This is a genomic window from Kitasatospora sp. NPDC058046 (assembly GCF_042885595.1).
Lineage (GTDB): Bacteria > Actinomycetota > Actinomycetes > Streptomycetales > Streptomycetaceae > Kitasatospora.
Genome location: NZ_JBHVRS010000020.1, coordinates 1 through 57,671 on the forward strand (window position 1 = coordinate 1; position 57,671 = coordinate 57,671).

At 73.0% G+C, this 57,671-nt stretch carries 30 protein-coding genes and 1 pseudogene (1 of these 31 running past the window's edge); 16 read left to right on the forward strand and 15 right to left on the reverse strand.

The window, feature by feature from the left end; genetic code table 11:
- The first annotated feature begins 299 nt into the window (after window positions 1-299).
- Window positions 300-737, forward strand: coding sequence for a hypothetical protein (locus ACFVU7_RS32265; RefSeq protein ID WP_074002309.1), 438 nt, complete (start codon window positions 300-302; stop codon window positions 735-737).
- Between the two features lie 140 nt (window positions 738-877).
- On the opposite strand, the gene ACFVU7_RS32270 is transcribed toward ACFVU7_RS32265, so the two are convergent.
- Entirely contained in the window at window positions 878-1,840 is a 963-nt protein-coding gene (locus ACFVU7_RS32270) for an electron transfer flavoprotein subunit alpha/FixB family protein (RefSeq protein WP_388048585.1), read from the reverse strand.
- A gap of 46 nt (window positions 1,841-1,886) precedes the next feature.
- The gene (locus tag ACFVU7_RS32275; RefSeq protein WP_117487224.1) at window positions 1,887-2,672 is read right to left on the reverse strand and encodes an electron transfer flavoprotein subunit beta/FixA family protein; all 786 of its coding nucleotides are present in this window, start codon (window positions 2,670-2,672) and stop codon (window positions 1,887-1,889) included.
- Between the two features lie 369 nt (window positions 2,673-3,041).
- Here ACFVU7_RS32275 and ACFVU7_RS32280 point away from each other — a divergent pair, with 369 nt between their 5' ends.
- Together ACFVU7_RS32280 and ACFVU7_RS32285 are read left to right on the forward strand one after the other, a co-directional pair.
- Window positions 3,042-4,310, forward strand: coding sequence for a hypothetical protein (locus tag ACFVU7_RS32280; RefSeq protein ID WP_241852862.1), 1,269 nt, complete (start codon window positions 3,042-3,044; stop codon window positions 4,308-4,310).
- Between the two features lie 110 nt (window positions 4,311-4,420).
- Window positions 4,421-4,945 carry a hypothetical protein gene (locus ACFVU7_RS32285; protein ID WP_388048587.1) on the forward strand — a complete coding sequence of 175 codons (525 nt, stop codon included), beginning with the start codon at window positions 4,421-4,423 and terminating at the stop codon, window positions 4,943-4,945.
- Here the strand turns inward: ACFVU7_RS32285 and ACFVU7_RS32290 are convergent.
- Entirely contained in the window at window positions 4,911-7,091 is a 2,181-nt protein-coding gene (locus tag ACFVU7_RS32290) for an ATP-binding protein (protein WP_388048589.1), read from the reverse strand. The genes ACFVU7_RS32285 and ACFVU7_RS32290 overlap by 35 nt on opposite strands.
- Window positions 7,092-7,298: 207 nt before the next feature.
- Between ACFVU7_RS32290 and ACFVU7_RS32295 the strand changes: the two genes are divergently transcribed.
- Window positions 7,299-10,364 (forward strand): BTAD domain-containing putative transcriptional regulator, encoded by a 3,066-nt coding sequence (locus ACFVU7_RS32295; protein ID WP_388048591.1) that lies wholly within the window; start codon window positions 7,299-7,301, stop codon window positions 10,362-10,364.
- A gap of 176 nt (window positions 10,365-10,540) precedes the next feature.
- Here the strand turns inward: ACFVU7_RS32295 and ACFVU7_RS32300 are convergent, their stop codons facing one another.
- From ACFVU7_RS32300 to ACFVU7_RS32325, 6 genes are all read right to left on the reverse strand, one after another.
- Window positions 10,541-11,338 carry a family 1 encapsulin nanocompartment shell protein gene (locus ACFVU7_RS32300; RefSeq protein ID WP_380739773.1) on the reverse strand — a complete coding sequence of 266 codons (798 nt, stop codon included), beginning with the start codon at window positions 11,336-11,338 and terminating at the stop codon, window positions 10,541-10,543.
- Window positions 11,339-11,364: 26 nt separating this feature from the next.
- Entirely contained in the window at window positions 11,365-12,375 is a 1,011-nt protein-coding gene (locus tag ACFVU7_RS32305) for a Dyp-type peroxidase (RefSeq protein WP_074002303.1), read from the reverse strand.
- Between the two features lie 32 nt (window positions 12,376-12,407).
- A complete protein-coding gene (locus ACFVU7_RS32310; RefSeq protein ID WP_388048593.1) occupies window positions 12,408-14,063 on the reverse strand; it encodes a bifunctional aspartate transaminase/aspartate 4-decarboxylase in 1,656 nt (551 codons plus the stop codon).
- 132 nt (window positions 14,064-14,195) lie between these two features.
- Entirely contained in the window at window positions 14,196-15,869 is a 1,674-nt protein-coding gene (gene aspT, locus ACFVU7_RS32315; RefSeq protein ID WP_380739780.1) for an aspartate-alanine antiporter, read from the reverse strand.
- Between the two features lie 241 nt (window positions 15,870-16,110).
- Window positions 16,111-16,734 carry an FMN reductase gene (locus ACFVU7_RS32320; protein WP_074002300.1) on the reverse strand — a complete coding sequence of 208 codons (624 nt, stop codon included), beginning with the start codon at window positions 16,732-16,734 and terminating at the stop codon, window positions 16,111-16,113.
- The gene (locus tag ACFVU7_RS32325) at window positions 16,731-17,837 is read right to left on the reverse strand and encodes an LLM class flavin-dependent oxidoreductase (RefSeq protein ID WP_074002597.1); all 1,107 of its coding nucleotides are present in this window, start codon (window positions 17,835-17,837) and stop codon (window positions 16,731-16,733) included. The genes ACFVU7_RS32320 and ACFVU7_RS32325 overlap by 4 nt, the downstream gene beginning before the upstream one ends.
- 166 nt (window positions 17,838-18,003) lie before the next feature.
- On the opposite strand from ACFVU7_RS32325, the gene ACFVU7_RS32330 reads away from it, so the two are divergent.
- Window positions 18,004-18,765: a PP2C family protein-serine/threonine phosphatase gene (locus ACFVU7_RS32330; RefSeq protein WP_380739782.1), complete on the forward strand. Its 762-nt coding sequence runs from the start codon at window positions 18,004-18,006 to the stop codon at window positions 18,763-18,765.
- A gap of 86 nt (window positions 18,766-18,851) precedes the next feature.
- On the opposite strand, the gene ACFVU7_RS32335 is transcribed toward ACFVU7_RS32330, so the two are convergent.
- From ACFVU7_RS32335 to ACFVU7_RS32345, 3 genes are all read right to left on the reverse strand, one after another.
- Window positions 18,852-21,158, reverse strand: a complete 2,307-nt coding sequence (locus ACFVU7_RS32335) for a collagenase (protein WP_388048596.1) — start codon at window positions 21,156-21,158, stop codon at window positions 18,852-18,854.
- Window positions 21,159-21,449: 291 nt separating this feature from the next.
- A complete protein-coding gene (locus ACFVU7_RS32340) occupies window positions 21,450-23,768 on the reverse strand; it encodes a M9 family metallopeptidase (RefSeq protein WP_388048598.1) in 2,319 nt (772 codons plus the stop codon).
- Between the two features lie 296 nt (window positions 23,769-24,064).
- Window positions 24,065-24,634 carry a DoxX family protein gene (locus ACFVU7_RS32345; RefSeq protein WP_049651490.1) on the reverse strand — a complete coding sequence of 190 codons (570 nt, stop codon included), beginning with the start codon at window positions 24,632-24,634 and terminating at the stop codon, window positions 24,065-24,067.
- A gap of 211 nt (window positions 24,635-24,845) precedes the next feature.
- Here ACFVU7_RS32345 and ACFVU7_RS32350 point away from each other — a divergent pair, with 211 nt between their 5' ends.
- Together ACFVU7_RS32350 and ACFVU7_RS32355 are read left to right on the forward strand one after the other, a co-directional pair.
- Window positions 24,846-25,442 (forward strand): TIGR03086 family metal-binding protein, encoded by a 597-nt coding sequence (locus ACFVU7_RS32350; protein ID WP_388048600.1) that lies wholly within the window; start codon window positions 24,846-24,848, stop codon window positions 25,440-25,442.
- A gap of 124 nt (window positions 25,443-25,566) precedes the next feature.
- Entirely contained in the window at window positions 25,567-26,025 is a 459-nt protein-coding gene (locus ACFVU7_RS32355) for a hemerythrin domain-containing protein (RefSeq protein ID WP_388048602.1), read from the forward strand.
- Window positions 26,026-26,052: 27 nt separating this feature from the next.
- Here ACFVU7_RS32355 and ACFVU7_RS32360 read toward each other — a convergent pair whose 3' ends face one another.
- Both ACFVU7_RS32360 and ACFVU7_RS32365 read right to left on the reverse strand, forming a co-directional pair.
- Window positions 26,053-26,841 (reverse strand): VOC family protein, encoded by a 789-nt coding sequence (locus tag ACFVU7_RS32360; protein ID WP_388048604.1) that lies wholly within the window; start codon window positions 26,839-26,841, stop codon window positions 26,053-26,055.
- Window positions 26,842-26,963: 122 nt separating this feature from the next.
- A complete protein-coding gene (locus ACFVU7_RS32365) occupies window positions 26,964-27,554 on the reverse strand; it encodes a Uma2 family endonuclease (RefSeq protein ID WP_387966355.1) in 591 nt (196 codons plus the stop codon).
- A gap of 165 nt (window positions 27,555-27,719) precedes the next feature.
- Here ACFVU7_RS32365 and ACFVU7_RS32370 point away from each other — a divergent pair, with 165 nt between their 5' ends.
- The 7 genes and pseudogenes from ACFVU7_RS32370 to ACFVU7_RS32400 all read left to right on the forward strand — a co-directional run.
- On the forward strand, window positions 27,720-28,397 hold the full coding sequence (locus ACFVU7_RS32370; protein ID WP_388048606.1) for a TetR/AcrR family transcriptional regulator: 678 nt from the start codon (window positions 27,720-27,722) through the stop codon (window positions 28,395-28,397).
- 182 nt (window positions 28,398-28,579) lie between these two features.
- Entirely contained in the window at window positions 28,580-30,112 is a 1,533-nt protein-coding gene (locus ACFVU7_RS32375) for an MFS transporter (RefSeq protein ID WP_388048608.1), read from the forward strand.
- Between the two features lie 598 nt (window positions 30,113-30,710).
- Complete coding sequence (locus ACFVU7_RS32380; RefSeq protein ID WP_049651483.1) at window positions 30,711-31,625, forward strand: LysR family transcriptional regulator; 915 nt, start codon at window positions 30,711-30,713, stop codon at window positions 31,623-31,625.
- 74 nt (window positions 31,626-31,699) lie between these two features.
- Entirely contained in the window at window positions 31,700-32,536 is an 837-nt protein-coding gene (locus ACFVU7_RS32385) for an ACP S-malonyltransferase (protein WP_241852886.1), read from the forward strand.
- Window positions 32,537-32,539: 3 nt separating this feature from the next.
- A complete protein-coding gene (locus ACFVU7_RS32390; protein WP_049651481.1) occupies window positions 32,540-32,791 on the forward strand; it encodes an acyl carrier protein in 252 nt (83 codons plus the stop codon).
- A 10-nt stretch (window positions 32,792-32,801) separates the two neighbouring features.
- On the forward strand, window positions 32,802-34,796 hold the full coding sequence (asnB, locus tag ACFVU7_RS32395) for an asparagine synthase (glutamine-hydrolyzing) (protein WP_388048610.1): 1,995 nt from the start codon (window positions 32,802-32,804) through the stop codon (window positions 34,794-34,796).
- Window positions 34,793-54,166 (forward strand): annotated as a pseudogene (locus tag ACFVU7_RS32400) (SDR family NAD(P)-dependent oxidoreductase); the annotation flags it as partial. The gene asnB and the pseudogene ACFVU7_RS32400, both read left to right, overlap by 4 nt.
- A gap of 82 nt (window positions 54,167-54,248) precedes the next feature.
- Here ACFVU7_RS32400 and ACFVU7_RS32405 read toward each other — a convergent pair.
- Entirely contained in the window at window positions 54,249-55,337 is a 1,089-nt protein-coding gene (locus tag ACFVU7_RS32405) for an NADH:flavin oxidoreductase (protein WP_387819247.1), read from the reverse strand.
- Window positions 55,338-55,719: 382 nt separating this feature from the next.
- Between ACFVU7_RS32405 and ACFVU7_RS32410 the strand changes: the two genes are divergently transcribed.
- Window positions 55,720-56,472: an oxidoreductase gene (locus tag ACFVU7_RS32410; RefSeq protein WP_074002290.1), complete on the forward strand. Its 753-nt coding sequence runs from the start codon at window positions 55,720-55,722 to the stop codon at window positions 56,470-56,472.
- Between the two features lie 29 nt (window positions 56,473-56,501).
- Window positions 56,502-57,671: the 5' portion of a cytochrome P450 gene (locus ACFVU7_RS32415; RefSeq protein WP_049658615.1), read on the forward strand. The gene runs 27 nt beyond the window's last position; 1,170 of the gene's 1,197 nt are visible here — the first part of the coding sequence; it begins with the start codon at window positions 56,502-56,504; the stop codon falls past the right edge of the window.

The following is a 57,671-nucleotide window of genomic DNA, read 5'->3' on the forward strand; positions in this document are numbered from 1 at the left end:
TCCGCCGCGAACGGAGCGATCTTCGCCTCGGCCAGCGAACGCACCGCCTCACGGAGCATCCCGTGCTCCTCGGAGATCCGGAAGAGATCGAAGTCCTGGCTCATGATCGCCACTCCTGTTTCACGACGGTACTCAGTACCCTTCATTATGCATGCGCGCGGCAAAAAGGGAACTCAGTGCCTTCCCTTGACGGCACTGAGTTCCCTATCCTTTTCGTGCCGAACTTCTGGCGTACACCCGCCGCGGTTCCGCCACGGTTCCACCGCACGAAGCCGGTCCGAGCGCAGGGAGATGACAGCGTGGTCCACTCAGCCATCGATGCCGACACCCGCAGCACGACGCTGTACTTCCAGCGCTGCGCGTGGTGCAACAACCCCACCTTCCAACGGCTGCTCTGCCCCACCTGCGGCTCCACCGAGCTGCGGCTGGAGCCCAGCGAGGGCACCGGTGTGGTGCGGCGCTGCGCGGTCGAACAGGCCCGGACGCCGCTGGTCCGTCAGAAGTCGCTGATCCGCATGGCGGAGGGCTTCGACGTCTGGTGCATCGTGGACGGGATGCGCAGCACCGTCCCGGTCGGCACCCGGGTGCGGCTGCTCTCCTCCCCCGACTCCGACCAGCCGGAGCTGCGGCTGCTGCCGGTCGAGGAGCCGCCGCCGGTGCAGGACACCGAGCCGCGCCCGCTGCCGCCCACCCAGGGCGGCTTCACCCAGCACCTCGCGGCCTTCGTCGCGGAGTGACCGGCGACGCGGAGAGGTTCACGGCCCGGACGGAGGCGTGACCGGGACGGGCGGCGCGTGAAGGCGCCGCCGGGAGACGACGGAGGGCGTGGCACCGAGTGGTACTCGGTGCCACGCCCTCACTGTCAGGCGGACCGGGCTCAGGCCTTGCGGGCCTTCACCTCGGCGGTGAGCTGCGGCAGCACCTCGAAGAGGTCGCCGACCACGCCGTAGTCGGCGAGCTCGAAGATCGGGGCCTCGGGGTCCTTGTTGACGGCCACGATGGTCTTCGAGGTCTGCATGCCGGCCCGGTGCTGGATGGCGCCCGAGATGCCGTTGGCCACGTACAGCTGCGGGGAGACCTGCTTGCCGGTCTGGCCGACCTGGCTGCTGTGCGGGTACCAGCCGGCGTCCACCGCGGCACGCGAGGCGCCGACGGCCGCGCCCAGCGCGTCCGCGAGCTCCTCGACCACGCCGAAGCCCTCGGCGGCACCGACGCCACGGCCACCGGAGACCACGATCGCGGCCTCGGTCAGCTCGGGGCGGCCGGAGGACACCCGCGGGGTGCGCGAGACGACCTTGGCGGCATTGCCGGTGAACGCCACGGCGACGTCCTCGACCGCGCCGGCCGCCGGAGCGGCCTCCGGGGCGACGGCGTTCGGCTTGACGGTGATGACCGGCGCGCCGTTGCTCACCCGGGAGTCGACGGTGTACGAGGCGGCGAACACCGACTGGGTGGCGATCGGGCCCTGGTCGCCGGCGCGCAGGTCGACGGCGTCGGTGATGATGCCGGAGCCGATCCGCAGCGCGACGCGCGCGGCCACCTCCTTGCCCTCACCGGAGGACGTCACCAGCACCGCCGCCACGTCGTTCGCCTTGGCGATCTGCGCCAGCGCGTCCACCTTCGGGACGACCAGCTGGTCGGCGAACTCCGCGCCGTCGGCGACGTACACCTTCGCCGCGCCGTACTCGCCGGCCTTCGCCGCGATGCCGGCCGCGGCCGCACCGGCGCCCAGGACGACGGCGGACGGCTCACCGATACGGCGGGCCAGGGTCAGCAGCTCCAGGGCCGGCTTGCGCACCGCGCCGTCGGCGTGGTCCACCAGGACGAGAATCTCAGCCATTGCTCAATGTCTCCGTGTATTCGCTGGATCGGGGGGTGGGGGCGGCTCAGATGAACTTCTGGTCGGCGAGGAAGGTCGCGAGCGACTTGCCGCCCTCGCCCTCGTCCTTGACGACCGTGCCCGCGGTCCGCGCCGGACGCGCCGCCACCGACTCCACCGCCGTCCACGAACCCGCCAGACCGACCTCGTCCGCCTCGATGCCCAGGTCGTCCAGGTCCCACGACTGCACCGGCTTCTTCTTCGCCGCCATGATCCCCTTGAACGACGGGTACCGGGCCTCACCCGACTGGTCCGTCACCGAGACCACCGCCGGCAGCGCCGCCTCCACCAGCTCCGTCGCCGCGTCACCGTCCCGACGACCCTTCACCACGCCGCCCTCGACCGACACCTCCGACAGCAGCGTCACCTGCGGCACACCCAGCCGCTCCGCCAGCAGCGCCGGCAGCACACCCATCGAACCGTCCGTCGACGCCATGCCACCGATCACCAGGTCGAACCCGGCCTTCTCCAGCGCCTTCGCCAGCACCGCCGACGTCCCGACCACATCCGTACCGTGGATGTCCTCGTCGTTCACGTGCACGGCCTTGTCCGCACCCATCGACAGCGCCTTGCGCAGCGCGTCCTTCGCGTCGTCCGGCCCCACCGTCAGCACCGTCACCTCGGCGCCCTCGTTCGCCTCCGCGATCCGCAGCGCCTGCTCCACGCCGTACTCGTCCAGCTCCGACAGGAGGCCGTCCACACCCTCCCGGTCGGTGGTGTGGTCGTCCGCGAAACGACGGTCACCCGTCGCGTCCGGCACGTGCTTCACACAGACGACGATCCTCAAGCTCATGAGCGGTTCTCCTGTCACGGGTGCAAGGGTGCACTGATCCATGGCCTCAGGCATGCCGAGGGTACTGAGTGCCAAGTCCGGCCCGGGCACGACCCGCGCACCGCAAGCGCCACCTGGACCGGCAGACCGTGTCGACTCCCGTCGACTGGCGTCAGAGGCTCCACGGAGAGAATACGGCACTCAGTACCCCTCGTAAAGGAACTCAGTACCCTTCCCGCTCCCGGGACCGGACGAACGGGCGCGGAAAGCGGACACAAGGTTTCCGCAAGCACCCGCCAGATCCCCTCATGGATTCCGCCAGGGCGTCCGGGGACCATCGGCCACGGGGCCCGTCGAGGGCCAGACCTGGGATCAAGGAGGGGGAGAAGGATGACCTTGGTACACGGGGAACAGGACACCACGCCACCCCGCGGGAAACGCGGCAGCACGGCCTGGAGCAACAACGGGCCGTGGGAGACGCTGCAGGACCGCAAGGAGGTGCTGGTGGTCGCCCAGACCATGGTGTACGCGAAACGGCTCCACGACTTCTACTCGCTGCTCGCCTCGGACCTGCGGGTCCACGTGCAGTTCACGGTGGCACCGCACGTGTTCAACAGGGGCGCCACGGAGGTCCTCCGGGCACTGGGCGGCACGGTCCTGCCGTGGGAGCAGGCCGTCCGGCAGGAGTTCGACCTGATCCTGGCCGCCGGCTCCCAGGGGATGGAGCAGTTGCACGGCCCGGTCGTCCGGCTGCCTCACGGCGCCGGCAACATCAAACTGTCCCGGCGCAGCACGCCGGACGGCGAGCGGGCGGCCATCGGCCTCGGCCCGGACTACCTGTGCTGGGAGGGGCGGCTCGTCCCCGCCTCCTTCGCGCTCGCCCACGAGGAGGAACTGCTCGAACTCCGGCGCACCTGCCCGGAGGCCGTCCCGATCGCCGAAGTGGTGGGCGACCCCTGCTACGACCGGATCGCCGCCGCGGTGCCGCACCGGGAGCGCTACCGGGCGGCGCTGGGACTACGGCCGGAGGAGAAGCTGGTGCTGGTCTCCTCCACCTGGGGCAACGGCTCGCTCTTCACCCGGCTCGACGCCGTACTGCCCCGGCTGACCTCCGAGTTGCCCCAGCACGGCTACCGGACCGTCCTGCTGACGCACCCCAACATCGCGGCCGCGCACGGCTCCTACGCCGTGCACTCCTGGGCGAGGGCCACCGCACGCGGGGCCGTCACGGTCATCCCGCCCGAGACGGACTGGCGGCCGCTGCTCGTCGCCGCCGACTTCATCATCGGGGACCACGGCTCGGTCACCCTGTACGGAGCGATGACCGGCGCTCCCGTCCTGCTCGCCGAGTACCCCCACCGCCACGTCAACCCGCGGTCGCCGGCCGCCCAGCTGGCCGCCACCGCTCCGGCACTCGCCCCCGGACACCCCCTCGTCGACCAGCTCGGCTACGCCGCCGAGCAGTACCGCCCGGAGGAGTACGCCGCCATCGCCGCCCGGATCAGTTCCGAGCCCGGCCGCTTCGACCGCAACGCCCGTCGGCTGCTGTACCGCGTCCTCAGGCTGGGCCAGCCCGCCCACGTCCCGGGCCCGGAGCCGCTGCACCTGCCCGACCCGCTGGACGCGATCGCGGCGGCCGGGTCGCGGCGGGACGGATGAGCGCGACGGTGCACAGGGTGCGGCTGGCGTCGGTCGCGGGGGCGACCGGGCCCACCGGGGTGGAACGGCCCGCTCGGGCGGAGACCGGGGCCGCTCCGGAGGCCGGGCCGATGGACGCCCGACGGACCGCGGTGCTGTTCGAGGCGCAGGTGAGTTCGGCCATCGGCACCGTGCACGGGCTGCTGGCGGCGGAACTGCCCGCCGGAGCCGGGCCCGCGTCGGCCGGTCCCGGATACGTGGACGAGCACCTCGCGCTCGACCTCACCCGGACCTCGGCGGCACGCTGGCGCCACCAGGCGGACGTGCTGCACGCCGGACGGCTGACGACAGACGGCGTCCTCGCCCGGCTCAGGGCGGTCCTGGCCACCTACCCGGGCTGTGCGCTGGCCACCGCCGAGCACCGCGCCGGAGCACTGCTGCTCCTGGCCCGGGACGGGGCGCCGCTGGTCCTGCAGCCGGCCCGGGCGGCCGGCGAACCTGTCCCGCCGCTGGCCGTCGGCTCGATGGCCCACGCCTGGCTCACGCTCGGCCGCCGGCTGGCCGAACTGGCCCGGGTCGACGTGCTCGGGTGGCATTCCCCCGTGTTCCCGCGGTCCTGTTTCAGGGCCGTGGACCGGCCGGGCGGCCGGGTGTAGCCGGGGGGCCGGAGTCCGTGTCGTAGGCGGCGAGGCGGTCGGCCAGTCGGGCCGCCTCCGCCGTCGCGGCGAGTTCCCGGTAGCGGGCCAGCGACTCCTCGAACCGGGCGCGCGCGGCGGCGGGGCGGCCGCGCCGCTCCTCCAGCTCTCCGGCGAACTCCAGCGTCCGGGCCTCCCAATGCCCCGACAGCCGGGCCCGGAAGCCGGCCAGTGCCTCCTGGAGGCAGCGGTCGGCACGGTCGTACCCGCCCAGCGTCGTATGGGCCACCCCGAGGAAGGCGATCGCCCGGGCCGCCTCGTAGTCGTCCCCGATCGAGGCCAACTCGCGGTGCGCCCGCTCGATGGAGGTGACGGCCTCCGCCGCCCGGTCCGCGAGCAACAGCACCTCCCCGTGCGCCAGCCGGGCCAGTGCCGAGCCCCGCAGGTAGTCCTGGGCCTCCCGGATCCGGACCACCTCGCGCAGACAGTCGGCGGCCTCGTCCAGACGCCCGGTCATCCGGTGAGTCTGGCTGAGCCCGTACAGCGCGTCGGCCTGTACCAGCGGCAGCGCCAACTCCCCTGCGAGGTCGAGTGCTTCATTGAACCAACGAGCCGCCTCGGCCGCCTCGCCGGCGTTCCGCAGACCGTTCCCGCCGGAGGTGAGCATGCGCAGCTCGCCACGGCGGTCGCCGTCCGCCCGGGCCGCACGCAGGCCGATCCGGTGGGCCTCGACCCAGAGCCGGGCCGGACGCAGCCGGAGGAACAACGGCCACATGGCGTCGGCGAGTTGCCAGGTGGCGGCGTTCCGGCCGCAGCCGGGCGCCCAGCGCAGCAGGTCGGCGAGGCGGTCGCGCTCCACGTCGAGCCAACCGAGCGCCTGCGTGTCGTCGGCGAACTCCCGGGCCGGGTGCACCGGCAGGGTCCGGTACTCGCGCGGCAGCGTGCGGTGGCTCGGGGAGACGACCGCCTCGGCGGCGGTCGTCGAGGCGAGGTACCAGTCGACGATCCTGTCGGTGGCGGCGCGGCCGACCTGGGCGTCGCGAAGTCCGGCGCCGTGCCCTTGGGCGTGCAGCCGGACCAGGTCGTGGAAGCGGAACCGGCCGGGCAGCACCTCCTCCAGCAGGTGGACGTCCATCAGTTCGTCCACCAGCCGGTCCGCCGCCACCCGGTCCACGTCCGCCACCACGGCGGCCGCCTCCACGGTGAACTCGGCGAACGGCAGCAGTCCGAGCAGTCCGTACAACCGGGCCGCATCCGGCCGCAGCACGTCGTAGGAGGCGTCCAGCAGGTCCCGCACCGCCTCGCCGTCCGCGTGCAACGCCCCGAGGCGGTCGGCGCCGCGCCCCAGGATCTCGGCCGTCGCGGCGAGCGACTGCACCGGGCGGGCCGCGATCCGCGCGGCCGCCAGGCAGATCGCCAACGGCAGCCCGCCACAGGCGTCCACCACCTCGGCGGCGGCATCGCTCTCGTCCACCACCCGGCTCCGGCCGACCCGCTCGGCAAGGATCTCGGCGGAGGCCTCCGTGGCGAGCGGGCCCAAGGACCGGAACACCGCGCCGTCGATGCCGAGCCCGGTGAGCCGGCGGCGGCTGGTCACCACGACCACCGTGTGGTCCGAACCGGGCAGCAGCGGCCGCACCTGGGCAGCCGTCGAGGCGTTGTCCAACAGCACCGCGATCCGGCGCCCCGCCGCCAGCGAGCGCCAGAGCGCGGCACCCTCCGCCATGCTCCCGGGCACCGGGGAGACCCCGAAGGCCCGCAGGAAGCCGCCCAGGGCCTCGGCGGGGTCGGCGGGGCCTCCGGGTGCGTAACCGCGCAGGTCCGCGTAGAGCTGGCCGTCCGGGAAACGGCCGGCCAGGCCGCGAAGCCACTGCGCGGCCAGCGCCGTCTTCCCGACCCCGGCCGGACCGGTCACCACCACGGTGACGTCGGCCGACGCCGCCTCGGCGGCCAAGGAATCGTCCAGCGCCTCCAGATCGGCTTCCCGCCCCACCAACCTGCGAGGGCAGGGCGGGAGTTGCCGCGGCGTCGGCAACGCCGACGACCCGTGCAGGTGCAACCCGCCGTGGATCGCGCCGGCCTGCACCACCGGGCCGGAGACCGTCGCGGCACCGGCCAGCGAGTTCCGTACCACTCCGTACGGCAGGTTGACGTCGTTCACGGGCACCCGCCGAGCACGGTCGATCCTGTCACTGGCCCCCCAGCCTCGGACGAATTATCGGTGCGGCGCTATCACATGACGTATCGTCAAGTCGAGATTATTCCCAAAAGTACGGCCCCGGAACCCCACAGTGGTATAGCCGGTTGCCCCGGACGCATGCGATGCTCACCCGCGACACAGCAAGCTGGTAGCCAACCGGCGGGGGACGTCACGATGAAGGTTCATCTCCTCGGTTCAGTTGAACTGTCGGTGAACGGAGAGCCATTGGCGATTCCGTCCGACAAGCGACGGCAACTGCTGGCCGCCCTGGCCCTGGAGGTCGGAAGGCCGCTCTCCCACGACTCGCTCGCATACCGACTGTGGGGCGAGGAACCTCCGCCCAGCGCGCTGACCAGCCTCTACAGCCACGTCTCCCACCTGCGCGCACTACTGCGGCGGGCGGCGCAGGCCTCGGGGGCGAATGCCACCGGGGACGTGCCCACGATCGACACCCAATCGCACACGTACATTCTGCGGGCGGACCCACTGCTGATTGACTGGCACCGATATCTGGACCTCTCCGACCAAGCCGGACTACTCGCCGAGAACGGACAGGACCACCAGGCCAGAACCGTGCTCAGCCGCGCCACCAACCTGTGGTGCGGCGAACCCCTGGCCGGCCTGCCCGGCACCTGGGCCCAGAACACCCGCGCCGCCATGGCCGACCAGCACTTCACCACCACGCTGCGCCGGATCGAGATCGACCTGCGCATCGGCCACTTCGCCGAACTGATCCCCGAACTCACCGCCCTGCGCGAGCACCGCCCCACCGACGAACGCCTCGCCGGCCACCTGATGACCGCGCTCTACGCCGTCGGCCGACAGACCGACGCGCTGGCCGTCTACCCCGCCGTCGCCCGACTGCTCCGCGCCCACTTCGCCACCGAGCCCGGCGAACCGCTCACCCGCCTCCACCAGCTCATCCTGCACGGCGACCCGCTCCCCGGGCCGCCGGTACGGAACGAGGCCGTACTGACCCCCGCCCCCCAGGCCGTACCGCCCACCGACATCCCCGGGCGGCACCGGCTGATCGGCCGGGAGGACGACCTCCGCCGCGTCCTGCCCGGCCCTGACACCCGGCTCGCCCGCGGCGGCGTCGTCACCGTCTCGGCGATCCTCGGCATGCCCGGGGTCGGCAAGACCACCCTCGCCCTGCACGCCGCCGACCTGATGCGCGAGCACTTCCCGGACGGCTACGTCTACCTCAACCTGCGCGCCCACGTCGGCAACCAGCCGCCGCTCACCCCGGAGGCCGCAGGCGCCCTGCTGCTCAGACGCCTGGGAGTGCCCGCCAGCACCATCCCGCTCGACGCCGACGAGGTCTTCGCGCTCTGTGCCGTGGCGCTGTCCTCGCGCCGCGCCGTCGTCATCCTCGACGACGCCTCGAACGCCGCTCAGGTCCGCCCGCTGCTGCCGCCCGCCCCGTCCGCCCTGGTACTCGTCACCAGCCGCCAGCGGCTGACGGAGCTCCCGGACGCTCGGCCGGTGTTCCTGGACGTGCTGACAGTGGACGACGCCGTGGCCCTGTTCACCAACGTGGTCGGCCCCGAGCGCTCGACGGACCCGCAGAGCATCATCGAGATCGTCGAGCGATGTGGCCACCTGCCCCTCGCCATCGAGATCGCCGCCAGCCGCTTCAAGGGCCGCCCGTCCTGGACCCTCGCCCACTTCGCCCGGCGCCTCTCCCGGAAGAACGGCAGGCTCGCCGAGATCCGCAGCGGCACCTCCAGCATCGCCCGGGTCTTCGAGGTCTCCTACCAGTACCTTTCCGCCAGCCAGCGGTCGGCATTCCGGCTGCTCGGCCTCTACCCCGGACCGGATTTCGGCGTCCATGCGGCAGCGGCCCTGCTCGGGCGGAGTGTCGATGAGACTGATGAGGTTCTGGAGGCATTGTTGAACTGCCACCTGATCCAGGAGATCGCACCTGAGCGGTACCAACTCCATGATCTATTACGGGAGTTCGCAATGGCGCTGGGCGTCGATCGGAAACAGCGCGAATCGGCCGACCGCCGCCTGCTCCGTTTCTCCCTGCACGCCGCCGACCGCGCGGACCATCTGCTCTACCCGCACAGATCGAGATCACACCTACCAGACGATCACCAACTCGGCCCTCTTTCAGATATATTGGGCGACATCGCCATGAACTCACCGGAATCGGCACGCACTTGGCTTGAGGTCGAGCACGCCGGCCTGATCACCCTGACGGCATACGCTCACGTCAGCGGCCTCGCGGAAGCCGGAGCATGGCTCGCCCACGTCCTGGCCGGCCACCTGAACGCCGAGGCCTACTGGAGCGAGGCACAGGACATGCACCGAGCGGCCGCGACCCACTGGCGGTCGCAGGCGAACGACCGACAGGAGGCGTGGGCGCTGATCGACCTGGGCGCGACCCTCGCCCAGGCGTCCCACTACGAGCCCGCCGCCGAGGCCCTCGAACGCGGCCTCGCTCTCGCCCGCACGGAAGGCGACCTGGACGCGGCGGCGAACGCCCTCAATCTCCTCGGACAGCTGCGGTGGCATCAGAGCCGGCTTCACGAAGCCCTGGCCCTCCAAAAGGAGGTGCTCGCCATTCGACTGGAGCAGGACGATCAGTGGAATGCCGCCCGCTGCCTCGCCAACATCGGCATCCTGCATCGCTCAACCGGAGATTCGAAATCGGCATTCGCCGACTATGAAAGCGCCCTTCCATTCGCCAGAAAATTCAACGACAGAGTTCTTGAGTTCCGAATACTCAACAATCTCGGAGAACTCCACCTCGGAGCCGGGCGGAGTTCCATGGCACGCGGCACATTCGAACACATTCTGGAGATCGGGGACGGCCTCATGCCACAACTGGAGCTGTCCGTCGTACGCACAAACCTGGCGGCGACACTCACGATCCCCGATGAGCTCGAACATGCCCTTTCGCTTTACCGGTCGGCTTTGACAACCTTCCGCGAGGTCGGCAGCGTCCGTTACGAAGCCGACGGTCTCAACGGCCTCGGCAAGACCCTGTCGGCAGCGGGTCGGCACGACCAGGCACGCGACCAGCACGCGGCCGCCCTGCAGTTGGCCAGATCCATCGGCGCGGCCCGGGAGGAGGCCGGGGCTCTGCGCGGCCTGGGCCACTGCGAGGCCGCACTCGGGAATACGACCGCCGCCGCCGCACATCTGACCGTAGCCGTACGCCTGGCCGAGCAGGTGAATATCGCCGACGAAGCCGCGCTGGCCCGCTCGGCGCTCGCCAAGCTTGTCATATAATCACTACCGGAACTCTGTTCTCTTCCAGATCGCCAGCTCGACGTTCGGGACACTTTCTGTCTAGGATCTGCCCACATCGGTGATCATGCCGACCGCAACTGAGGCAGAAAGTCACTACGTTCCATGAACATGCTCATGCACATATTCCTGTTCGCTGCTTCCATGCCTCTCTGGTGCTAGCCGCGTAGGACGACGGCCGCCTCTCCCGTGTACACGCGGAACGTCAGCGTCTCCTGAAGGTAGAGCTGAATCGTTTCGGCATCGTGGGAGAGGTAGCCCACAGAGGCGTCCTGGCCGAGGTGGAGTTCGAAGTCGCCGCCTCGGGTGGAGAGCAGGTAGGCGCCTTCGATGGCCGGGGCCCAGATGATCTCGCCGTCGAGGAGGCGGGTGAGGTGGTTGTGGACCGGGTAGCCGCTATCGCTGGTCTCGTTGACGGCGGTGAAGGCGGCGGCGCCGAGCAGGAGTGAGTAGGGGCCGCCGACTCCGGCCAGGCGGAGGGCGGTGAGGGCGCGACTGACGGCCTCCGGGTATTCGCGGACGTCCTCGGGGAGTTGGACCGGCGGGTTGGTGGAGGCGGCGCGGATGCCGTCGATGGAGGCCGCGCGGTAGCCCTCGAAGACGGCGCGGTCTTCGGCCAGGGCGAGCTTGCGGCCCGCGTCCTTCACGGGTTGCCAGTCGGAGTCCCGGGAGCCGCGTTCGACGTCGTCCACGGCGTCGCGGCGGACGGTGAAGGGGACGCGTAGCTCGACCACCGGCTGGGCGGTGCGGGCGCGGGCCTGGATGCCGTCCGTCGGGGGGTCGATGGCGGTCAGGTGGCCGGTGCCGACGGCGGCGAGGGTCGCGCCCTCGGGGCCGTTGAGGTCGACGACGCGGCGGCCGGCGATGTGGAGCTTGAAGGTCTGGCGGGCCTCCTCCTCGATCTCCTCCCAGGCGGCGGCGGAGATCGGGGCGAGGTCGCGGTGGAGGTTGTCCATGGGCGGGGTCCTGTTCAGGGGGTCTGTCAGGGGGTCTGCTTGAGGCTGCCGATGCCGAGCGAGCCGTCCCCGGAGCGGGAGGCGGGGGCCGCCGAGGGCGCCGGGGGCGGGGAGTCGAGGAAGTCGGCGGTCGGGACGAAGAACAGCCCGCCGGTGACGGCGGTGGAGAAGTCGAGCAGCCGGTCGGTGGTGCCGGGCGGGTTGCCGACGACCATGTTGCGCAGCATCTGCTCGGTCACCCCGGGGTCGGCCGCGTAGCCGATGAAGTAGGTGCCGGACTCGCCGCCGCGGTCCGCGGAGCCGAAGGTGCCGTACGGCATGTTGAAGCGGACGATCTTCCGTTCCTCGCCGTCCGGGCCGGTGATGACGGTGAGTGCCACGTGCGAGTCGGCGGGTTTGGCGTCGTCGGACAGTTCGATGTCGTCGAGTTTGGTGCGGCCGACCGCCCCCTCCTGCTGCTCGACGCTCAGCGCGTTCCACTTGTCCATGGCGTGCACGTACCGCTGGACGAGGACGTAGCTGCCGCCGGTGAACCCCGGGTCCTCCGCGCCGACCAGGGCCGCGCGTTCGGCGGCCCGGCCCTCCGGGTTCTCGGTGCCGTCGACGAAGCCGAGCAGGTCGCGGTCCTCGAAGTACTTGAAGCCCTGGACGGAGTCGACGACGGTGGCGGCCCCGGCGAGCCGGCCGGTGAGCTGCGCGGCCAGTTCGAAGCAGAGGTCCATCCGCTCGGCCCGCAGGTGCAGCAGCAGGTCGCCGGGGGTGGCCGGGGCACGGTGGCGGGGGCCGGCGACCTCCTGGAAGGGGTGCAGGGAGGCCGGGCGGGGGCCGGTGAAGAGGCGGTCCCAGAGCTCGGAGCCGATGCCGGTGACGCAGGTGAGGCCGCCGTCGGGGGCCCGGAAGCCGACCGCGCGGCGCAGTCCGGCGAGTTCGGGCAGCAGGTCGCGGACGGCGGCCTCGCGGCCGGGTTCGACGGTGAGGACCAGGAAGACGGCCGCGCTGGTCAGCGGGGAGAGGACGGCTTGCGATTCGGCCTGCATGGTGGTGGTTCTCCTCGTCGTCGTGGCTTTTCTCAGGACGCCCGGGAGGCGTCCCACTCGGCGCGGTAGTCCGCGAAGATCTGCTTGAGGTGGTGCCCGATCTTCAGGTAGTCGAGGTCGTCGAGGTTCGCCAGCGAGACCCGGACGGACCATTCGGGCCCGTCGAAGCCGCCGCCGTTGAGCAGCACCACGCCGGTCTGCTCGGCGAGCCGGAACAGCGGTTCGGTGGGCTCGTAGTTCTTCTCCAGGAAGGTCGCGAAGTCCTTGCCCGCGACCCGTTCGGCCTCGGCCAGCAGGTCGAGCTCGACGTAGTAGCCGGCCCGCCCGGGGTCGTCCGCGATCTTCATTCCGGAGCCCTCCATCAGCAGGTCGAGCCGCCGGCGGACGATGCCCTGCACCCGCGCCTTGTACGCCTTGCCTTCGGGCAGCAGCGCGAACAGCGAGAAGAGCACCATCTGGGCCTGCTGCGGCAGGCTGAGGCCGGCGGTGTGGTTGAGCGCGACCTGCCGGGAGTCGGCGACCAGCCGGTCGATGAAGCGGAGCTTGCCGGGTTCCAGGCTCAGCGTGCCGTACCGGCGCGCGAGGCGCTCCTTCCACTCCGCGGGGAGGGTGGCGATCAGGTCGTCGATCACGTTGTCCCGGTCCAGGCCGATCACCCCGAGGCGGTGGCCGGTGGCGCCGTAGTGCTTGGAGTACGAGTAGACGAGCAGGGTGTTGCGGGGCAGTTCGGCGGCCAGGGTGCGGAAGCCGTCCACGAAGGTGCCGTACACGTCGTCGGTGACGATCATCAGGTCGGGGTTGGTGGTGGCCACGATCTGCTTGATCTGGTCGGTGACCTGGCGGGACAGCGCCAGGGAGGGCGGGTTGCTCGGGTTGACCAGGCAGACCAGCCTGATCCCGGGGTCGGCCAGCTTGGCGACCTCGTCCGCCGGGTAGCGCCACTCCCGCACCCCGGTCTCGACCAGCTTGTCGGCCTGGATCCGGACCACCTCGAAGCCGTAGGTGTCCAGTTCGGGGATCTCGATGTACGGGGTGAACACCGGCACCATCAGGGCGATCCGGTCGCCCTTGTGCAGCAGGCCGTTCTTCGTCAGCGAGTCGAAGACGTAGCACATCGCGGCGGTGCCGCCCTCGGTGGCGAACAGCTCGGGCTGCTGCGGCGACGGGGGCCGCCGGTCCATCAGCTCCTCCTGGAGGTAGCCGCGGACGATCTGCTCGGCGTGCACCAGCATCCGGTCGGGGACGGGGTAGTTGTCGCCGATGCTCGCGTCGGCGAGCTCGTGGAGGAAGGCCTCGCGCTCGAACCCGAAGCGGTCGACGGCGAGTTCGACGCTGCGCCGGAGCAGCTCGATGCCGGGAAGCCCGGGGTGGCCGCGGACGAAGGCGTCGAAGCGGCCGGCGATGCCGGACCGTTCCGGCATGCCGCCGAGGTCGTCGGCGGTCCAGACCCGGCGGCTCTCCGCCAGCGCGAAGTGGCCGAGCGCGAGGCAGGCCTCGCGGGGGCCGGTGCAGACCCAGTTCGGGTTGCCGCGACCGGCGTTGAGCATGTGGGCGGTGGACTTGTCCTTCTGCCCGGGCTCGTCGCGCTGGTAGGCCTCGGCGAGCCTGACGAACTCGGCCTTGAGCTCGAAGGGGCTGAGCCGGGCCAGTCGGCGGATCTCCTCGCGGCCGGTCGTGGGCTTCGTCATGGCGTTCTCGACTCTCCTCGGGAGGACGGGCGTTCGGCCCGGCAGGGCGACGGCGGCGGCGCCCCGGACGGCCCTCCTCGCCGCACGGCGGCGGCGCCGGCGCTCGACGCGATGATGTGACGGTCCGTCATGTCAGCTCCCCAGCATGCCGACCAGGATCGGTCCGGTGAGCGGGAGCAGGAAGTTGGAGATGGTGTAGGTGATCGTGTAGCCCAGCATCGGGATGCTGCTCTGCGCGACGTTGGTGACGGCGGTGATCGCCGGGGTGCTGCACTGCTGGCCGGCGATGGCGCCGACCAGGATCGGCGGCTCGATCCTCAGCAGCTTGCGGCCGACGAACAGCGAGAGCACGGCCGGGACGGTGACCATGAGGATGCCGGACAACGGCAGCAGCACCGGGTGGTCCTTGAGCAGCGCCGCCGCGTCCGGGCCCGCGGCCAGGCCGGTGACCGCGATGAAGACGGAGAGCCCGAGGTCCTTGGCGGTCTGCGCGGCGACCGGCGGATAGGCCCCGAAGGTGGGCCGCTGGGCCCGGAGCCAGCCGAAGACCAGACCGGAGACCAGGCAGCCGCCGCCGGTGCCGAGCGAGAGCGCGGCGTTCCCGGCGTGCACGGTGACCAGGCCGATCAGCACGCCGACGCAGATGCCGAGGCTGATGTAGATGTAGTCGATGGCGTCCTTGCGGATGCCGACGCCGGCCTTGGCGGCGAACCGGTCGACGGCCGAACGGGCGCCGGTGACGGTCACGGTGTCGCCGCGGTGCAGCTCGGTGTCGGCGATCGCGGGCAGGTGCTGGTCGACCCGCTGGATGTCGGTCAGGTAGATCCCGGAGGTCGTGGACGGCTGCTCCTCGGCCAGCTCCCCCGCCGTCCGGCCGACGAAGTCCCGGTTGGTGAGGACGATGTCGCGGACCACCAGCGGGCTGTCCAGGCCGGGCACGCCGGAGGTCTCCGGGCCCAGTTCGTGGCCGGTGTCGATGACCGCCTCGCGGCGGCCGACCAGCAGCACGAGGTCGCCGCGGCGCAGCCGGAAGTCCCGGTCGGGGTGGAGGGTGCGGCCGTCCCGCCGGACGCCCTCGACGGTGACCAGGCCGGGCTGGACCTCCTCGACCCGGGCGATGGCCGAGCCCTCGCCCTGGGAGACCAGGTAGGTACGGCCGACCAGCGGGGGCAGTGCGGGCTGCTCGTCGGCGGCCGGCGCGCCCTTGCCGCCGCGCAGCCCCTCCCACAGTTCCCGGGAGGCGTCGGGCAGCTTGATCCGCATGACCAGCGGGAAGATCTGGCTGGTCAGCAGCACGATGGAGACCAGGCCGAAGAGGTAGCAGACCGAGTAGGCGGCGGCCACGTGGTTCTGCAGCTGGGCGGACTGGTCGGCGCTGATGCCGGAGAGGTTGGCGATCGCCTCCTGGGCGGTGCCGACCACGGCCGACTCGGTGGCCGCCCCTGCCAGGATGCCGGCCGCGGTGCCGACGTCCAGGTCGAAGGCCTTGCCGATGCCGTAGGCCATCCCGACGACCAGCACCGCCTCCATGACGCAGAGCACCGCGAAGCGCAGGCCCTTGGCGTTGAGGTTGGCGAAGAACTGGGGGCCCGCGATGTAGCCGAGCGAGAAGATGAACAGGGCGAAGGCGACGTTCTTGACGTCGGCGTTGACGCTGACGTGCCGGCTGCCGATCAGCATGGCGACGATCAACGTGCCGCAGATTCCGCCGAGTCGGATCGGCCCGACGCGCAGTTTGCCGAGCAGGTAGCCGAGCGCCAGGCAGACGAACAGCGCGAGGACGGGGTTCTCCCGCAGCAGGCTCACGGCAGCCGCCCCCGCCGCGGTGCGGGGACGCCGAACGGGGGACGGACCAGCACTAATCTGATCATGGGAATGATTACACCGCAAAGCGGACAATCCGGCACGGCCGACGCGCATCCGAACGGCATCGGCGGACGACCCCGCCGGACGAGCCCACCGGACGGGCCCGCCGAGCGGACGCGCCGAACGGCCCCGCCGGGAGGCTGTCCCGACGGGGCCGTTCGGACCGGGGGCCGAGGCCGGCTCAGACCCGCAGGGCCGCCAGCTGCTCGGCGAACGGCACCACCTGGTCGGGCAGCGCCGGCGCCGCCGGGGCCCGCCCGGCCAGCAGGGCCGCCAGCTCGCCGGCCGCCCGGTCGATCCGGCGCGGCAGGCCGTCGGTGAGCCCGTCCCCCGCCGCGCCCCAGTCGTCGGTGGCCGCGTAGACGGCCGTCGGCAGCACCACCGCGCGCAGGTAGCTGAACAGCGGGCGGACGGCGTGCTCCAGGGCGAGCGAGTGCCGGGGCGTGCCGCCGGTGGCGGCGATCAGCACCGGCTTGCCGGTGAGCGCGTCGTTGTCGACCACGTCGAAGAAGGACTTGAACAGGCCGCTGTACGAGGCCGTGAAGATCGGCGTCACCGCGATCAGGGCGTCCGCCTCCGTGACCGCCTCGATCGCCGCGCGCAGCCCGGCGCCGGGGAAGCCGGTGACGAGGTTGTTGGCGATCTCCACCGCCAGGTCCCGCAGTTCGACCACGGTGACCTCCGCCTCCCGCCCCTCCAGGGCGAGTCGGCGCACCGTCGAGTCGGCGAGCCGGTCGGCCAGCAGCCGGGTCGAGGACGGCTTGCTCAGCCCGGCACTCACCACCACCAGCTTGAACGCGGTCACTTGGCCACCTCCACGGTGTTCTCGTCCTTCTCGTCCTTGGCTGCGACCAGCGCGGCGTGGGTCGGCCCGTCCGGCACCCCGGCCGGGCGGCCCTTGGCGAACTCCTCGCGCAGCACCGGCACGACCTCCTCGCCGAGCAGGTCCAGCTGCTCCAGCACCGTCTTCAGCGGCAGGCCGGCGTGGTCCATCAGGAACAGCTGGCGCTGGTAGTCGCCGAAGGACTCGCGGAAGGTCAGGGTCTTCTCGATGACCTCCTGCGGGCTGCCCACGGTCAGCGGGGTCTGCTCGGTGAACTCCTCCAGCGAGGGCCCGTGCCCGTACACCGGCGCGTTGTCGAAGTACGGACGGAACTCGCGCACCGCGTCCTGGGAGTTCTTCCGCATGAACGCCTGTCCGCCGAGGCCGACGACCGCCTGCTCGGGCGTGCCGTGGCCGTAGTGGGCGAAGCGCTCGCGGTAGAGGTTGATCAGCTTCTTGAAGTGCTCCTTGGGCCAGAAGATGTTGTTCGCGAAGAAGCCGTCACCGTAGTAGGCGGCCTGCTCGGCGATCTCGGGGCTGCGGATCGAGCCGTGCCAGACGAACGGCGGGACGTCGTCCAGCGGGCGCGGGGTGGAGGTGAAGCCCTGGAGCGGGGTGCGGAAGCGGCCCTGCCAGTCGACGACCTCCTCGCGCCACAGCTGGTGCAGCAGCGCGTAGTTCTCGATCGCGAGCGGGATGCCCTGGCGGATGTCCTGGCCGAACCAGGGGTAGACCGGGCCGGTGTTGCCGCGGCCCATCATGACGTCCACCCGGCCCTCGGCCAGGTGCTGGAGCATCGCGAAGTCCTCGGCGATCTTCACCGGGTCGTTGGTGGTGATCAGCGTGGTCGAGGTGGAGAGGATGATGCGGTCGGTCTGCGCGGCGATGTAGCCGAGCATGGTCGTCGGCGAGGACGGGACGAACGGCGGGTTGTGGTGCTCGCCGGTCGCGAAGACGTCCAGGCCGACCTCCTCGGCCTTGCGGGCGATGGCGACCATCGCCTTGATCCGCTCGTGCTCGGTCGGGGTGCGGCCGGTGGTCGGGTCGGTCGTCACGTCGCCGACGGAGAAGATTCCGAACTGCATGCTGATCACCACATCCCAGGTAGTCAAACTTTCAACCACCTTAGCATCCGGGTGGGGCCCGTTATTCCCCCTCGTCGCCTCCCGTTCCCTGCGACGACAATGGAAGGCGCGGGTGGGCAAGGGACGGCGCGGGCGGCCAGGGAAGGCTCCGGAAGGGCGGCGGACGATGGGCCCGTACATCGCGGTGAGCGCGCTGAGCCACGAGGGCCTGGTGCGGGAGCACAACGAGGACAGCCTCACGGTCGGGCCGTGGACGCTCTGCGCCACCGTGACCACCAACCCGCAGACCCTGCTCTTCCCGCTCGGCCCGCCCTGCGTGATCGCGGTCGCCGACGGCCTGGGCGGCCACCCCGGCGGCGAGGTGGCCAGCGCCCTGGTCGCCCGCCGGCTCGCCGCCGACGGGGGCGCGCTGGACGGCGAGGAGGCCGTCCGCGAGGAGCTCCTGGCCTGCAACCGGGCCGTCTACGCGGCCGCCGCCGAGGAGCCGGAGCTCGCCGCGATGGGCACCACCGTCGCCGGGCTGGTGCTGCTGCCCGAGTGGGCGCTGGCCTTCAACGTCGGCGACAGCCGGGTCTACCGGATCACCGGGGACGGGCTGCGCCGGGTGAGCGTGGACGACAGCCCGCCGCTGCCGCCCGGACGGCGCACCACCTCGGTGGTCACCCAGACCCTGGGCGGCTCGCTCGGACTCACCTTCGTCGAGCCGCACGTCCGGGCCGTGCCGCTGGCCGCCGGGGACCGGTACCTGGTGTGCAGCGACGGCCTGACCGACCCGGTGCCCGAGGAGGAGCTGGCCGGGCTGCTGGAGCGGTCGTTCGAGGGGGCGGACCGCTCGGACGGCAGGGCGGCGTTCGAGCTGTGGAAGGCGGCGATCGAGGCCGGCGGGCCGGACAACATCACCCTGGCGCTGGTGCGGGTCGGCGCGTAGGGCGCCCGTACGGAACGGACCCGCCCCGGGCGGGGCGCCGTAGCGCTCCGCCCGGGGCGGTCACCTGTCCGTTCGCCGTACTCGGCTCACATTTCGCTCGTGACGCTCACCCCGCTGAAGCCCTGCTGGGCGTAGAGGCTGAAGAAGATGTAGCCGCCGGCCGGCGGGTCCGTGACGGTCAGCGTCTCGGAGTTGTCCGGGCCGGTCGACCGCGCGGTGTTCGTGTCGGTGTAGGCCCAGCTCGTCGGGTTGTAGTAGAGGTCGCCGTTGCCGGTGCCGCCGCTGGTGGTGATCTTCACCTGCTTGGTGCCGGCCGGCACCAGGAGGTAGAAGTGCGCGTAGTTGCCCGTGGTGGCCGCGACGTTGCTGCGGGTGCAGTTGGCCGCCAGCAGCCGGGTGTCGGTGCCGGTGCACTCGGGCAGCGGGGTGCCCGGCGTGGTGGGCGGGTTGCCGCTGCCGTCGGTGGCGCAGCCGCCGGACGCGCACTTGGTCAGCCAGCTGTCGAAGTCGGCGTCGTAGCGGGTGCCGATGGTGGTCTTCAGGATGGTGCGGGCACCGTCCCAGTCACCGGTGCGGTACTTGGCGAGGACCGCGTCCAGGTCGGAGCGGTGCTGCTCCAGCATGTAGCGGACGGCCAGGTAGCCCCAGCGGTAGACCCGGTCCTGGTCGCCGTAGCCGGTGTCGAAGAGGTCGCTCAGCTTGTAGGTGTGGCGGGCGGCCGCCGCGATGGCGCCGTCGTTGTTCACCTTGCGGTACGAGTAGGAGACGTACTCCGCGAAGCCCTCGACCCACCAGACGGTCGGGGTCTTCATGCCGGCCTCGAAGTCGCCGTACATGTCGAACCGGCCGTCGAGGTAGTGGGTGTACTCGTGGTTGAGGTTCCAGATCTCGAAGGACGGACGGGCCCACTCGGCCTCGTAGCAGAGGAAGCGCGGCTGGTTGTCGGCCTTGGTCGGGTCGCCCTCCAGGTACATGCCGCCGTTGTTGGTGTCGATGCCGTAGATCGCGGCGGCGAGCACCTGGTAGTCGAGCGAGGAGTGGAAGGCCACGACCTCGATCGTCTTGTTGTTGTCGTCCTTGACCGGGCCGCTGTCCTTGGCCACCGAGTGGAAGTACTCGTCCTGGCCGTTGAGGCTGGTGCAGGCGGTGTTCAGCTGGGTGGCGTCCAGCGCCTGGGCGAGCAGCGTGATGCTCGGGCTGCAGGTGTGCTTCACGGTCAGCACGCCGGCCTTGAGCTGGGCGGACTTGTCACAGGTGCCGTAGAAGGAGCAGTTGCCCTGGTCGTAGTAGTCGACCGCCTCCGCGACCGCGGCCCACTGGTAGACGGTGCGGCCCTTCGGCTCCGACTTCTCGACCAGCGTCTTGGCCAGCGGACGGACCTTGGCCTGGAGCGCGGTGTCCTTCAGGAAGCGGGTCAGCTCCTTGGTCGCGTTGTAGACCAGCACGCCGAAGCTGTCGCCGAGCAGGGCGTTGTTGCGGGTCGCGAAGTCGGACAGCGCGTCCAGCACGCTCGGGTCCGCCTCGACGGCCGCGTCGAAGCCGGGCACCTGGTGGCCGCGGAACAGCACGGTGAACACCGGGTTGACCGCCCAGGCCATGCCGGCCGGGTTCCAGGTGTCGGCCTTGTAGTCGCCCAGCAGCCGCTTGACCACCGGCAGGAAGCGCACGTTCTCCTGCGCGCTGTCGATCAGGGTGACGGCCTCGCCCAGGATGGGCGCGTTGCCCGAGGCGACGTCGCGCGAGTGGGCGCTGTTGAAGAAGGCGTCCAGCCCGGACTGGATCGCGGTCTTGAGGCCGGCGCCGTACTCGCCGACGTCCTCCTTGTGGTACCACTGCACGAAGTAGCCGGCGCGCAGGTAGAGCACCAGCTGCTCGACCGAAGTGCTGTTGTCACCGGGGTAGTTGGCCGAAGTGTCGCGCAGCGCGTAGGCCACCGTGTTCATCTGCTCCTCGCGGAACGCGCCGCGCGCGTCGCCGCCGGTGAGCTGGAACAGGCTGTTGATGCAGTTGATGTCCGCGCTCTTGATGTGCTGGACCAGGTCGCTGCCGGTCCGGCCGCTGAAGTCGCCGACCGTACAGGCCTGTTCGGCCGCCGCGCCGAGGCTGAGGGCCTTGGCGGTCGGCCGGACCTCGGCCGGCCGAGTGTCGACCGAGAGCGGGGCGCGCTGGTCGACCGAGGCCAACTGCTGCCCGCTGTCGGCTCGTTCGGCTGCGCCGGTGGCGGGCTGCGGGGCCGGCCCGGTGGGGACGGGCGCGGGCGAGCCGCCGGGGGTGGGGGTGGCGGGGGCGGCCTGGGACTGCGGGGCGAACAGGCCGACCGCCAGGAACAGGGACAGGACGAGCGTCAGCAATCGTGCCAGCTGCGGGAGTCGCAGCAGACGTGAAGGACTCACGTGGGGGCCTCCGGGCCGTCGTCGGCCGCGATTTGGGGCGCGGCCGGTGGGGGGTGTCGAGGACCGTTGGTGACGGCGCCGCGTGGGGAGCGGTTCCGTCGGGCACGGTGGGGGGTGTGACATGTACCATGGCACATCTCACATGGCCTTGGGAACCCGGGGCGTTGTGCGCAGTTTGCGGGGAATTCACGGAGGGATCGTGGTGACGGTCCGTCAACAGACCCGCCCCGGACGGGGCGCCGTAGCGCTCCGCCCGGGGCGGTCACCTGTCTGGGGTCAGCCGGGGTCGGCTCACATCTCGCTCGTGACACTCACCCCGCTGAAGCCCTGCTGGGCGTAGAGGCTGAAGAAGACGTAGCCACCGACCGGCGGGTTGGTGACGGTCAGCGTCTCCGCGTTGTCCGGACCCGCCGAGCGCGTGACGTACGCGTTGGTGTAGGCCCAGCTCGTCGGGTTGTAGTAGAGGTCGCCGTTGCCGGTGCCGCCCTTGCTGGTGACCTTGATCTGCTTGGTGCCGGCCGGCACCAGGAGGTAGAAGTGCGCGTAGTTGCCCGTGGTCGCCGCGACGTTGCCGCGCACGCAGTTGGCCGAAAGCAGCCGGACGTCGTTGCCCGCGCACTCCGGCAGCTGCGGCTGGCCCGGCGTGTCGGTGGCGCAGGCGCCGGCGGCGCACTTGGTCAGCCAGCTGTCGAAGTCGGCGTCGTAGCGGGTGCCGATGGTGGTCTTCAGGATGGCGCGGGCGCCGTTCCAGTCACCGGCGCGGTACTTGGCGAGGACCGCGTCCAGGTCGGAGCGGTGCTGCTCCAGCATGTAGCGCACGGCCAGGTAGCCCCAGCGGTAGACCCGGTCCTGGCTGCTGGTGGCGTAGACGGTGTCGAACAGCTCGCTCAGCCGGTAGGCGTGCTGCGAAGCGACCGCGATGGCACCGTCGTTGACGACCTTGCGGTACGAGTAGGAGACGTACTCCGCGAAACCCTCGACCCACCAGTCGATCGGCTGGACCTGGCTGGCGTCGTAGTCGCCGTACACGTTGAACCGGCCGTCGAGGTAGTGGGTGTACTCGTGGTTGAGGTTCCAGATCTCGAAGGACGGGCGGGCCCACTCGGCCTCGTAGCAGAGGAAGCGCGGCTGGTTGCCGACCGCCGCCGGGTCGCCCTCCAGGTACATGCCGCCGTTGTTGGTGTTGATGTCGTAGATGACCGCGGCGAGCACCTGGTAGTCGAGCGAGGAGTGGAAGGCCACGACCTCGATCGTCTTGTTGTTGTCGTCCTTCACCGGGCCGTTGTCCTTGGCCACCGCGTGGAAGAACGCGTCCTGGCCGTTCAGGCTGGTGCAGGCGGTGTTCAGCTGGGCGGCGTCCAGCGCCTGGGCCAGGATGACGATGCTCGGGCTGCAGCTGTGCTTCACCGTCAGGTTGGCGGCCTTGAACTTCGCCGGGTCGTCACAGGTGCCGTAGTACGAGCAGTTGCCCTTGTCCCACCAGTTCACCGCGAGCGTCACCGAGCCGCGCTGGTACATCGTGGGGCCGGTCGGGGCGGACTGCTGGGCCAGGGCCCGCGCATAGGGGCGCAGCCGGGGCAGCAGGTCCGGGTACTGCATGAAGCGGGTCAGCTCGTTGGTCGCCTCGTAGACCGTCCGCCCGTAGGTGCCGCCGTGCAGGCCCTGGTTGCGGGAGATGAAGGTGAACAGGGCGTCCAGCACGCTCGGGTCGGCCTTGACGGCGGGGAGGAAGTCGGCCTCCCAGTGGCCGGCGAACAGCGCGGTGAGCGCCGGGGTCACCGCGTAGACCATGCCGTTCGGGTTCCAGGTGGCGCTGTCGTAGTCGGACAGCAGGCGCTTGACGACGGGCAGGTAGCGGGCGCTGTCCTTGATGCTGTCGATCAGCGTGGCCGCCCGGGCCAGCGGGCTCGCGTTGTCCGCGGTGACGTCCCGCGAACGGGGGTTGGCGAAGAACGCGTCCAGCGCGGCGCGGGAGGCGTCCTTCAGGCCGCTGCCGTAGGGGCCCACCACGTCGGGGTTGTAGAACTGCGTGAAGTAGCCGGCCTGCAGGTAGAGCATCAGCTCCGCGATCGAGCCGCTGTCGTTGCCCTGGTAGCCGTTGGCGGCGTCGCGCACCGCGTTCGCCACGGTGACCATCTGCGACTCGCGGAAGGCGTTGGCGGCGTCGCCGCGGCCGATCTTGAACAGCGAGTTGACGCACTGGAGGTCGACGGACTTGATCTGCTGGACCAGCGCGCTGCCGGTCCGGCTGGTGAAGTCGCCGACGTTGCAGGGCCGGGCGGCGGCCGCGTCCAGGCCGAAGGCCTTGGCCTGCGGCTGCCCGGCCGTCGGCAGGCCGGTGAGCGGGGCCGTCGGCGACTGGGGCACCAGGTCCTCGGGGCTGAGGCGCTTGCGGCCGTCCGGCTTCGCCGGGGTGGTGTCGGCGCGGCTCTCGCCGATCGCGGGCGGCGGCGCCAGGTGGGCGGGCGCCGTGCCGGCGGGCGTACCGGCGGGGGTGCCGCCGGGGGTGGTTCCGCCGGGGGTGGGGCCGGCGGGGGCGGCCTGGCTGAGCGGGGCGAACAGGCCGACCGCCAGGAACAGGGACAGGACGAGCGTCAACAGTCGTGCCAACCGCGGGACTCGCAGTAAGCGTTGGCCATTCACGTGGGGGCCTCCGGGCCGTCATCGGCCGCGATTTGGGGCGCGGCCTACGGGGGAGCGAGGACCGTCCGCGACGGGACCCGTGGGGCGGGTCCGTCGTGGAAACAGTGGGGATGTGCCATGTAATATTGCACACATCACACATCATTGTGAAGGCCTTTACCCAAGCCCTACCCATCCGGAAAAGCGGAAGGGCATGGCGACGTCGTCGTCACCATGCCCTTCGGGCCCGCGGATCGGTGGAACCGACTACCGCCGGATTCCGGCTACTTGCGGAGCAGCAGGATCACGCCCGCCGTCACCAGGCCGACCACGACGGCGGCCGCGCCGTACGCCAGGCGGTGCGCCCGCAGCACCGGCAGGAAGCGGTCCACGGCATAGCGGCCGGGGCCGGTCAGGGCGAGCGCGGCGGCACCGGCGGTCAGCAGCAGCTCGTACTCGCTGCCCTTCGGGGCGAAGAAGCCGCCGCCCCAGGTGACGGCTATCGCGTTGACCATCGTGCCGACGATCGCGGCGCCCGCCAGCGGGGTCAGCAGGCCGACGGCGAGGGCGAGTCCGCCCAGCGTCTCGGTGAGGCCGGCCACCACGGCCATGGCGTTGCCGGCCGGGTAGCCGCTCATGGTGAAGAACTGACCGGTGCCGTCGATCCCGCCGCCGCCGAACCAGCCGAACAGCTTCTGGCTGCCGTGCGCGGCCATGGTCAGGCCGAGGGCCAGGCGCAGGAGCAGGAGTCCGGCGTCATAGGCGTGCGGGGAGGTCGTCGCGGACCCGGCGGTGTCCCGGGTCGGGCTGACGGTGGTGGTGGCGGCGGTCGTGCTCGGGCTGCTGCTCGGCATGCGCGTCTCCATCGATCGGGGTTCGGTCGTCGTCCGGCACGGCCGGACACGGTCAAGGGTTGTGGTGGTGCGGCAGGCAGGGATCGTCACCCGGCGCCATTGTTCAAATTTGAACCGCCGCTTCACCGACCGTACCCCGAAGTTCGAATTTGAACAACTGACGGGCCGTCGGCGACTCGCGGGCCCCGCCCGGGCCGGAGAGGGTGGAGACATGGCCCACCACAGACAGCACCGACGGGAGACCCGGACCGGCACCCCGTACCCCGAGGCGCTGGACGCCTTCGGCGAGCGCGTCCGACTGATCACCCCCGAACAGTGGGACTCCCCCACCCCGTGCAGCGACTGGTCCGTCCGCGACCTCGTCAACCACCTCACCGGCGAACAGCTCTGGGTGCCCGAGCTGCTGATGGGCGCCACCGTCGGCGAGGTCGGCGAGCGCTTCGACGGCGACGTGCTCGGCGACGACCCCGTCACCGCCTGGACCGACGCCGCCGCGGCCGCCCGGGAGGCCTGGGCCGTCCCCGGCGCCACCGAGCTGACCGTCCACCTCTCCTTCGGGGACACCTCGGGGCAGTACTACCTGGACCAGCTCACCACCGACCTGGTGATCCACTCCTGGGACCTCGCCGAGGCCATCGGACGGCACACCCGGCTCCCCGACGGGCTCGTCGGGTTCGCGCTCGGCGAGTTCGCCGGGTACGGGGACCTCTCCGGCAGCGGGCTCTTCGACCCGCCGCTGCCGGTGCCCGAGGACGCCGACCCGCAGACCCGGCTGCTCGCCCTCACCGGGCGGCGGGACGGGGGGTGAGCGGGACCCACGGAGGGTGAGCGGGCACTACGGGGGTCGGCGGAGCGCGCCTCCGGGCGGGCGGCCCGGCGCCGGATACTGGAAGACAGCGGGGGAAGTCTTCCGTGCGAGAGGCGGGCGGGCCATGAGCCGCAGGCCTGACATCCTCGGCGAGTTCACCGCCGACCACCGGGCGGTCACCGAACTGCTCGACCGGATCGAGGCCGCACCGGCCGGCGACCCCGGACGCGGCGAGCTGGTGGCCCGGCTGACCGACCTCCTCTTCACCCACTGCGCCGCCGAGGAGGAACACCTCTTCCCAGTGGTCCAGCACGACGTGCCCGACGGCGGGGCCCTGGTCTTCCGCAGCATCCACGACCACCTGGCGATCGGGCAGTACCTCGCCGACCTCCAGGGGCTCGGACCGGCCGAACCGGCCTTCGGCACCCTGCTGCGCGGCCTCGCCGAAACCCTGCGGCGGCACCTGCGCGGGGAAGAGGAGCAGCTGTTCCCGGCCGCCCGCAAGGCCCTGCCCGCGGCCGCCCGCACCGCGCTGGGCGACCGGCTGCGGGCGGAGCGGGCCGAACTGGACGCCCCGGACTGATCAGCGCTCCCGCCGGCCCGGGCCGGATCAGTCCTTCGGGCTGATCACCGCGAACCGGGCGCCCTCGCGGTCCCGCAGCCGGGCCACCCGCCCGTACGGGGAGTCGAAGGCCGGCCCGAGCGCCCCGCCGCCCAGCTCCGCGGCCCGGGCCACCGCCCGGTCCGTGTCCGGGACGGCGAAGGACACCTCCCAGTGCGGCGGCATCCCGGCCGGGCCGCCGGCCTGCTCCTTGGCCAGCGCCGCGACACTGTGCCCCTCGGCGCGCAGCACCACCCGGTCGTGCTCCCAGCGGACGTCGAAGCGCTCCGGGTCGCGGCCGTCCCAGCGGAACACCTCGCCGTAGAACAGCGCCGCCGCGAACGGGTCCGGGGTGCGCAGCTCGATCCAGACCGGCGCCCCGGGCAGGTCCAGCTTCCGGGCCCGGCCCGGCGGGCCCTCCCAGATGCCGAACACCGCGCCCGCCGGGTCCGCCGCGAAGGCCACCCGCCCGGCGTCGAAGGCCAGCGGGCCGACCGCCAGGGTCGCGCCGCGCTCCCGCACCGCGTCGGCGGCGGCGTCGGCGCTCTCCGTCCCGAAGTAACTGGTCCACGCGAGCGGAACCGCCCCGACACCGGCGACGCCCAGCCCGGCCACCGCCTCCCCGCCGGTCACGGCGTGCACGTACGGGCCGAAGCGGTCCGGCCCGGGCTCGAACTCCCAGCCGAGCAGCGGGCCGTAGAACGTCTTCGCGTCCTCCAGGTCCGGGGCCATCAGGCTCACCCAGCACGGCACGGCCGCCACACAGCGCACCCGGGCGACCGTCTCACCGCTGCCCATCGCGAACCTCCTCCGCCCACCCGGCCGCCGGGCCCCTCCCGACTCCCACGGCCCACCGGCCGCCCGGGACGCCCACAGCCTAGGGCGCCACCCTCACCGCCCCGGGGAAGCCATGCCCGGGATCAGCGCACCCAGTTCTTGAGGGGCTCGGTGTCCAGGGAGATGCCCACCGGGTCGGGGAGGCGGACGGCCTTGCCGAACGGCAGGGTGTGAACGGTCTCGTAGCGGACGCCGTCGGGCTGACTGTGGACGATGATCTCCGCGGAGTCCCGGTCGATCAGCAGGTAGACGGGGATGCCGGCCTCGGCATAGGCGCGGGGCTTCTCGACCCGGGCGCGCCGATCGGCGTCGACGTCCGCATCGGTCACTTCGACCACCATCAGCACGCGATCCGCATCGACCCACTCCCCCTGCCCGACGAAGGCCTCGGCGGGGGCCAGAGTGCCATCGGGATGGACCCGTCCGCCGTCGGTTCCCCGCATCCTCAGGCCATGGCTGTGCAGCCACAGCTCCGGCCGCGCCTGGAAGCAGCTCCGCACCAGCCACTCGATCACACAGCCGTGGGTGCCGCCCGACCTCGGTTTCACTCCCAGTCGCCCGCCGAGGAACTCCAACTGGAGGCCCTCGAGCGCCCGGAAAGCCAGGCGCGCGAGTTCCTCGAACTCTTCGGGCCGCATCTGCGATCGGCGCGGTGCGTCAGGAGCCGTGCACATACCGCGACCGTAGGACCGGGGTGTGACATCCCTGCCCGAGAGCAGAGGGATTGTGTGACGCAGGTCACATAGCCAGGGGAAATTCCGGGGACGGATTCCCCGTTTCCGAGTACGTTGGAAGAAGCGGGGAGATTTTCCCCGGTATCCTGATGAGGAGCAGTCGTCGTGACCACCACCGCCGAGTCGGTCCGTCCCGCGGGGAGCGCACGTACGCCGAAGTTGCGTGCGGACGCGAGCCGGAACCGGGAGCGGATCGTGCTGGCGGCCCGGGAGGCGTTCGTCGAGTACGGTGCGGACGCGCCGCTGGACGAGATCGCGAAGCGGGCGGGGGTCGGCAATGCCACGCTGTACCGGAACTTCCCGGACCGGGTGGCGCTGATCCGCGAGGTGGCGGTGCTCGTCAAGAACCGCATCCTGGCCCTCGCCGAGACGGCGACGGCGGAGGCGGACGCCCCTGACGGCAGTGGGCCGTTCGACGCCCTCCAGCGGTTCGCGCACGCGTCCGTCGGGGAGAAGGTCGGCGGTCTGTGCACCCTGTTCAGCAACCATGTCGACCTGTACGACCCGGAGTTGACCGAGATCCGGGAGCGCCTGCAGGCCGCCGTGGGCGGGCTGATGGAGCGCGCCCGGGCCGCGGGCGAGCTGCGGTCGGACGTCGACCACGGTGACCTGTTCATCGCGATGAGCCAGCTGACCCGGCCACTGCCGAACACCGCCTGCCGACTGCTCGACGACTTCGTCCACCGGCACCTGCAGATCTTCCTGGACGGCCTGCGCGCACCGGCTCCTTCGGTGCTGCCCGGCCGGGCCGCGACCTTCGAGGACTTCCAGCCCCAGCACTGACCGACCCGCCAGTACCGACCCCCCGCCAGTAGGGGCCCGACCAGTACCAGCCGTCCGGGCGCGCGCCGCCGTGCCCCGGCGCGCCCTGCCACCGCACCATCCCGGTGCGGCGACCCGCCGTGCCCGCCGCACGGCACCCGACCGTTCACGCACACCACACGCACCGTGAAGTGAGTACCCCCATGTCTCGAACCGACGCCGCCCGACCGGCGACGCTGCCCGATCCCCGGCGCTGGAAGGCGCTGATATTCATCGGCCTCGCCCAGCTGATGGTCGTCCTCGACGCGACCATCGTGAACATCGCCCTGCCGTCCGCACAGCGGGACCTGGGCATCTCCGACGGCAACCGCCAGTGGGTGATCACCGCCTACGCGCTGGCCTTCGGCGGGCTGCTGCTGTTCGGCGGCCGGATCGCGGACCTCTGGGGCCGCAAGCGGACCTTCATCGTCGGCCTGACCGGCTTCGCCCTGGCCTCCGCGCTCGGCGGCGCCGCGGCCAACACCGCGATGCTGCTGGGCGCCCGCGCACTCCAGGGCGTGTTCGGCGCGCTGCTCGCGCCGGCCGCGCTGTCGCTGCTCGCGGTGACCTTCACCGAGGCCAAGGAGCGCGCCAAGGCCTTCGGCATCTACGGTGCGATCGCCGGTGGCGGTGGCGCCATCGGTCTGATCCTCGGCGGCCTGCTCACCGAGTACATGAACTGGCGCTGGACCTTCTTCGTCAACATCCCGTTCGCCATCGTGGCCGCCGTCGGCGCCGTGATGGTGATCCGCGAGCCCGCCGAGGGCCGCAACCGCAACCGGCTGGACGTCCCCGGCGTTCTGCTGGTGACCACCGGCCTGGTCTCGCTGGTCTACGGCTTCACCCGCGCCGAGTCGGACGGCTGGTCGTCCGGCACCACCATCGGCCTGTTCGTCGCGGCCGCCGTGCTGCTGGCCGCCTTCGTGCTGGTGGAGCTCCGGGTCAAGGCCCCGCTGCTGCCGCTGCGCGTGGTGCTCGACCGCAACCGCGGCGGGGTGTACCTGTCGCTGGGCATGGCCGTGATCGGCATGTTCGGTCTGTTCCTCTTCCTGACCTACTACCTGCAGATCGTGCTCGGCTACAGCCCGGTGCTGACCGGCGTGGCCTTCCTGCCGATGGTGGCGGGCATGATCACCGGCTCGACCCAGATCGGCGCCCGGCTGATGACCCGGGTCCCGGCCCGCTACCTGATGGCGCCCGGCTTCCTGGTCGCCTCGGCCGGCATGTTCCTGCTGACCCACATCAGCCTGGACACCTCCTACCCGGCGCTGATCCTGCCGGGCCTGGTCCTGATGGGCCTCGGCATGGGCACCGCGTTCATGCCGGCCATGAGCCTCGCCACGCACGGCGTCCAGCCGCGCGACGCGGGTGTGGCCTCGGCGATGGTCAACACCTCGCAGCAGGTCGGCGGCGCCATCGGCACCGCGCTGCTGAACACCATCGCGGCCAGCGCGACCACCGGCTGGCTGGCCTCGCACGCCACCGCCGCGGCCGCCGCCTCGCCGGAGGCAGCCAAGGTGCTGCAGTTCCAGGGCATGGTGCACGGCTTCTCGACCGCGATCTGGGTGTCCTTCGGGATCCTGGTGGCGGCCGGCGTGGTCGCCTTCACCTTCATCAACGCCGGCCGGCCGGGCTCCTCGACGGGCTCGGACGCGGGCTCGGCGGCCGAGAACGACGTGCCGGTGCTGGTGCACTGACGCGCAGGGGTTGCTCGGGTGCGTACGCGGCCCGTCCGGTGTCCTCCACGACACCGGGCGGGCCGCTCGCCGTTTCCGCCCGGGACACCCAGGACGGTCCGACCCCGGACGGTCCCGGACGGTCCGGCCTCGGACGTCCCCGTACGGTCCGGCCCGCGGAATCCGGCCCACCGGATACGCCCGCGAGTTCCTCACATCCCGGCCCCAGGGCGACCTTGTTCCACGGTCAACCTGTCGCCTAAGGTGAGCGAAGCGCTTCGTTCCGTGTGCACCCTTGAACCTTCCTGCACACTCCTGGCCACGACCCTCCGGCCTGCGCTTTTTACTTTCTTGACACGCGCATGACACACAGCGTTTCGCGATACCCGCTCGACAGTGTTCTCCTCGCTCCCGAAGCCAGAGAAGAGCCCCGCCATGTCGCCATCGCACACGTACGACCGGTACCGCCTGCCACGGTTCCACTGTCCCGGCGCCGGAACCGCGCCGCGTACGCCCAGACGATCGCCCCGGAACGCGCACCGGACCTGAAGCGGCCGGAACGCGCGCGAACCGCGCCCACACGATCCGACCGACCGAGAAATCACTCCGGACGTGAAGAATGACCGACCGCCTGGACTTCAGCCTCACGCAGTTGCGCTATTTCGTGGAATCGGCCGAACTCGGAAACATCTCGGAAGCGGCCGAGAAGCTCAGAGCCTCGCAATCGACCGTCTCCTCGGCCATCATGCGGCTGGAACGCCAACTCGGCGTGCAGCTGCTGCTGCGCCACCACGCCCGCGGGGTCACCCTCACCCCGAACGGGCGGGACCTGCTCCTCGGCGCCCGCGCGCTGCTGGGACAGGCCAGGAGCCTCCAGGAGCAGGGGGACGCGCTGGCCGGCGGCATCGAGGGCCGGCTCGGCGTCGGGTTCCTCACCCCGGTCGCCCCGTTCCTGCTCCCCCAGACCCACCGGATCACCGCGGAACGCCACGCGGGCCTGCGGCTGACCACCCGGGAGGAACCGGCCGACCGGCTGCTGGCCCTGCTCCGGGACGGGCAGTGCGAACTGGCCGTCACCTACGACTTCCTGAGCGGCGGCTCCCGGTTCGTCCCGCTGGCCGAGCTGCCCATGCGGGCGCTCGTCGCGGACGATGACCCGTGCGGCCGGGCCGACCCCGTCCGCCTGGCCGAGCTCGCCGAGCGGCCGTTCGTCGCCCTCGACGACCCGCCGCTGCTGCTCCACTTCGAGAAGTTCTTCGCCGACGTCGGCGTCCCGCTGCCACCGGTGGTCACCGCCACCGGGCCGGAGACCGTCCGCGGCCTGGTGGCCGCCGGGTGCGGGTTCGCCCTCGTCCACCAGCGCGCCCACCGGGCCACGACGCTGGACGGCGGCCGGATCCGCTCGGTCGAACTCGCCGGGGACGCGCCGACCGCGTCGCTCGGCGTGGCCGCCGCCCCCGGCCTCGCCCTCGACCGGCGCGGCCGCGCGGTCCTGAACGTGCTCAGGTCGGTCGTCCCGACCTGCCGTCTGTGAGACCGGGCGCGCGCCCCCTTCTCGCCACACCCCCTCATCCCCGCGACACCCGTCGGAGGAATGCCGTGTTCGCCATGCTCTTCGCCGGCCAGGGCAGCCAGCACAAGGGAATGGGCGCCGAGGTCCTCGAACGCTACCCAGGACTGGTCGGATTCGCCTCCGACCTGCTGGGGTACGACCTCGCCACCCTGTGCACCAAGGACCCGGACGGCCTGCTCGGCCGGACCGAGTACACCCAGCCGGCGATCTTCGTCGTCAACGCCCTGCACGGTTTCGAGCGCACCCACCGGGAGGACCGCCCGGCGGACGTCTACCTGGGGCACAGCCTCGGCGAGTACAACGCCCTGCTGGCCGCCGGGGTGTTCGACTTCGAGACCGGGCTCCGGCTGGTCGCCAAGCGCGGCGAGCTCATGGCCGCGGCCTCCGACGGGGGCATGGCCGCCGTCCTGGACACCCCCGAGGAACGGCTGCTGGAGCTCCTCGCCGACCACGGGATCGACGGCGTCGACATCGCCGGCCTGAACACCCCGTCACAACTCGTCATCGCGGCCACTCCCCCCGTGCTGGCCGCCGCGGTCGAATGCCTGGAGGAGAACGGGATCCGGGTCGCCCGCCTGAGGGTGAGCGCGCCGTTCCACTCCCGCTACATGGAGCCCGCCCGCGTGCGCTTCGCGGAATTCCTCACCGGCTTCGCATTCGCCGCACCCCGCACCCCGGTCGTCTCCAATGTCACCGCCCGGCCGCACCGGCCGGAGGAGACCGCCCGGCTGCTGGCCGAACAGCTCGTCGCCCCGGTGCGCTGGACCGACTGCGTACGAAGTCTCCTCGACCGGGACGACGACGTGGAGTTCACCGAGATCGGGGGCACCTCCCTCACCCGCATGGTCGACAAAATCACGTCTGGAGCCTGAACGATGGAATCGACGACGGACACGATCCGGACGTACCTGGAGGAGCGCTTCCTCTTCGAGTTCGACGATGAGACCACCCCGGACACCGACCTGTTCAAGGCCGGGGTCATCGACTCCTTCGGCTACGTCAGGATGATGCGCTTCCTGGAGTCCGAGTTCTCGCTGGCCCTCGACGGCGACGAGATCCTCATGAACGTCCTCGTATCGCTCAACGCGATCGATGAATTCGTCCAGAAGAAGCTCGCCGGGGAATAGGGGGACTGCCATGTGCGGAATCGCCGGGTTCCTCGCGGACCCACCACTGACCGGAGCACCCGACGAGGTCATCACCTCGATGCTCTCGACCATCCGCCACCGCGGACCGGACCAGGCCGGCTACTACCTGGACGACGGGCTCGCGATGGGCACCGTACGGCTGGCGATCGTCGATCCCGCCGACGGCGCCCAGCCGATGTCGGACCCGACGGAGCGCTACTGGATCTGCTTCAACGGCGAGATCTACAACCACGTCGAACTGCGCGCGGAACTGGAGGGCCTGGGCCGCCCGTTCCGCACCGACCACTCCGACACCGAAGTCGCCCTCCAGGCCTGGATCCAGTGGGGCCCGGCCTGCTTCGCCCGCTTCAACGGCCCGTTCGCGCTCGCGATCAGGGACACCGCCACCGGCGGGCTCGTCCTGGCCCGCGACCGGTACGGCAAGCGCCCGCTGTACTACGCCGAGCACGGCGGCGCCCTCCTGTTCGCCTCCGAGGCGAAGGCCTTCGGCGCGTTCCCCGGCTTCCGCTTCGAGCTCTCCCCGCCGGACCTCGCGTCGATCTACGCGGTGTGGACGCCGCTGCCCGACCGCACGCCGTTCGCCGGCGTCCGCCAACTGCCCATGGGCTGCTACCTGGAGGCCGGCGGCGGCCTGCGCTCGCCGCGCGCGTACGAGGAACTCTCCTTCGACGTACCGGGCTTCGACGGCACCGAGCCGGAGGCGGTCGCGTTCGTCCGGGAGAGCCTGCGCACCGCGGTGGAGCTGCGCCTGCGCTCCGACGTGGAGGTCGGCGTCTACCTGAGCGGCGGCCTCGACTCCTCCGTGGTCACCAGCCTCGCCACGCAGCTGTCCCGGCACCAGGTCCGCACCTTCTCGGTGGCCTTCCGGGACAAGAACTTCGACGAGTCCGACAGCCAGCTGCTGGTCGCCGAGCACCTGGGCACCCTGCACTCCGCCCTCCCGGTCACCGGCGCGGACATCGCCGACAACCTCCCGTCGGCGGTGTACCACGCCGAGGTGCCCGCCTTCCGGACGTCCTTCGTCCCGATGTTCCTGCTCTCCCGCCACGTCCGCGACGCGGGCATCAAGACCGTGCTCAGCGGCGAGGGCTCCGACGAGGCCTTCCTCGGCTACTCCCTGTTCCGCGAGACCATGCTGCGCGAACGCTGGCACGGGCTCACCGACACCGAGCGGCGCGCCGGACTCGCCACCCTGCACCCGGAGCTGGCGCACTTCGGCCCGGCCCACCAGGGCCACCTGCTCGGCCTGTACCAGCAGTTCGCCACCGAGCGGCTGCCCGGCCTGTTCTCCCACGAACTGCGGTACCAGAACGGCAGGTTCGCGGCCCGGCTGCTCGCCTCCCGCAAGGACCCGTTCGCCGACCTGCTCGACCTGGTCTCCCGGGCGCCGGGCTACCAGGCCATGTCCGCGGTGCAGAAGGCCCAGTGGCTGGAGTACAAGACCCTGCTGCCCGGATTCCTGCTCTCGACCCAGGGCGAGCGCGTCGCCCTGGCGCACAGCGTGGAGAACCGCTGCCCGTTCCTCGACCCGGCGGTGGTCCGGGCCGCCTCCGCGGTCAACCTCCGCTTCGACGACGGGTGGAACGAGAAGGCCGTCCTGAAGAAGGCGTTCCGCGCCGAGCTGCCGCAGTGGACCACGGACCGCCCCAAGCAGCCCTACCGCGCCCCGGGCAGCGAGGTGTTCAAGGAGCACCGCCCGGACTACCTGGAACTCCTCCTGTCCGACACCGAGTTGGGCAAGCTCGACTTCCTGGACCAGCGGTTCGCCCGCCGCCTGACGGACCGCGTCATGGCCTCGCCCGCCGAGGACGTGAGCACCAAGGAGGACCAGGCCTTCGTCTACCTGCTCACCACCGCCGTGCTCCACCGGCAGTTCGTGCTCGACGGCGCCGGCCAGAACGGCGGATCGGCCGCCCCGGCAATCGACCTGAAAGTGACCGTGGACCGGCGCCACGCCGTCCGGACCGGAAAGGAGGCCCGGTGACCACCGACGGCATCGCCATCATCGGACTCGCCCTGCGCTTCCCCGGGGCCGACACCCTCGCCACGCTCTTCGACCACCTCGCCGCCGGACGCTCCCTGATCACCGAGGTCCCGGCCGAACGGTGGTCCAAGGAACGCTACTTCGGGGACCCGCGCAACGGCGGCGAACGGACCAACAGCATCTGGGCCGGGTTCATCGAGGACGCGGACCGCTTCGACGCCGCCTTCTTCGCCATCTCCCCGCGCGAGGCCGAGACGATGGACCCGCAGCAGCGGTTCGCCCTCGAACTCGCCTGGAAGGCCGTCGAGGACGCGGGCTACCGCGCGAGCGAGCTCGCGGGCAGCCGCACCGGGGTCTTCATGGGCGTCTGCCACGCCGACTACGCCGAACTCATCGAGCGCGACGACGTGGCGACCGACGCCTACTTCCCGACCGGAACGGCGTACTCGATCGTCGCCAACCGGCTCTCCTACCACTTCGACCTCCACGGCCCGAGCATCACCAACGACACCGCCTGCTCCAGCTCCCTGGTGTCCGTCTACGAGGCCGTGACCGCGCTCAACAACGGGGACTGCGACCTGGCACTGGCCGGCGGCGTCAACCTGTGCTGGTCCCCGAAGCACTTCGTGGCCTTCAGCAAGGCCGGCATGCTCTCGCCCACCGGCCGGGCGCAGGCCTTCGACGAGGGCGCCGACGGGTTCGTCCGGGGCGAGGGCGGGGCGGTCCTGCTGCTCAAACCGCTCGCCCGGGCGATCGCGGACGCCGACCCGGTCCACGGGGTGATCAAGGGCGTCGGCACCAACCACGGCGGCCGGACCAACTCGCTGACCGTGACCAGCCCGACCGCCCAGGCCGCGCTGATCGAGGACGTCTACACCCGGGCGGGCGTCGCGCCCGGCACCGTCGGCTACATCGAGGCGCACGGGCCGGGCACCCCGGTCGGCGACCCGATCGAGATCGTCGGCCTCAAGCGCGCCTTCCGCAACCTGCACGAGGCCGCCGGGACCGAACCCGACCCGGACACCACCGGCATCGGCTCGGTCAAGACCAACATCGGGCACCTGGAATCCGCCGCCGGGGTGGCGGGCATGGTGAAGGTCGTCGCCGCCATGACGGCCGGGGTGCTGCCCGCGACCGTCAACTTCCGGAACCTGAACCCGCTGATCAACCTGGCCGGCAGCCCCTTCTACATCGTCGACGGGACCCGGCCCTGGCCGGCCGTGGACGGCGCGCCCCGCCGGGCCGGCGTCAGCTCCTTCGGCTTCGGCGGGACCAACGCCCATGTGCTGATGGAGGAACCGCGCCGCCGCACCTCCTCGGCCGGCGCGCCGGGCCCGTACGTCGTCCCGCTGTCGGCGCGCAGCCCCGAGCGGCTGCGGGTGCTCGCCGGACTGCTGCGCGAGCACCTGCTCGCGCCGGAGTCCGCGCTGCTGCCGCAGCAGTCGCCGGCCGACATCGCCCACACCCTGCGGGTGGGCCGCGAACCGCTGGCCGTCCGGGCCGCGCTCGTCGTCGCCGACCGGGACCAGCTCGTCGCCGCGCTGGGGACGCTGGTGTCCGGTGAGCTCCCGGCGGGCGAGGCCGCCAACCCCGCCGGCGCCGGCCCCGAGCTGATGACGGCGGTCGCCGACTGGCTGGCGGGCGGCGACGCGAGCTGGCCGCACCACCCCGGCGCCCACCGGGTGCGGCTGCCCACCTACCCGTTCGCGCGGGACCGGCACTGGTACCGCGTGCCGGAGCCCGTCGCCCCCGCCGCCACCGGGCAGCTGCACCCCCTCGTCCACCGCAACACCTCCGACCTGGCGCAGCAGCGCTACACCTCGACGTTCACCGGCGCCGAACCCTTCCTCGACGACCACCGGGTCGGCGGCCGGCGGGTGCTGCCCGCCGCCGCCTACGTCGAGATGGCCCGGGCCGCCGTGGCGCTCTCGGCCACCGGGACGGGGACCGTCCGGCTGCACGACCTGGCCTGGGTGCGGCCGATCACCGTCGACGAGGAACCCGTCGACGTCCAGGTCGAACTGACGCCCGGGGACCACGGGATCGCCGTCGCGTTCGTACGCGACGGCACGGAGCACGGCACCGGCCGCGCCGAGCTCGTCCCGCCCGCGCCGCCGGCCCCGCTCGACCTGGCCGCGCTGCGCGCCTCCTGCCCCGACCCGGCCGAGCCCGACGCCGTCCACCGGCGGCTGCGCGCCCAGGGCCTGGAGTACGGCCCGGCCATGCGCGCGCTGCGGGAGCTGCGCACCGGCCCGGACGGGGCGCTCGCCCGCATCCGGCCGACCGAGCCCGAGGACGGCGGACACCTGCTGCCGCCGAGCCTGCTGGACGCGGCCTTCCAGGTCTCCGTCACGCTGATGCCGGACACCGCCGGGCCGACCCTGCCGCTGGCCCTGGACGAGGTCCTGGTCCACGGGCCGTGCCCGGCCGAGAGCTGGGCCTGGATCCGGCGCACCGGCGGTTCCGGCAGCTCCGGCGCGGTGGCCACCTTCGACATCGACCTGTGCGACCACGAGGGCACCGTGCACGCCACGATCCGGGGGCTCGCCCAGCGCGCTACCGGCACCGGCACCGGCACCGGCCCGCGCGTCGTCACCGCCACCACCCGGTGGACGGACCGGCCGGCCGTCCCGGGCGGCCCGGCCCGCACCCCGCACACCCCGGAGCTGCCGGGCATCGCCCCCTCGGCCCCGGCCGACGGCGTCGAGGCCATGACGGACACGGTGTTCGCCGCCGTCCGGGAGCTGCTGCTCACCCGGCCCACCACCGAGCACCGGTTCGTGGTGCTGGTCGACGGGCGGGTCCCCGCGCACTTCCACCGGCCGCTGGCGGGGCTGTTCCGCACCGTGGCCCTGGAGAACCCGCTGGTCACCGGCCGGGTGGTGCGTGTCGACGGCCTGGAGGGCGCGGCCCCGGCGACGATCGAGCGGATCGTCGCCGAGGAGTGCGCGGACGAGGGCGCCGACAGTGAGGTCCGCCGCCGGGCCGACGGGGTCCGGCAGGTGCTGGAGCCCGTCGACGCCCCGCTCGCGGCCGGCCCGGCCGTACCGGAGCTGCGGACCGGCGGGGTGTACTGGATCACCGGCGGCCTGGGCGGCCTCGGTCCGCACCTGGCCCGCTACTTCGGCCGCGCCGGGGCCACGGTGGTGCTCAGCGGACGGTCCGCCACCGGCCCGCTCGCCGACCTGCGCGCCGACGGCGTCGACGCCCACCACCTGCCGGTGGACGTGGCCGACGCCGAGGAGGTCCGGGCCGCGGTCGAGACGATCCTGCGCGACCACGGCTCGCTCGACGGCGTCGTCCACGCGGCCGGCGTCCTGCGCGACCAGTACCTGGTGCGCAAGGACCTGGCCGACGTCCGCACGGTGGGCGCGCCGAAGATCCGCGGCGCGCTCAACCTCGACGCCGCCACCCGCCACCTCGACCTGGACCACTTCGTGCTCTTCTCGTCGGTCGCCGGGGTGTACGGCAACCCCGGCCAGTCCGACTACGCCGCGGCCAACGCCTTCCTGGACGCGTTCGCCGCGCACCGGCAGTCCCTGGTCGACTCCGGCGAGCGCACCGGCCGTACCGTCGCGGTCAGTTGGCCGCTGTGGGCCGACGGCGGCATGACGATGGACGCGGCCGGCCGGGAGGCGATGCGCCGCGAGCGGGGCTGGGAGCCGCTGCCCACCGAGGACGGGCTGCGCGCGCTCGGCGGGGCGCTGCGCGCCGACGCCCCGGCGCACGTCGTGGTCGGCTACGGCGCGGGCGCCACGCTCGCGGCCCGGCCCGCCGTACCGGTCCGAACCGCCGTACCGGGCACACCGGTTCGGACCGCCGTACCCGCCGGCCCGGTACCCGGCGGCGACAGCGGGAACCTGACCGAGCGGACCGAGGAACTGCTGCGGCGGATCGTCGCCGAGGTCCTCCGGCACCGGCCGGAGGACCTCGACCCGGCCACCGACCTCGTCGCGTACGGCATCGACTCGCTGAGCATCATGGGCGTGACCGCCGAGCTGGAGAAGCTGTTCGGGCCGCTGTCCAAGACCATCTTCTTCGAGTACCTCAACATCGCCGACGTCGCCGCCCACTTCGTGGAGTCCCGGCGGGAGCAGTTGGAGGCCGTCCTCGGCGGGGCGGCGCCGCGGGCCGAACCCGAGCCCGAGGCAGTCGAGGTACCCGCTCGGACCGCTGACGCCGTCAGCGCCGTCGCTGCCGTCGAGGCCCGCGCGGAGCCGTCCGGCCGGCACCGGGACCGCGACGACCGGCACGACATCGCGATCATCGGGGTCTCCGGGCGCTACCCCGGCGCCGACACCCTCGACGAGCTGTGGGAGCTGCTGGAGAACGGCCGGCACAGCTTCACCGAGGTCCCCGCCGACCGCTGGGACCACCGCGTCGTCCACGACAGCGACCGGGCCGTGCCCGGCAAGAGCGTGATCCGGACCGGGACCTTCCTGCGCGACATCGACGCCTTCGACCCCCGGTACTTCCGGATCTCCAAGCGCGAGGCCGAGCAGATGTCCCCGGAGGTGCGGCTGTTCCTCCAGGCCGGCGTGCAGGCGCTGGAGGACTCGGGCTACTCCCGGGAGACCATCCGGCGCCGCTACCAGGGCGACGTCGGCGTGCTCGTCGGGACGATGAGCAACCACTACAACCTGTACGGCTTCCAGAACAGCCTCACCCGCGGCGCCCCGCAGAGCGGCAGCTACACCGGGACGATCCCGAACATGCTGTCCTACTTCTACGGCCTGACCGGGCCGTCGATCTTCGTGGACACCATGTGCTCGGCCTCCTCGACCTGTGTCCACCAGGCCGTGCAGATGCTGCGGGCCGGCGAGTGCCGGATGGTGGTCGCGGGCGGCATCAACCTGCTGCTGCACCCGTACAACCTGATCACCTCCTCGCAGGAGCACTTCACCACCGGCACCTCCGACGTGATCCGCAGCTTCGGCGTCGGCGTGGACGGCACCATCCTCGGCGAGGGCGTCGGCGCGGTGGTGCTCAAGCCGCTGGTCGACGCGGAGCGCGACGGCGACCACGTGTACGCCGTGATCAAGGGCACCGCCCTGTCCAACGCCGGTGTGCGCAACGGCTTCACCGTGCCGAGCCCCGGCATGCAGGCCCGCGCGATCGAGAAGGCCGTCGAGGACGCCGGGATCGACCCGAGGACGATCGGCTACGTCGAGGGCCACGGTTCGGGCACCGCCCTGGGCGACCCGATCGAGGTCCGCGCCCTCACCTCGGCGTTCCGGAAGTACACCGAGGACCGGCAGTTCTGCGCCCTCGGCTCGGTCAAGGCCACCATGGGCCACCTGCTCGCCGCGGCCGGGATGGTGGGCCTGGCGAAGGTGCTGCTCCAGCTGCGGCACGGCAAGCTGGTGCCGTCCCTGCACAGCACGGAGCTCAACCCGGACATCGACTTCGCGGACACCCCGTTCCGGGTGCAGCAGACCCTCGCCGACTGGCAGCCGGTCGTCACCACGGTCGACGGCCGGGAGGTCGTCCACCCGCGCCGGGCCGGCCTCACCTCGATCGGCGCCGGCGGCATGAACTCCCACATCATCCTGGAGGAGTACCCGCCGCGGCCGGAGCGCCAGGAGCCCTTCGGCGAGCAGCTGTTCGTGTTCTCCGCCATGAACGAGGACGCCCTCGGACGCCACCTGGCCGTCTTCCGCGACCACCTCGCCGGGGCCCGCGAGGCCGACCTCCCCGACATCGCCTTCACCCTGCGGGTCGGCAGGAACGAACTGCCGCACCGCTGGGCCTTCGTGGCGGCCGACAAGGCGGCCGCCCTGGCCGCCCTGGACGGCTGGGCGGCGGGCCGCCGGGACCTGCCGGAGCACGAGATCGCCCGGACCTGGCTCGCGGGCCGCAGCGTCGACTGGGACCGGCTGCCCACGGCCCGGCGGGTCCCGCTGCCCCCGTACCCCTTCGACCGGGTGCGCTGCTGGGTCGAGGTGGACGAGGACGCGCCGACCGTGCTCGCCCCGCTGGCCCACCGCGAGCGGCTGCACCCCTTCCTGGGGCGCAACGAGTCCGACGTCCACGGCCTGCGCTACACCGCGGACCTGCGGCTCGACGACCTCCAGGACTACACCTACCGCCAGGACGGGCTCCCCGTCGTGGTGTCCACCTTCGCCGTGGACCTCGCGCTCGCCACCGCGAGGGTCAGCGGGTACGCGGCCGAGCCGGCCGTGCACGACCTGCGGGTGCTGCGGCCGGTCGACTGGTCGGCCACCGACCGCCTCGTCACGGAGTTCGCCGACGGCCACGGCCTGGTGCGGGCCGGGGACGGGCCGCCGGCCGTCGAGTTCACCGTCCGGGCGGCCGACGCGCCCACCGGCCGGATCGACCTCACCGGCCTGCGGCAGGTGCTGGACCGGGCGGGCCTCCTGGCCGAACTGGCCGAGGGCGGCGTCGTCCCCCGGGCCGCCTCCTGCGCCGTCGACGCGGTGTCCGCCGCCCCGGACGGCAGCACCGTCCTGCACCTGTCCCGCCCCGGCGTCCAGCAGGACCACGCCCGGCGGAACGTGACCGTCGAACCGTCCGTCCTCGCGGCGATCGCCCTGGGCGTGCAGTGGACGGCCCGCCGGGCCGGGCACCCGGACTGGCAGCGGGTCGCGCCGCACCGGATCGACCGGGTCACCGTCCGGTCCGGCGGGCCGGTCGCCCACGTCCTCCTCGGCGCCGACCGGATCCTCCTGGCCGACGCTTCGGGCGAGGTGCTCGGCGCGCTGGAGGGCGTGCTGTGCGGCACCGGGGGGACGCCACCGGCGGCCCGCCGGGCCCCCCGGCCCGCCGTACTCCGCCCCGAGCCGGGTACTCCCGCGCCGGCGGAGGGCACGTCCGGACCGACGGGTGCGGACGGGGTCGTGGAGGTGCTGCGCGAGATCGCGGCGGGGCTGCTGAAGTTCGAGCCGGAGGAGCTCGACCCCCGGACCGGCATGGACGAGTTCGGCTTCGACTCGATCTCGCTGGTGTACTTCGCCAAGCAGATCGAGGAGCGCTTCGGCGCCAAGGTCAGCCCGGCCGTGTTCTTCGACCTCAGCACCCTGGAGGCGCTGGGCGCCCACCTGGTCGCGGAGCACGGGGCCTCGGCCGCGCCGCGCCGCCCGGCGGCCCGCCCCGCGACCGTCCCGGCAGCCGTCCCCGTGACCGCCGCCGTGACGGCCCCCGTGACAGCCTCCGCGACGGCCCCCGCCACCGGGCGCCGGCCCCTCCCGGACCGGCCCGGACGGGCCCCGGACACGCCGATCGCCGTGATCGGCGCGGCCGGACGCTTCCCCGGTGCCCGCGACCTCGGCGAGTTCTGGGCGAACCTGCTGGCCGGGCGGGACTCCGTCACCGCCTTCCCGCTGGACCGCTACGACGAGGAGCAGCGCCGGGCCATCACCGCCCTGGACTTCCCCCGGCGGATGGGCGCCCTCGACGAGGTCGACGCCTTCGACGCGGCGTTCTTCCGGATCCTGCCGCGCGAGGCCGAACTGATGGACCCGCAGCACCGGCTGGTGCTGGAGACGGTGTGGCAGGCGCTGGAGGACAGCGCCCACCGGCCGAGCGAACTCCCCTCCAACACCGGGGTGTTCATCGGCGTCACCAACAACGACTACGCGACCCTGCTCAGCACCCGAGGGGTGCGGCCGGACGCCTTCACCGCGACCGGCACCAACCACTCGATCCTGGCCAACCGCATCTCCTACCTGCTCGACGTGCGCGGCCCGAGCGAGCCCATCGACACCGCCTGCTCCAGCTCGCTGGTGGCGGTGCACCGCGCCATGGAAGCCATCCGGTCCGGCGCCTGCGACCTGGCGATCGCGGGCGGGGTGAACGTCCTGCTCGACGCCGGCACCTTCGTCAGCGCCCACCGCGCGGGGATGCTCAGCCCGGACGGCCTGTGCCGCACCTTCGACGCCGACGCGAACGGCTACGTGCGCGGCGAGGGCGTCGGGGCCGTCGTCCTCAAGCCGCTGGCGGCGGCCGAGCGGGACGGCGACGCGATCCTCGGCGTGCTCCGGGGCAGCGCCTACAACCACGGCGGACGGGCCAACTCGCTCACCGCGCCGAACGCCGACGCCCAGGCCGAGCTGGTCACCGCGGCCGTCGGCGACCTCGACCCGGACACCATCGGCTACATCGAGACCCACGGCACCGGCACGGCCCTCGGCGACCCGGTCGAGGTCCGCGCGCTGCGCACGGCCTTCCGCCGGCTCGGCCGGAGCGACGACGGCGCCTGCGGCCTGGGCTCGGTCAAGACCAACATCGGGCACCTGGAGTCCGCCGCCGGCATCGCCGGGCTGCTGAAGGTGCTGCTCTCGCTCCGGCACGGGGTGCTGCCCGCGAACCGGCACCTGCGGCGGGTCAACCCGTTCGTCGAACTCGACGACGGGCCCTTCCACCTGGTCCGGGAGAACGAGCCCTGGCCGCGTCCGCGCGACCGCGACGGCCGGGACGGGCCGAGGCGCGCCGGGGTCAGCAGCTTCGGCTTCGGCGGCGTCAACGCCCATGTCGTGGTCGAGGAGTACGTCCCGGTCCGGGCCGGCCGGGAGGAGCCCGCCGGGGACGTCCTGGTGCCGCTCTCGGCGCGCACCCCGGGGCAGTTGACCGACCGGGCCCGGGACCTGCTGGCCTTCCTGGAGCGGTCGGAGGGGGTGTCCCTGCGCTCGGTCGCCTGGACCCTCCTGGCCGGCCGGGAGGAGATGGCCGAGCGGATCGCCTGGACGGTGTCCAGCGTGGCCCAACTCGCCGACCGTCTGCGGGCGTTCGTCGCCACCGGCGACCGGGGCGAGGCCGCCGGTCCGGCGGCGCGCTGGATCGCGGGCGAGGCCCTCGACCGGTCGGCCTGGACCGGCGGAGCGACGCCCGGACGGGTTCATCTGCCCGGGTACCCCTTCGCCCGGGACCGCTTCTGGCACCCGGAGGCCGAGCCCGCCCCGGCGCTCGCCCAGGCGCCCGTCGCGGCACCGGACACCGAAGCGGCCGCCGCTCCCGGCGCCGCCCCGGAGGCCGTCACGGTCCTGTCCGTCCCGGCCTGGGCTCCGGCCCCCGCCGCGCCGGGCCGCCGCCACGACCGCCGCGCGGTCGTGCTGTGCGGGGTCGACGGCGACCTCCCCGGGGCGATCCGGCTGGAGACCGCCAAACAGCGGCCGGAGAGCCGGTTCCGCGACCTGTCCTGGCAGCTGCTGGAGACCGTCCGGGGCCTGGCGGCCGAGGAGGGCACGGTGCTGGTCCAGGTGGTCGCGGACACCGCGGCCCTGGCCGGCCTGCTGCGCTCGGTGGCCAAGGAGGACCCCGGAGTCCTCGGCCAGGTGATCGTCCTGGACGGCGCCGCGGGCGTCGACCCGGCCACCGCGGTCGCGGAGAACGCCGACGGCGCGGACGACCTCGTCCGCTACCGCCACGGCGTCCGGCAGACCCTCGGCTGGACCCCCGTCACTCCCCCGGCCACCGGCTCCGCCCCGCCGTGGCGGGACGGCGGCGTCTACCTCGTCACCGGCGGCGCCGGCGGCATCGGCGCCGCGACGGCCCGTCGGATCGCCGCCGACGTCCGACGGCCCACCCTCGTCCTCGCGGGCCGCTCAGCGGCCGACGAGCGGGTGGAGGCGCTGCTGGCCGAACTGCGGCAGGCCGGCGCGGTCGCGCGCTACGTGCGGGCCGACCTCTCGCGCTGGGAGGAGGTCCGCCACCTCGTCGCCGAGGCGGGCGAGGTCACCGGGGTGGTGCACGCCGCCGGAGTGGTCCGCGACGCCCTGCTCGCGGAGAAGACCGCGGCGCAGTGGGAGGAGGTGCTCGGCGCCAAGGCGGACGGCCTCGTCCACCTCGACCGGGCCACCGCGCACTGCCCGCTGGAGTTCGTCCTGGCCTACTCCTCCGGCGCCGCCGTCACCGGCAACCCCGGGCAGAGCGACTACGCGGCCGCCAACGCCTTCCTCGACGAGTTCGCCGCCTCCCGCAACGCGGCCGTCGCCCGGGGGGAACGGCGGGGCCGGACGCTCTCCGTGGCCTGGCCGCTGTGGCAGGACGGCGGCATGACCGTCGACGACCGCACCCTGGCCTACCTGCGGGAGGACCGGGGGCTGGTCCCGATGCCGACGCCGACGGGCCTCGCCGCCCTGGTCGACGCCTGGCACACCGGGGCGGACCGGGTGTGGGTGCACCACGGCTCGCCCGCCCCGGCCGCTGCTCCTGCCGCTGCCGCTCCGCCCGCGCCCGCACCGTCCGGGGGCCGCACCGCGGACCGCGCCGTGCTGGACCACCTGCGGGAGGTCTTCGCGGAGGTCAGCAAGCTGCCCCCGCAGGCGGTGGACCCGGACCGGCCGTTCGTCGACATCGGTCTCGACTCGGTGATGGTGATCCAGCTCAACCGTGCGCTGGCCCCGTTCTACCCCGAGGCCTCCTCGACCCTGTTCTACGAGCAGCCGACCCTGCGGGCGGTGGCCGCCCGGCTCGGCGGCGCACGCCGCCCGGAGCCCGTACCGCAACCCGTACCGGAGCGGGCGACCGGGCCCGCCCCGGCGGCCCCCTCGGGACGGACCGTCCCCGCCGGGGAACCCGCCGTCGGACGTGCCGCCGAGCGCGCCGCCGGGCCCGACGAGCCGATCGCCGTCATCGGGCTGAGCGGCCGCTATCCGGGCGCCGCCGACCTGGGCGAGTTCTGGGAGAACCTCAGGGCCGGCCGCGACAGCGTCCGCGAGATCGACCGGTGGCCGCTGGACGGCTTCTTCGAACCGGACCGCACCACCGCCGCGACCACCGGGCGCAGCTACAGCAAGTGGGGCGGGTTCCTGGACGGCTTCGCCGACTTCGACCCGAGGTTCTTCGGCATCGCCCCGCGCGACGCCTACGCGATGGACCCGCAGGAGCGGCTGTTCGTCCAGGCCGCCTGGGAGGTGCTGGAGGACGCCGGGTACACCCGCGCCCGCCTCGCCGAGCAGCATGACCACCGGGTCGGGGTGTTCGCCGGCGTCACCAAGGTCGGGCACGCCCGGCACCCGGCGGGCCGGCTGCCCTCGGGTGAACTCGTCGTCCCCGGGCTGTCGTTCGCCTCGCTGAGCGCCCGGGTCTCCTACCTGCTCGACCTGCGCGGGCCGAGCCTGACCGTGGACACCATGTGCTCGGCCTCGCTGACCGCGATCCACGAGGCCTGCGAGCAACTCCGCAGCGGCGCCTGCGAGGTCGCCCTGGCCGGCGGCGCGAACGTCTACACCCACCCGCTGGACTACGTCGAGCTGTGCCGCTCCGGCATGCTCTCGCCCGACCGGTACTGCCGCAGCTTCGGCGCCGGCGGCCACGGGTTCGTCCCGGGCGAGGGCGTCGGCTGCGTGCTGCTCAAGCCGCTGTCCCGGGCCCTGGCCGACGGGGACCGGGTGCTGGGCCTGATCCGCGCCACCGGCGTCAACCACGGCGGGCGCAGCACCGGTTACACCGTGCCGAGCCCGACCGCCCAGGCCGCGCTGATCCGTCAGGTGCTCGACCGGGCCGGCGTCTCGGCGCGGCAGGTCGGGTACGTCGAGGCGCACGGCACCGGCACCGAGCTGGGCGACCCGATCGAGGTCGCCGGCCTGGCCGCGGCGTTCCGGCAGGACACCGAGGACCGCCAGTACTGCGCGCTCGGTTCGGTGAAGTCCGGCATCGGGCACCTGGAGGCCTCCGCCGGCGTGGCGGGCCTCACCAAGGTGCTGCTGCAGCTCGGGCACCGGGAACTGGTCCCCACCCTGAACGCCGAACAGCCCAACCCGAACATCGACTTCGGGTCGTCCCCCTTCCGGCTCCAGCGCGAAGCGGCGCCCTGGCACAGCGAGGGCCCGCGGATCGCGGCGGTGTCCTCCTTCGGTGCCGGCGGCTCCAACGCGCACGTGATCGTCGAGGAGTACCCCGTGCAACCCGCAGACGGCACCGAGGACGGCGCCGAACACGTCGTCGTCCTCTCCGCCCGGACCCCCGACCGACTCGCCGCCTCCGTCGACCGGTTGGCCGCGTTCCTCGACCGAGCCCCGGACACCCCGCTGGCCGACCTCGCATACACCCTCCAGGTGGGACGGGAGGCGATGGCCGAGCGGTACGCGGTCGTGGTCTCCTCCACCAGGGAGCTGCGGGACGCGCTGCGCGAGGGCCGGGGGCTCCGGGGCAGCGCGGGGACGGCTCCCGACGGGCTGCTCGCGGAACTCACCGCGGACGGCGAGCTCCAGGAGCTGCTCGTCCGGCGCTGGAGCGCCGCCGGGGAGCTGTCCAAGGTCGCGGCCCTGTGGGCGTCCGGCGTCGCGATCGACTGGCGGAGCACGCACCGGGCGGCGCGGCGGACCATCGCCCTGCCCACCTATCCGTTCGCCGCGGAACGGTTCTGGATCGGCGACCTGGCCCGGTCCGGGGACGTTCCCCCCGCAGCACCCGTTCCCCCCGCGGCCGCCGAACCGGTCGACCTGGCCGGTCTTGACGAACCGGCCGAACCCGCCGACCTGGACGGGCTGGTGCCCGCGCTGGTGCGGGAGAAGGTCGCCGCCGCCCTCGCGATGGAGGCCGGCGAGGTCCTCGACGGGTCGGCGTTCGCCGATCTGGGCCTGGACTCCATCCTCGCCGTCCGGCTGGTCCACGAGCTCAACACCGCGCTCTCGCTGGACCTTTCGACCACCGTGGTCTTCGACCACAGCACGGTCGACCGGCTGGCCGCGCACCTGCTCGCCGAGCACCGGGACGCCATGGTGCCCGCCCGGACCGGCGGCGGGGCCCGGCCCTCGGCCGCGCTCGACGCCACACCGGGCGCCGCGCCTGACGCCGGAGCCGCCGACGGCGGCGCCCCGGTCACCGACCGCCGTCCCGCCACCGGACAGCCGGTGGCCGCCCCCGGCCCGGTGGACCGCGGCCCGATCGCGGTCGTCGGCATGAGCGGCCGGTTCGCGGGCACCGGCTCGCTGGACGAGCTGTGGACGCGGCTGGAGAACGGGGACGACCTGGTCACCGACGCCACCCGCTTCCGCCTCGACGGCCTGAGCGCGTGCACCCGGGGCGGGTTCCTCGACCGGATCGACGAGTTCGACGCGCTGTTCTTCAACATCTCCGGCACCGAGGCCGCCGCGATGGACCCCCAGCAGCGGCTGCTGCTGGAGGAGTCGTGGAAGGCCCTGGAGGACGCCGGGTACGCCGGCCGGATGGACCGGCGGCCGTGCGGCGTGTACGTCGGCGCCTGGGCCGGGGACTACCTGGAGCTGCTCGACGGGGACGCGCCGGCCCAGGCCCTGTGGGGCAACATGGCCTCGGTGATCCCGAGCCGGGTCAGCTACGCCCTGGACCTCAAGGGCCCGGCGATCGCCGTCGACACCTCCTGCTCCAGCTCGCTGGTGGCGCTCGACCTGGCGTGCAAGGACCTCTGGTCCGGCGAGACCTCGATGGCCCTGGCCGGCGGGGTGTTCGTCCAGTCCACGCCGCGGCTGTACGGGCTCGCGGGCCGCGCGGGGATGCTCTCCCCGAGCGGGCGCTGCCACAGCTTCGACCACCGGGCGGACGGCTTCGTCCCCGGTGAGGGCGTCGGGGTGGTGGTGCTCAAGCGGCTCGCCGACGCGCTGGCGGACGGGGACCACGTCCACGGCGTGATCACCGCCGTCGGGGTCAACCAGGACGGCGCCACCAACGGCATCACCGCCCCGAGTTCGGTCTCCCAGGAGAGCCTGATCAGCGGGCTGTACGAGCGGGCCGGCATCGACGTGGAGCGGATCGGCCTGGTCGAGGCGCACGGCACCGGCACGCCGCTGGGCGACCCGATCGAGTTCCGGGCCCTGGACCGGGTCTTCCGCGCCCGGACCGACCGCGCCGAGTACTGCGCGCTGGGCTCGGTGAAGACCACGATCGGACACGCCCAGTTCGCCGCCGGCATCGCGGGCGTGCTGAAGGTCCTGCTGGCGCTCAGGCACCGGCGGATCCCCGCCGCGCTGAACTTCGAGACCGCCAACGAGGCGGTCCCGCTGGCCGGCAGCCCGTTCTACGTCAACACCCGGACCCGTGACTGGGCGGCCCCCGCCGGCGGCCCGCGCTGCGGCGTGGTGAGCTCCTTCGGGGCCAGCGGCACCAACGCCCACGTCGTCATCGAGGAGGCGCCGTCGGCCGAGCGGCCCCCGGCGCCGAGGGCGGACCACCCCGTGGTCCTGTCCGCCCGGACGGAGCAGCAGCTCGCCGAGCAGCGGCGCCGGCTCGCGGCGCACCTGCGCGCCCACCCCTCGGTGGAGCTGCGCGACCTCGCCCACACCCTGTGGGTCGGCCGGAAGCGGTTCGAGCACCGCTTCGAGTGCCTGGCGGGCGACACCGCCGAACTGGTCGCGGTGCTCGACGGCATCGCGCCCGCCCGGCCGGTCGGGGACGCGCCGGCCCCGGCCGGGGGACGCCTCGTCCCGCTGCCGACCTACCCGTTCGCCCCGGACCGGCACGGGCCGGCGGCGGGCCGCGACCGCGACCGCGACCGCGACCGCGACCGCGTCACGCTGTCCCGTACGGACGGGCTGCTGCGGGACCACGTCGTACAGGGCCGGCACATCCTGCCCGCCGTCGCCCACCTGGAACTGGCCCGTCGGGCCCTGGGCGGCACCCGCGTCCGGATGACCAACGTGACGTGGGTCCGGCCGCTGGAGGTCGGGCCGGAACCCGTCGAGGTGCTGGTCGACCTGCGCACCGACGCCCGCGGCGGCCGGCGGTTCACGCTGTCGACCGGCGGGACGGTCCGCAGTGAGGGCACCCTGGCCCCCTCCGACGCCCCGCGCCCGCCCCGGGTGGACCTCGCCGCGCTGCGCGCGCGGTGCCCGGAGACGGTGCCCGGCGAACGGATCCACCAGGCCCTGCGGTCGATGGGCATCGAGCACGGCCCGAGCCTGCGGGCCGTCCGGCAGGCGCACGTGGGACCCGACACGGTGCTCGCCGACCTGGTCCTGCCCGACGCGGCCGAGCCGGGCGCGCTCACCCCGGCCCTGCTGGACTCGGCGATCCAGGCCACCGTCGCGGCGCACCTGACCGAACTGCGGGACACCGCCGTGCCGTTCGCGCTGGAGCGGCTCGAGCTGTTCGCCCCCTGCACCCCGGCCATGACGGCCGTGGTGCGGGGCCTGGCGGCCGGGCCGCTCGGCCGGCTCGACATCGATCTGGTGGACGAGGACGGCGAGGTCCGGGTACGGCTGGTCGGCTACAGCTCCCGCCGGACCGGGAGCCGCACCGAACCCCGCCCGGAGGCCCGTACCGGAACGGCCGCCGCGGACCGGCCCGAGCCCGCCGTCGAAGGCGCCGTCGAGGCCGCCGTCGAAACCGCCGTCGAACCGGCCCTCTACGCCCCGGTCTGGGACCCGATCCCCGCGGACGGCGCCCCGGTGCCCTCCGGCGCCGACCGCGTCCTGGTCGTCGGCGGGCCGGCCCCGCTCGACGGCGCGCTGCACTGGCCGCTGCCGGCCTCGGCGAGCGTCGAGGAGGCCACCGCCGCACTGCGCGGACTCGGACCGGTCGACCACCTGGTGTGGGCCGCCCCCGAGGCCGACCTCGCGCCCACCGACGCCGCCGGGTACACCGCCGCGCAGGAGGACGGGGTGGTCGCCGCGTTCCGCCTGGTGAAGGCGCTGGTCGCGGCGGGCTACGACGCCAGGCCGCTCGGGATCACCCTGGTGACGACCCGTGCGCTCGCCACCCACGCGGACGACGAGGTCCAGCCCGCGCACGCCGGGCTGCACGGCCTGTTCGGCTCGCTGGGCCGGGAGTACGGCAACTGGACCGTCCGCCGCGTCGACCTGGACGGCTCCGGCTGGCCGGCGGACCTCACCGCCCTGCCCGCCCAGTCCCCCGACGACGCCTGGGTCCGGCGCACCGGCCAGTGGCTGGCCCGCCGCTGGGCCCCGTGCGAGGCCCCGGAACGGCCGGTGTACCGGGAGGGCGGCGTGTACGTCGTCATCGGCGGCGCCGGCGGGCTGGGCTCCGCGTGGACCCGGCACGTCGTGCGGGACCACGGCGCCCACGTCACCTGGATCGGCCGCCGGGCGCACGACGCCACCGTGGCGGACCGGATCCGCTCCGCCGGAGGCCCGGAGCACGTCCGCTACCTCCAGACCGACGCCGGCGACCCGGCCGCGCTGCGCCGGGCCCTGGCCGAGGTCAGGCGCCGCCACCCCCGGGTGCACGGCGTCGTCCAGGCGGCGCTGGTGCTGCGGGACAGCACCGTCGCGCGGATGGACGAGGCCGACCTGCGCGCCGCGCTGGCCGCCAAGGTCGACGTGACGACCGCCATGGCCGAGGCCTTCGACGGCGAACCGCTCGACTTCGCGGTCCTGCTGTCCTCCATGCAGTCCTTCACGACCGCCGCCGGCCAGGGCAACTACGCGGCCGGCTGCACCTTCAGCGACGCCTACGCGCACGCCCTCGGGCAGCACTGGGACACCCCGGTCCGGGTCATGAACTGGGGCTGGTGGGGCGGACTCGGGAGCGTCACCTCCGAGTTCTACCGGGAGCGGATGACCCGGGTCGGGCTGGTGTCGATCGAACCGCCGGAGGGGCTCGCCGCCCTGGCCGCCCTGCTCGGCGGCCCGCAGCGGCAGCTCGCCTACGTCCGCACCGACCGGCGCAACACCCTGCCCAACTTCGACCGCGCCACCCGGGTCTCCGCGCACGGCCCGGCCGTCCTGCCGCGCCCCGGCACGCTGCCGGCCGGCGTCGACGAGACGGACGCCGCCCTGGACGAGGTCGTCCGGTGGCGGCGGGCCGAGCGGGACCCGTGGCTCGCCAAGGTCCTCGCCGCCCAGCTGGCCGACGTCGACCGCGCGGCGGTCCTGCCGCAGTACGCCCAGTGGTGGGAGCACGCCCAGCGGCTCCTGGTGCCGGCGGAGCCCGCGGACCAGGTGCTGGCCCGGTGGGAGCGGCAGTGCGCCCGGTGGTCCGCGGACCCCGACCGGGCGGCGGAGCTGCGCCTGGCCGCGGCCATGCTCGGGGCCCTGCCCGGGATCCTGACCGGCCGTGTCCGGCCCACCGACGTGATGTTCCCGCGCGGCTCCATGGAGCTGGTGGAGGGCTGCTACCGCGACAACCGCGCCGCCGACCTGTTCAACCGCGCCATGGCCGCCACCGCCGCCGGCCTGGTCGCCGACCGGCTGCGCCGGGACCCGGGCGCCCGGCTGCGGATCCTGGAGGTCGGCGCGGGCACCGGCGGCACCAGCGTGGGGATGTTCGCCGCCCTCCAGCCGTACCGGGACAGCATCGAGCGCTACGTCTACACGGACGTCTCCAAGGCCTTCCTGAACCACGCCCGGGCCTCGTACGGGCCGGAGGTCCCGTACCTGGACTGCCGGCTGCTCGACATCGAACGGCCGCTGGCCGGGCAGGAGGTCGCCGAGGGCGCCTTCGACCTGGTCATCGCCGCGAACGTGCTGCACGCGACCAAGGACACCCGCAACACCCTGCGCAACGCCAAGGCCGCGCTGCGGCCCGGCGGTTGGCTGCTGCTGAACGAGCTCTCGGCGTTCGACCTGTTCAGCCACGTGACCTTCGGCCTGCTGGAGGGCTGGTGGCTGTTCGACGACCGGTCGCTGCGGATCCCCGGCTCGCCGGCGCTGTCGCCCGGGAACTGGCGGGACGTGCTGGCCGGTGAGGGCTTCCGCACCGTCGTGTTCCCGGTGTCCCGGGCGCTCCCGTTGGGGCAGCAGGTGATCGCGGCGGAGAGCGACGGGGTGGCCCGGCAGCGGGTGCCGGCGGCACCGGCCGCACCGGCGGGAGGCGGACGGGAGACGTCCGCGGCGCCCGACCGGCGCTCGGAGGCCCGGCCGCCGGCCCGGGTGGTCGACACCCCGCCGGCCCGGCCGCAGGCGCCCGCCGTCGACCCCCGGCCCGCCCGGCCCGTCGATGCTCCGCCCGCCCGGCCCGTCGACAGCCGGCCCGTCGACGCCCGGCCCGCCCGGCCGGTGGAGACCCTGCCGGTGGACACCCTGACCGCCCGGCCGCCGGCCGATCCGGCGGCGCTGGTCCTGGCCAAGGCGGCGACCGTGCTCGGCATCCCGGCCGAGCGGATCGACTCCTCGGCCCCGCTCACCGACTACGGCCTGGACTCGATCCTGGTCCTCCAGCTCACCAACGCCCTGCGCGAGGACTTCGGCGAGGACGTCTCCCCCACCCTGCTGTTCGAGGCCGAGAGCGTCGACGCCCTCTGCGCCCGCCTGGCCGGCGCCCCCGACACCACCGACAGCACCGGCATCACCGGTGAACCCGGCCGGCGCTGGGCGCTGTCCCGCGGCCAACTGACCATGTACCGGGACCAGGTGCGCTGCCCGGACTCCGTCGCCTACCACCTCCCGCTCCTGTTCGAGGTCCACGGCGACCCGGACGAGGCCGCGCTGGAACGCGCGGTCCGGGAGCAGGCCCGGATCCACCCGCTGCTGGGCGCGGTGGTCGCCGAGCGGGACGGCGTCCCGTACCTGGACGTCGATCCGGCCCGGGGCCCGTCCTTCGAACGGGTCGACCTCACACCCACCACGCGGGACGGCCGGCTGGCCGCGCTGCGCGAACTGGTCGGCGCCCCCTTCGACCTGGCCGCCGGCCCGCTGGTCCGGGCGCACCTGGCCGCCCTGCCCGACGGCCGCCGGCTCCTGCTGGTCACCGCGCACCACATCCTGCTGGACGGGACCTCGACGGCCCTGCTGGTCCGCACCCTCAAGGACGCCTACCGGGGCCGGGGACGGCTGCGGAGCGCCGAGTTCGGCGACTACACCGCCTGGGAGGAGGAGCTGCTGGCCGGCCCGCGCGGGCAGCGGCACCGGGACCACTGGCTGGCCGAACTGGCCGGCGCGGACGGGCGGTTGGACCTGCCGTACGACCGCCCGCCGGTCCCGGGGCGGCTGCCGCGCGCGGACGTGGTCGTGACCCGGCTGCCGCGGGAGCTGGCCGACGCGGTCGCCGCGACGGCCAGGAGCCACCGGGTCAGCGCCTCGACCGTGCTGCTCGCCGGCTACACCCGCTTCCTCCACCGGGTGACCGGCCAGGACGACCTGATCGCGGGGGTCACCACGGCCGCCCGCTACGAGGAGCGGTTCCAGGACGTCGTCGGCCAGTTCGCGAACTGCCTGCCGATCCGGTCCACCGCCACGGAGGACGTCGCCGGGCTGCTCCGCTCCCTCCACCGCCGGGTGCTGGCCGGGATCGAGCACGGCGCCTACCCGCTGGCCGAGATCGTCCGGGCCCGGGGCGACGGGGACGGACCGCTGGTGCGGACCAACTTCCTGTTCCAGAACTTCGACGGCGCGGAGCTGCTGACCAACGGGGCGCCCACCGCTCCCGGCGACCTGGACCTCCGGGCCTTCGACGACCTGCCCTACCCGGGGGAGTATCCCCTCGCCCTGGAGGTCTACCGGGACGAGGACGGCTACAAGGCCTTCCTGAAGTACGACACCCGGCTGTTCGAGGAGGCCACCGCCCGGTGGCTGGCGGACGACTGGGTGGCGGCCCTCCTTCTGTCAGCCGGTCCGGTGGTCAGACCAGGGTCGCGAGCACCGACGGGTCGTACGGGACCGCCCCGGCCAGCCCGCCGCCGAGCGCCCGCTCCGCCCAGTCGGGGTTGGCCAGCAGCGGCCGGCCGACCGCGACCAGGTCGAACTCGTCGCGTTCCAGCCGCTCGACCAGCTCCTCGATGCCGGTGAGCCCGGCCGGCCGGGTGAAGCCGTCGGTGAACACGCCCTCGCCGTACTGGCGGTCCAGGCCGACCGAACCGACCGTCACGGCGGCCCTGCCGGTGAGCTTGCGCGCCCAGCCCGCCAGGTTGAGGTCGCTGCCCTCGAACTCGGGCAGCCAGTAGCGGCGGGTGGAGGCGTGGAAGGCGTCGACCCCCGCCTCGGCCAGCGGGGTCAGCAGCTGCTCCAGCTCCTCCGGGCTCTCCGCGATCCGGGCGTCGTAGCGGCCGACCTTCCACTGGGAGAGCCGGAAGAGGACCGGGAACCCGGGGCTCACCGCCGCCCGGACGGCCTGCACCACCTCGGCCGCGAAGCGGGCCCGGGAGGCCGGGTCGCCGCCGTAGCGGTCGGTGCGGCGGTTGGTGCCGTGCCACAGGAAGTCGTCGATCAGGTAGCCGTGCGCGCCGTGCAGTTCGACCCCGTCGAACCCGAGCCGCTCGGCGTCCGCGGCGCCGCGCGCGAAGGCGGCCACCGCGTCGTCGATGTCCTGCTGGCTCATGGCCCGCCCGGCCGGGCCGCCGTCCAGGCCGATCCCGGAGGGCCCCTCGGCGGGCGGTTCGGTGCCCGGGCGCTGCACCCCGGTGTGCCACAGCTGCGGGACGATCCGGCCGCCGGCCGCGTGGACCAGGGACACCACCCGGGACCAGCCCGCCAGCGCCTCCTCGCCGTGGAAGTGGGGGACCCCGTCGTAGGCCGCGGCGGCGGGGCGGCCGATGTAGGTGCCCTCCGTGACGATCAGCCCCACCCGGTGGGCCGCACGGCGGGCGTAGTACTCCGCGACGTCCGGGCCCGGCACCCCTCCGGGGGACTTCATCCTGGTCATCGGCGCCATCACGATCCGGTTCGGGACCGTCAGGTCGCCCACGGTGAACGGCTCTCCCAAGCCCGCCATTGTTCCTCCCGAGTTCGTCTGAATTCCGGGCCGGACGCCCCGGGCGATATCCCGCCGCGCCGCGGCGGTGTTTCCGTCCGTCTCATACCGGAGGTCCGTGCGTCGGCAATTCGACGATTATCGGGGCTATCGTTCCCGGCGTCCAGCGGCATCGGCCCGCCCGGCGGCCGACCGCCTTTCTGCACCGCGCCAGGCGATGCACTGCATCGACACAATCTTCTTGACCTTGCCGAAGCGGGTCGCGGATAGTGGTCCGCGGTGGTTCCGCGCCGCCCTTCCGCACCGGCACCGGGCCGTACCCGCCCGTACGCCGAAAAGCGTCTCTTCTGCCGAAAGGCGTCGCGGACAGGTTTTCCGACCAGGGAGAGGCGGCGGAACCGGAATGGAACGGGAATTGGCCGGAAAGCGGGCGGTGGTGACCGGCGGAAGCCGCGGCATCGGCGCCGGCATCGCACGGAAGCTGCTGGAGAGCGGCGCCACCGTCGTCACCACCGCGCGCAAACCGACCGGGGACACCCCGGCCGAATCCGCCTTCGTACCGTCCGACCTCAGCACCGCGGCCGGTGTCCGGGAATTCGCCGACACCGCGCTGGAAATCCTCGGCGGCGTGGACATCGTGGTCAACAACGCCGGCGGCTGTCGGACCTTCCAGAGCGCGCTGGACATCGAGAAGGACTGGCAGTACACCGTCGACATCAATTTCCTCTCCGCCGTCCGGCTCAATTCCGCACTCGTCCCCGCGATGCGTTCGGGAGGCGGCGGCGTCATCGTCCACATGTCCTCGATCGCCACCGTCTCGTCCTATCCGGTGATCCTGCACTACGCCGCCGCGAAAGCCGCCCTGGAGGTCTACCACAAAGGGCTGGCGACCGAACTGGCGCCGGACGGCATCCGGGTCGTCGCGCTTTCCCCCGGGAACGTCATGACGCCGGGCGCGGACGAGGCCCGGGACGGGATCGCCGACTACCTCGGGCTCGGGACGGACACGGCGGACTGGGCCGAGGGGATCCCGCTCGGCCGGATCGGGCGCACCGAGGACATCGCCGAGGCCGTCGGGTTCCTGGTGTCCCCGCGCGCCTCCTGGATCACCGGCAGCAACCTCGTCATCGACGGCGGGCGGATCGCGGCACTGTGACCGCCCCCGGGACCGGAAGGACTGACAACATGACCGCGACGGACGACGGGCCCCGCGCCTATCCGTTCGGCCCGACGCACCGGCTCGACATCGACCCGGAGCTGGCCGCGGTCTGCGGCGAGCAGCCCGTGCTGAGGGTCCGTCTGCCGTTCGGCGGGGACGCCTGGCTGGTCAGCCGCTACGCCGACGTCCGCGCCGTGCTGGCCGACCCCCGGTTCAGCCGCGCCGAGGCGGTCGGCGACCACGTGCCCCGCACGGTCTCGGCCGGCCTCCCCCGCACCTCGATGCTGAGCATGGACCCGCCCGAGCACACCCGGCTCCGGCGCCGGGTGGCCAACCCGTTCACCCTCCGCCGGGTCGAGGCGCTGCGGCCGCGCGCCCAGGAGATCGTGGACGAGCTGCTGGACGCGATGATCGCGTCGGGCTCGCCGGCCGACCTGACCAAGGCCCTGACCTGGCCGCTGCCGGTCACCATGATCTGCGAACTGCTCGGGGTACCGCTCGCCGACCGCGACCGGTTCAACTCCTGGGTCGACGGCCTGCTGACGCTCTCCGACCCCGAGCTGTCCGCCCGCGACCGCGGGCACCTGAACGACTACCTGGCGGGCCTGGTCGCCGAACGCCGGGTCCACCCCACCGCCGACCTGCTCGGCGAACTGGCCTCCGTCGAGGGCGAGGAGAACGCGCTCACCGAGGAGGAGCTGGTCGGCCTCGGGGTCAGCCTGCTCTCCGCCGGCCAGGAGGCCACCGCCAACCAGATCGGCAACTTCGTCTACACCCTGCTGACCCGCCCCGAGCTGTGGCGGGAGCTGGTCGCCGATCCCGGTCTGATCCCCGGCGCGGTGGAGGAGCTCTCCCGGGTCGTCCCGATCAGCGCCACCGCCGGGTTCACCCGGATCGCCGTCGAGGACCTGGAGCTCAGCGGGCAGAAGATCCGCGCCGGTGACGCGGTGGTCGCCGAACTCGGGCTGGCCAACCGGGACCCGGAGGTCTTCGAGCAGCCCGACCGCATCGACTTCCACCGCAGCGCGTCCCCGCACGTCACCTTCGGGCACGGCGTGCACCACTGCCTCGGCGCGCAGCTCGCCCGGATGGAACTGCGCACCGTGCTCGGCTCCCTGGTCCGCCGTCTGCCGGGGCTGCACCTCGCCGTCCCGCCCGAGCGGATCAGCTGGCGCACCGAACGCCTCATCCGCGGG

Coding starts and splice junctions, on each gene's coding strand:
- ACFVU7_RS32270 (WP_388048585.1), bottom strand. CDS start 1,840: ATGGCTGAGATTCTCGTCCTGGTGGACCACGCCGACGGCGCGGTGCGC.
- ACFVU7_RS32275 (WP_117487224.1), bottom strand. CDS start 2,672: ATGAGCTTGAGGATCGTCGTCTGTGTGAAGCACGTGCCGGACGCGACG.
- ACFVU7_RS32280 (WP_241852862.1), top strand. CDS start 3,042: ATGACCTTGGTACACGGGGAACAGGACACCACGCCACCCCGCGGGAAA.
- ACFVU7_RS32285 (WP_388048587.1), top strand. CDS start 4,421: ATGGACGCCCGACGGACCGCGGTGCTGTTCGAGGCGCAGGTGAGTTCG.
- ACFVU7_RS32295 (WP_388048591.1), top strand. CDS start 7,299: ATGAAGGTTCATCTCCTCGGTTCAGTTGAACTGTCGGTGAACGGAGAG.
- ACFVU7_RS32300 (WP_380739773.1), bottom strand. CDS start 11,338: ATGGACAACCTCCACCGCGACCTCGCCCCGATCTCCGCCGCCGCCTGG.
- ACFVU7_RS32305 (WP_074002303.1), bottom strand. CDS start 12,375: ATGCAGGCCGAATCGCAAGCCGTCCTCTCCCCGCTGACCAGCGCGGCC.
- ACFVU7_RS32310 (WP_388048593.1), bottom strand. CDS start 14,063: ATGACGAAGCCCACGACCGGCCGCGAGGAGATCCGCCGACTGGCCCGG.
- ACFVU7_RS32325 (WP_074002597.1), bottom strand. CDS start 17,837: ATGCAGTTCGGAATCTTCTCCGTCGGCGACGTGACGACCGACCCGACC.
- ACFVU7_RS32330 (WP_380739782.1), top strand. CDS start 18,004: ATGGGCCCGTACATCGCGGTGAGCGCGCTGAGCCACGAGGGCCTGGTG.
- ACFVU7_RS32345 (WP_049651490.1), bottom strand. CDS start 24,634: ATGCCGAGCAGCAGCCCGAGCACGACCGCCGCCACCACCACCGTCAGC.
- ACFVU7_RS32350 (WP_388048600.1), top strand. CDS start 24,846: ATGGCCCACCACAGACAGCACCGACGGGAGACCCGGACCGGCACCCCG.
- ACFVU7_RS32355 (WP_388048602.1), top strand. CDS start 25,567: ATGAGCCGCAGGCCTGACATCCTCGGCGAGTTCACCGCCGACCACCGG.
- ACFVU7_RS32360 (WP_388048604.1), bottom strand. CDS start 26,841: ATGGGCAGCGGTGAGACGGTCGCCCGGGTGCGCTGTGTGGCGGCCGTG.
- ACFVU7_RS32365 (WP_387966355.1), bottom strand. CDS start 27,554: ATGTGCACGGCTCCTGACGCACCGCGCCGATCGCAGATGCGGCCCGAA.
- ACFVU7_RS32375 (WP_388048608.1), top strand. CDS start 28,580: ATGTCTCGAACCGACGCCGCCCGACCGGCGACGCTGCCCGATCCCCGG.
- ACFVU7_RS32380 (WP_049651483.1), top strand. CDS start 30,711: ATGACCGACCGCCTGGACTTCAGCCTCACGCAGTTGCGCTATTTCGTG.
- ACFVU7_RS32385 (WP_241852886.1), top strand. CDS start 31,700: ATGCTCTTCGCCGGCCAGGGCAGCCAGCACAAGGGAATGGGCGCCGAG.
- ACFVU7_RS32390 (WP_049651481.1), top strand. CDS start 32,540: ATGGAATCGACGACGGACACGATCCGGACGTACCTGGAGGAGCGCTTC.
- asnB (WP_388048610.1), top strand. CDS start 32,802: ATGTGCGGAATCGCCGGGTTCCTCGCGGACCCACCACTGACCGGAGCA.
- ACFVU7_RS32405 (WP_387819247.1), bottom strand. CDS start 55,337: ATGGCGGGCTTGGGAGAGCCGTTCACCGTGGGCGACCTGACGGTCCCG.
- ACFVU7_RS32410 (WP_074002290.1), top strand. CDS start 55,720: ATGGAACGGGAATTGGCCGGAAAGCGGGCGGTGGTGACCGGCGGAAGC.